At 52.9% G+C, this 44,084-nt stretch carries 38 protein-coding genes and 2 tRNA genes (1 of these 40 running past the window's edge); 25 read left to right on the top strand and 15 right to left on the bottom strand.

The window, feature by feature from the left end:
• From HMPREF1323_RS05910 to HMPREF1323_RS05875, 8 genes are all read right to left on the bottom strand, one after another.
• Positions 1-297 (bottom strand): Arm DNA-binding domain-containing protein (locus tag HMPREF1323_RS05910; RefSeq protein WP_009432878.1); only part of this gene is annotated, 297 nt, incomplete at its 3' end.
• A 311-nt stretch (positions 298-608) separates the two neighbouring features.
• Positions 609-693: transfer RNA gene (locus HMPREF1323_RS05905), tRNA-Ser, on the bottom strand.
• A 106-nt stretch (positions 694-799) separates the two neighbouring features.
• A tRNA-Arg gene (locus HMPREF1323_RS05900) sits at positions 800-873 on the bottom strand.
• Positions 874-1,138: 265 nt separating this feature from the next.
• A complete protein-coding gene (locus HMPREF1323_RS05895; protein ID WP_009433002.1) occupies positions 1,139-1,837 on the bottom strand; it encodes a YjjG family noncanonical pyrimidine nucleotidase in 699 nt (232 codons plus the stop codon).
• 45 nt (positions 1,838-1,882) lie between these two features.
• On the bottom strand, positions 1,883-2,104 hold the full coding sequence (locus HMPREF1323_RS05890; protein ID WP_009433099.1) for a hypothetical protein: 222 nt from the start codon (positions 2,102-2,104) through the stop codon (positions 1,883-1,885).
• Between the two features lie 138 nt (positions 2,105-2,242).
• A complete protein-coding gene (locus HMPREF1323_RS05885) occupies positions 2,243-2,830 on the bottom strand; it encodes an outer membrane beta-barrel protein (protein WP_009433209.1) in 588 nt (195 codons plus the stop codon).
• Between the two features lie 94 nt (positions 2,831-2,924).
• The gene (locus HMPREF1323_RS05880) at positions 2,925-4,745 is read right to left on the bottom strand and encodes a DEAD/DEAH box helicase (protein ID WP_009432924.1); all 1,821 of its coding nucleotides are present in this window, start codon (positions 4,743-4,745) and stop codon (positions 2,925-2,927) included.
• A gap of 189 nt (positions 4,746-4,934) precedes the next feature.
• Entirely contained in the window at positions 4,935-5,561 is a 627-nt protein-coding gene (locus tag HMPREF1323_RS05875) for an SIS domain-containing protein (protein WP_044114530.1), read from the bottom strand.
• Positions 5,562-6,642: 1,081 nt separating this feature from the next.
• Here HMPREF1323_RS05875 and ruvX point away from each other — a divergent pair.
• The 10 genes from ruvX (at position 6,643) to xseA (ending at position 15,738) form a co-directional block, all read left to right on the top strand.
• The gene (ruvX, locus tag HMPREF1323_RS05870) at positions 6,643-7,089 is read left to right on the top strand and encodes a Holliday junction resolvase RuvX (RefSeq protein ID WP_009433047.1); all 447 of its coding nucleotides are present in this window, start codon (positions 6,643-6,645) and stop codon (positions 7,087-7,089) included.
• 21 nt (positions 7,090-7,110) lie between these two features.
• The gene (def, locus tag HMPREF1323_RS05865; RefSeq protein WP_009432943.1) at positions 7,111-7,677 is read left to right on the top strand and encodes a peptide deformylase; all 567 of its coding nucleotides are present in this window, start codon (positions 7,111-7,113) and stop codon (positions 7,675-7,677) included.
• 63 nt (positions 7,678-7,740) lie between these two features.
• Positions 7,741-9,816 (top strand): tetratricopeptide repeat protein, encoded by a 2,076-nt coding sequence (locus HMPREF1323_RS05860; RefSeq protein ID WP_009433129.1) that lies wholly within the window; start codon positions 7,741-7,743, stop codon positions 9,814-9,816.
• Between the two features lie 66 nt (positions 9,817-9,882).
• Positions 9,883-10,101, top strand: coding sequence for a hypothetical protein (locus HMPREF1323_RS05855; protein ID WP_009433023.1), 219 nt, complete (start codon positions 9,883-9,885; stop codon positions 10,099-10,101).
• A 21-nt stretch (positions 10,102-10,122) separates the two neighbouring features.
• Positions 10,123-11,244 (top strand): glycosyltransferase family 4 protein, encoded by a 1,122-nt coding sequence (locus HMPREF1323_RS05850; protein ID WP_009432898.1) that lies wholly within the window; start codon positions 10,123-10,125, stop codon positions 11,242-11,244.
• Between the two features lie 15 nt (positions 11,245-11,259).
• Entirely contained in the window at positions 11,260-12,027 is a 768-nt protein-coding gene (rsmI, locus tag HMPREF1323_RS05845; protein ID WP_009433181.1) for a 16S rRNA (cytidine(1402)-2'-O)-methyltransferase, read from the top strand.
• A 13-nt stretch (positions 12,028-12,040) separates the two neighbouring features.
• Positions 12,041-12,895 carry a Cbp1 family collagen-binding glycoprotein adhesin gene (locus HMPREF1323_RS05840; RefSeq protein WP_009433110.1) on the top strand — a complete coding sequence of 285 codons (855 nt, stop codon included), beginning with the start codon at positions 12,041-12,043 and terminating at the stop codon, positions 12,893-12,895.
• A gap of 128 nt (positions 12,896-13,023) precedes the next feature.
• Positions 13,024-13,776 carry a DNA repair protein RecO gene (gene recO, locus HMPREF1323_RS05835; protein ID WP_009433039.1) on the top strand — a complete coding sequence of 251 codons (753 nt, stop codon included), beginning with the start codon at positions 13,024-13,026 and terminating at the stop codon, positions 13,774-13,776.
• 99 nt (positions 13,777-13,875) lie between these two features.
• The gene (locus HMPREF1323_RS05830; protein ID WP_009433161.1) at positions 13,876-14,346 is read left to right on the top strand and encodes an Lrp/AsnC family transcriptional regulator; all 471 of its coding nucleotides are present in this window, start codon (positions 13,876-13,878) and stop codon (positions 14,344-14,346) included.
• A gap of 9 nt (positions 14,347-14,355) precedes the next feature.
• Entirely contained in the window at positions 14,356-15,738 is a 1,383-nt protein-coding gene (xseA, locus tag HMPREF1323_RS05825) for an exodeoxyribonuclease VII large subunit (RefSeq protein WP_009751921.1), read from the top strand.
• A 6-nt stretch (positions 15,739-15,744) separates the two neighbouring features.
• Here the strand turns inward: xseA and HMPREF1323_RS05820 are convergent, their stop codons facing one another.
• The 3 genes from HMPREF1323_RS05820 to HMPREF1323_RS05810 form a co-directional block, all read right to left on the bottom strand.
• Positions 15,745-16,845: an acyltransferase family protein gene (locus tag HMPREF1323_RS05820; protein WP_009433193.1), complete on the bottom strand. Its 1,101-nt coding sequence runs from the start codon at positions 16,843-16,845 to the stop codon at positions 15,745-15,747.
• Between the two features lie 112 nt (positions 16,846-16,957).
• Positions 16,958-17,161, bottom strand: a complete 204-nt coding sequence (locus HMPREF1323_RS05815) for a winged helix-turn-helix domain-containing protein (protein WP_009432916.1) — start codon at positions 17,159-17,161, stop codon at positions 16,958-16,960.
• Between the two features lie 726 nt (positions 17,162-17,887).
• Entirely contained in the window at positions 17,888-18,475 is a 588-nt protein-coding gene (locus HMPREF1323_RS05810; protein WP_009433089.1) for an NAD(P)H-dependent oxidoreductase, read from the bottom strand.
• 269 nt (positions 18,476-18,744) lie between these two features.
• Here HMPREF1323_RS05810 and lysS point away from each other — a divergent pair, with 269 nt between their 5' ends.
• From lysS to HMPREF1323_RS05780, 6 genes are all read left to right on the top strand, one after another.
• Positions 18,745-20,481, top strand: coding sequence for a lysine--tRNA ligase (lysS, locus tag HMPREF1323_RS05805; protein ID WP_009432980.1), 1,737 nt, complete (start codon positions 18,745-18,747; stop codon positions 20,479-20,481).
• Between the two features lie 68 nt (positions 20,482-20,549).
• Positions 20,550-21,572 (top strand): NAD(P)H-dependent glycerol-3-phosphate dehydrogenase, encoded by a 1,023-nt coding sequence (locus HMPREF1323_RS05800; protein ID WP_009433078.1) that lies wholly within the window; start codon positions 20,550-20,552, stop codon positions 21,570-21,572.
• 17 nt (positions 21,573-21,589) lie between these two features.
• A complete protein-coding gene (locus tag HMPREF1323_RS05795; protein ID WP_009433196.1) occupies positions 21,590-22,390 on the top strand; it encodes a polysaccharide deacetylase family protein in 801 nt (266 codons plus the stop codon).
• Positions 22,391-22,402: 12 nt separating this feature from the next.
• Positions 22,403-23,149: an SIMPL domain-containing protein gene (locus tag HMPREF1323_RS05790; RefSeq protein ID WP_009432906.1), complete on the top strand. Its 747-nt coding sequence runs from the start codon at positions 22,403-22,405 to the stop codon at positions 23,147-23,149.
• Positions 23,150-23,205: 56 nt separating this feature from the next.
• Positions 23,206-24,156 (top strand): glycosyltransferase family 2 protein, encoded by a 951-nt coding sequence (locus tag HMPREF1323_RS05785; RefSeq protein WP_188807754.1) that lies wholly within the window; start codon positions 23,206-23,208, stop codon positions 24,154-24,156.
• On the top strand, positions 24,149-25,354 hold the full coding sequence (locus HMPREF1323_RS05780) for a glycosyltransferase family 87 protein (RefSeq protein WP_009432987.1): 1,206 nt from the start codon (positions 24,149-24,151) through the stop codon (positions 25,352-25,354). Before HMPREF1323_RS05785 ends, HMPREF1323_RS05780 begins: the two co-directional genes overlap by 8 nt.
• Positions 25,355-25,606: 252 nt before the next feature.
• Here the strand turns inward: HMPREF1323_RS05780 and HMPREF1323_RS05775 are convergent, their stop codons facing one another.
• The 3 genes from HMPREF1323_RS05775 to HMPREF1323_RS05765 are packed head-to-tail and all read right to left on the bottom strand — an operon-like array spanning position 25,607 to position 27,608.
• On the bottom strand, positions 25,607-25,951 hold the full coding sequence (locus HMPREF1323_RS05775; RefSeq protein ID WP_009432973.1) for a GntR family transcriptional regulator: 345 nt from the start codon (positions 25,949-25,951) through the stop codon (positions 25,607-25,609).
• Positions 25,952-25,956: 5 nt separating this feature from the next.
• A complete protein-coding gene (locus HMPREF1323_RS05770) occupies positions 25,957-26,745 on the bottom strand; it encodes a hypothetical protein (RefSeq protein WP_009433184.1) in 789 nt (262 codons plus the stop codon).
• 8 nt (positions 26,746-26,753) lie between these two features.
• A complete protein-coding gene (locus tag HMPREF1323_RS05765; RefSeq protein ID WP_009433127.1) occupies positions 26,754-27,608 on the bottom strand; it encodes an ABC transporter ATP-binding protein in 855 nt (284 codons plus the stop codon).
• A 1,063-nt stretch (positions 27,609-28,671) separates the two neighbouring features.
• Between HMPREF1323_RS05765 and HMPREF1323_RS05760 the strand changes: the two genes are divergently transcribed.
• From HMPREF1323_RS05760 to priA, 9 genes are all read left to right on the top strand, one after another.
• Positions 28,672-31,611, top strand: coding sequence for a SusC/RagA family TonB-linked outer membrane protein (locus tag HMPREF1323_RS05760; RefSeq protein WP_083845367.1), 2,940 nt, complete (start codon positions 28,672-28,674; stop codon positions 31,609-31,611).
• A 31-nt stretch (positions 31,612-31,642) separates the two neighbouring features.
• Entirely contained in the window at positions 31,643-33,187 is a 1,545-nt protein-coding gene (locus HMPREF1323_RS05755) for a SusD/RagB family nutrient-binding outer membrane lipoprotein (protein WP_009433178.1), read from the top strand.
• Positions 33,188-33,223: 36 nt separating this feature from the next.
• Positions 33,224-34,363: a glycoside hydrolase family 18 gene (locus HMPREF1323_RS05750; protein WP_009433040.1), complete on the top strand. Its 1,140-nt coding sequence runs from the start codon at positions 33,224-33,226 to the stop codon at positions 34,361-34,363.
• Positions 34,364-34,381: 18 nt separating this feature from the next.
• On the top strand, positions 34,382-35,566 hold the full coding sequence (locus tag HMPREF1323_RS09015; RefSeq protein ID WP_052312358.1) for a DUF1735 and LamG domain-containing protein: 1,185 nt from the start codon (positions 34,382-34,384) through the stop codon (positions 35,564-35,566).
• A 23-nt stretch (positions 35,567-35,589) separates the two neighbouring features.
• Complete coding sequence (locus HMPREF1323_RS05740) at positions 35,590-36,624, top strand: discoidin domain-containing protein (protein ID WP_009432948.1); 1,035 nt, start codon at positions 35,590-35,592, stop codon at positions 36,622-36,624.
• Between the two features lie 570 nt (positions 36,625-37,194).
• Positions 37,195-37,785 carry a cob(I)yrinic acid a,c-diamide adenosyltransferase gene (locus HMPREF1323_RS05735; RefSeq protein WP_044124084.1) on the top strand — a complete coding sequence of 197 codons (591 nt, stop codon included), beginning with the start codon at positions 37,195-37,197 and terminating at the stop codon, positions 37,783-37,785.
• Entirely contained in the window at positions 37,785-39,284 is a 1,500-nt protein-coding gene (locus tag HMPREF1323_RS05730; RefSeq protein WP_009433146.1) for a cobyric acid synthase, read from the top strand. The genes HMPREF1323_RS05735 and HMPREF1323_RS05730 overlap by 1 nt, the downstream gene beginning before the upstream one ends.
• A complete protein-coding gene (locus HMPREF1323_RS05725; RefSeq protein WP_009433198.1) occupies positions 39,281-40,321 on the top strand; it encodes an aminotransferase class I/II-fold pyridoxal phosphate-dependent enzyme in 1,041 nt (346 codons plus the stop codon). Before HMPREF1323_RS05730 ends, HMPREF1323_RS05725 begins: the two co-directional genes overlap by 4 nt.
• A complete protein-coding gene (gene priA, locus HMPREF1323_RS05720) occupies positions 40,318-42,819 on the top strand; it encodes a replication restart helicase PriA (protein WP_009433041.1) in 2,502 nt (833 codons plus the stop codon). The genes HMPREF1323_RS05725 and priA overlap by 4 nt, the downstream gene beginning before the upstream one ends.
• Positions 42,820-42,897: 78 nt before the next feature.
• On the opposite strand, the gene dnaG is transcribed toward priA, so the two are convergent.
• Positions 42,898-44,084, bottom strand: partial view of a DNA primase gene (gene dnaG, locus HMPREF1323_RS05715; RefSeq protein WP_009433121.1) — the 3' portion only. The gene runs 931 nt beyond the window's last position; the window shows 1,187 of its 2,118 coding nt (coding positions 932-2,118); the start codon falls outside the window, past its right edge; the stop codon is at positions 42,898-42,900.

The raw sequence follows: 44,084 nt of genomic DNA, 5'->3' as shown, positions 1-44,084 counted from the left end.
GTAGGCGGAGCGGAGCTTGTCCAGCGAGATCGTTTGGTCGTCTTGGTACTTGTGGTAGAGGGAGTGGAGGCTGGTGGAGATGGCATCTAGGCTAGCATTGACAGCGAGGGCTTCGGAGGAGCGTCCCTTCTGTCGGCTGGTTCTGCTATTCCACTGTGCCTTGTCTACGAAGATCTTCGTGGAGCCAAGATTGCTCATTGCTCCTCCGAGGAAGATCCGTAGCATGACGGGCGACTTGCCTTCTTTGTTCTCGTAGTTGGAGCGTAGGTAGAAGGACACCTTGAACGATTGTCTCATAATGCATCATTCCTTAGTGTAGCAGGTGCTACAAAGTTACTTACTTACACATTGAATGAGAGCATGTTGCTGCCTTCAATTAGCCCTTCATTTAGCCGTCACTGCTACACTAATTGCTACGCCTTGATTTGTGTAGCAGTTTCTGTAGCAGAATTTGACCGATTGATGACTATTAGACCCTAGGGGTAAGCCGTCAGGTCTATGGACTGCATACAAAGAAAAATCGTTGTAAGACCATGTCCTACAACGATTTACTCTTGTTTTGAAGGCTTCTCTGACGACCATTTTGCAGTCACTTTGAAGCCTCTTTGCGGAGAGAGAGGGATTCGAACCCCCGGTACCTTGCGGTACAACGGATTTCGAGACCGCCACATTCGACCACTCTGCCATCTCTCCTATGATCGATTATAAGAAGATGAGACTCGCTCCATCCTCCGAAATCGCTACAAAGATACGCATTCTTCTCGGTTTGTAGAAACGAACTTGAGGAGCTCTGCGGATGTGACCCAGGAGGGACTCAAACCCTCGACCTTCAGAACCGGAATCTGACGCTCTATTCAACTAAGCTACTGAGCCATTTGGATGCCAGTGCCACCATCAAGAGTGCGTGAAATCCCGCTTGCTTAGTGGCATTGCCAGCGCAAAGATACGAATTCTTTAGACTCCGTTGTGAGCCGAAAGAGGGATGGTTTCATGGCATACTAAAGCAACTTCCCCCGACGGATCCACGGATCCGTCGGGGGAAGTCGCTTTAGAGGATAGGCAAAAGGCCGAATGAGGGAGGTGAGCTTGCCATAGGCTTTGACTTCTTTCTTTGCGCTATGGCGATGAGACGATGCTCTTAGAGGAAGGTCTTCACTTCGCTCAGGTGCTGGATGACGTAGTTCAAGGGGAGGCTCTCAGGTACTGGGGCGGCGTGGCTATTGTACCAGCAGCGGTCGATACCACTGCGAAGGGCGCCCATCATATCAGCCTGGAGGCTGTCTCCGATGAAGAGCACTTCATTGGGGGCTACGCCGCTTCGTCGCATGGCTTCCTCAAAGAAGGCCTCGGCAGGCTTCTCTGCTCCGATATCATCCGAGACAAAGAGGTCGGAGAAGTAGTGTAGGATCCCTGCGACCTGTAGGCGTGAGCGCTGCATGTCGAGCATACCATTGGAGGCTACATAGAGCTTATAGCGCTCACTGAGGTAGCTGAGTGCTTCAGCGGCTTCTGGCTCCAGGATGGCCTCTGCGTGGAGCTGCTGATGGAAGAACTTCCCGAAGGCATCGGCATCAGCGTCGATGGCGAGTGCGGCTAAAAGGCGGTGGAAGATCGTGTCGTGGATCTCCTGTACGGTGATCTGTTGGCGCTGCTGTTGTGTCCAAAGTACATCGCCGATCCAATAATAGACTTCGTAGTAGCTGGGCTCGTAGGTCACGCCCATAGCTTCGAAGGTCTTCCGAAAAGCTATCTCAGCTGAGGGACGGAAGGTCAGAAGCGTATTGTCAATATCGATGAAGAGCGCCTTGTACGGGCGCTCCATAGCAGTCTTATGCATGTGAGTAAAGGTATATAATATAGGCTGGGGGCTTCGTGGAGGTACTTACTTTCGCTTGTCGTCACGGCGTGAGAGCAGGAGGAGCTTCACATAGTAGATAACGCGTATGACGATGGCTGCCATCCCGAGGCTCTGGAAGAGTAGGGGATAGGTACTACGACAGGCAAAGAAAGCAACGATAGAGCCGATGGCCAGTACGAAGAACCACAGCTGGAGGATGAAGTCAATGCGATCACCCTTCTTGGGGCGGGAGGAGCTTGTATTCATATATCATATAAACCGGATGCAACTCATGCGGTTCACTCCCATACATTATATATAGGAGGAGAATAAGAGTGCAGACCCTCCCGCCTCCTTCATCGGGGCGGGAGGGCCTGCACTCTTTAAGAGAGGATGGCGTGCTTCTTAGAAGCGCAGACCGACACCGAAATAGAAGGAAGCGTTCTTGAGGCTCGCTTCACTGGCCTTCTGCTTGTAGATGTTCGTCAGACCGATGTCCGAACCCAGTCGGAAGTACAGGCTGCTGAGGTGAACAGCGACCGAAGCATTGACGCCCGTTTCGAAGCGCTTGAGGCCTCCATTCTGGAAGTCGAGGAGGACATCCTTAGCGGTAGAGCTGGAGGAGACACCGTAGGAGAACGATGGGCCCCCTTCGAGCGATACAGCTAAGCCCCCGAGGCCTAGGCGTAGACCGAGGTTGACGGGTACGCTCAGATAGTTCAGCGTCGTCGTCTGGTCGCCCAGCTTACTCCCGTTCTGCTGGAAGGCGACACCAGGAGCGATATAGAGCGGGCCAAGGAGACCAACTTCGACAGCCCCAGCGACGCGGAAGCCTGGACGAGTCTTGTAGTCCTTGACAGAGTAGCCATTGGCGTCTTTAGCGATATTCGTGGAGAAGTTCCCTGCGACTTCGAGACGGGGATGGACTCCCTGAGCTTGCACTGCGAAGGTGCTGGCGAGCAGCGCAACGGCTGCGATGATCATCTTCTTCATAATTCGTTCGTGTGTATTAAATATACAGCGGTAGAAAGCCTATCTACCATGATGTATCTATAACGGAGGGAGGGACTATGGATGATATACACGCTTACCAGCGGTTCTTCTTCTTGCCTCCCTTTGAGCTCTTACCTCCCTTGTATTTGTCGAAGGCCCCCTCGCTACTCTTACTACCCTTACGGTAGGACTTGCGCTCGGGGGCAAAGTCTGGATTGCGACGGCTGTGGCGTTCCTTCTTGCCATCACCACTGCCCATGGCATCGGCATAGTCGACGGCGATGCGGCGACCATCGACCTCGTAGCTACTCATCGAGCGGATGACCTCCTGAGCATCAGCTTCCTCTACCTCGAAGAAGGCAAAGCGTGGGAGCAGGTCGATCTTGCCGATCTTCACGCGTCCTGGGACGCACTTGTTGATCAGCTCAATGAGCTTGTTGGGGAACATACGATCAAGCTTACCGAAGTTGATAAAGAGGCGCTTCATCCCTTCCTCGGCTACGGCATTGCGCTTGTCACGCTTCTTACCTTCCTTACCTTCGCCCGAGAGGCGGCCCTTGTCATCAGCCTCCTCGATTGTCTCTTCACTCTCGTAGTAGTCGAGCAGGCGACGATGCTCGAGGAGCATCAGTCGGCGCACAAGCTCCTCGCGGTCGATCCAGTCGAGCTTACGGACCAGCTCAGGGAGCACGGTGTCGAGCGTCGTATCCTCGGTGAGCTCGACACGCTCGATGCGGTCAGCCAGATGGAAGAGCTGCTTTTCGCAGATAGCCTGACCCGTGGGGAGGTGCTTGCGCTCGATCGTGGCATGTGAGATGCGCTCGATGTCACGCAGGCGGCCACGCTCACGGCTGTGACAGATAGCGATGGAGATACCCATCTTACCGGCACGTGCCGTACGGCCACTGCGGTGGGTGTAGCTCTCGATGTCATCGGGCAGGCCGTAGTGGATGACGTGCGTGAGGTCGTTCACGTCCAGCCCGCGAGCTGCTACGTCGGTAGCGACGAGGAGCTGAAGATTGCGGATGCGGAACTTCTGCATCACGTAGTCACGCTGGGCCTGCGAGAGCTCGCCGTGTAGGGCATCAGCATTGTACCCATCACGGATGAGCTGGTCAGCGATCTCCTGAGTCTCACGACGTGTGCGGCAGAAGATGATGCCATAGATATCGGGGTAGTAGTCGGCGATACGCTTCAGTGCAAGGTACTTGTGGCGTGCCGATACGACGTAGTAGTAGTGGCGGATGTTCTTGTTCCCCTCGTTCTTCGTCCCGACGATGATCTCCTTGGGCTGGTGCATGTAGGAGGCAGCGATAGAGCTGATCTCACGGGGCATCGTGGCGGAGAAGAGCAGGAGGTGACGCTCCTTGGGTACTTCAGCGAGGATCGTCTGGAGGCTCTCAGAGAAGCCCATCGTCAGCATTTCGTCAGCTTCGTCGAGGACGACTGTCTCGATGCTATCGAGGCTGGCTGCTCCACGCTCCATGAGGTCGATGAGACGACCAGGGGTGGCGACGATGACCTCTACGCCACGGCGAAGCGTGCGGATCTGTGCCTCGATAGAGGAGCCTCCGTAGACGGGGAGGATGCGTACCGAGGGGAGGTACTTGCTATAGGCCGTGAGGTCGTCAGCGATCTGCAGACAGAGCTCGCGGGTAGGGCAGAGGACGAGGGCACGTGGTGTAGCGACGCCATCGTTGGGCTGAGCCTGAAGGCTTCGCTCTACGTTCTGCAGGAGGGGTAGGCCAAAGGCTGCCGTCTTCCCCGTCCCCGTCTGGGCCAGGGCGATGAGGTCAATGGGGGCACCTAAGAGGTAAGGGATCACAGCCTCTTGCACAGGCATGGGCTGTTCATAGCCAAGCTCACGAACGGCTTGGCAGATAGGGGCACTTACCCCTAATTCTTCGAATGTCATCTAATGTAACTGATAAGTAAGCATCCGTCCGCCCCGTGAGGGGTAGAGGGATTGTGGACGTATGCTCTACGGTGAAGTCCATCAGCCTGACCTCGATGAGTGCATACATAAATCATAAAATAGAGTGCAGAGGCCCATCGGAATGCGTCCAGCTCTCCCGAGCTGTGCGTGGGCGCCCTGCGGTGGAGACTACTTCTTCTCTGTCTCGGGAGAGACGAGCTCGCGGCTCTTGTCCCCGAGGTAGCCACCATGGTGGCGTAGTGAGTAGTCGTGGTAGGTGAAGCCGATGCGCTGCATTACGCTCACTACCAAGAGGTCACCGAGCACCGTCATCACGGTCGTACTCGTCGTAGGCGTCAGCCCCAGAGGGCATACCTCTGCAGGGTTGCCTGTGGAGAGGGTGACATCGACGAGCTGAGAGAGTGGACTCTCGCTATTACCCGTGATGAGGATGAAGGGTAGGCGGGGATACATGCGCCGTGTGAGGGCGACAAGCTCCAGTACCTCGCGTGTCTTGCCTGAATTGCTGATCAAGAGCATCACATCACTCTCACAGACCATCCCGAGGTCGCCATGCTGTGCTTCACTCGGATGGAGGAAGTAAGCGGGCGTCCCCGTAGAGCTGAAGGTCGTCGCGATGTTGTGAGCGATCTGTCCAGCCTTCCCCATACCCGAGGTGATGAGGCGACCGCCACCCTGATGCACGTGCTCCAGGATCAGGCGGATAGCTGCTTCGTAGTCATTGTCTTGCGGAATGGTACGCAGCGCTTCGATCTCAGCGCTGAGGATCTCTGGGATAGTATATTGCTTAGACATGTCGCTCGTGGCAAAACTTTTTCTCTTCCACAAAGATACGTCTTTCCCCCGAGAGCGGAGCTGCCCTCTACGGCTTTCGGATAATGGGTATTCCTATCGTTCGGTGTTAGACCGATGTGATTTGCTATACGAAGAGGCTATCCTACAGTGTTTTATATAATGAATGTTGCACTGTAGTACTACTTAGTGGTGGTTCGTTCCTGCGAAGGAAAAGCTGGAGACAGTCGTGGAAAGCCTTCCTACGAGTACGAGTAAAAGTAGCGGACGAATGGCTGATAAGCTTGGTCTACGTACGTGGTCCTTAGATCCACGTATGTGGGCTTTAAGGTTTTCGTACCTGGTCTTTACGACTACGTGCATGGATGAGGAAGCACCACTACGGAAAGCTGCTTTTTCCTTCATGAGAAAGCTGATTATTTTATTGGTATTTAACGTGTTGTGTCTATAACTTAATAGTTGTTGTCTATTGGAGTGCGTTTTTGGATCATAGTGTCTTTGCACATAAATTGGGTTTTTGTGCTTTGAGTCTTTGGGCTCGAAAACTGCTACTACTCTATGCCCGCATGGGGCTGTAAGTGGCGCTGGGTATGAATTGAGTACTAGTCTCCATTCCCACAACTCAGTACTATACTATGTCTGAATTAGAATCAAATTTATCCCTGATTGTGTCTTGGGAAAAGTACTCTTATTTGCTGGTCTCTTCGGCACTCTCCTCGCTTCTTGTAGCCAGGATGATAGCGATCGACTGGCTCAAGTAACTCTCTCTTCTATTGGATCCATGGTGCAGGATCTACACCAAGTTGGCTCTACTTCTATGGTGAGAGTATCTCTGTTAATCGTGGTCCGCAGGGCGCAGGCTCTGTCGCTAATGCAAAGGGTGAAGCTTACTCCGCCGCAGACCAAAGCAAGCTGAAGGCTTATATCCGCCTCTTCTCTAAGAAGCCTATCCAGTAATCTTGCTTAGGCTGATATACTCGCAGGCTCCCTATCCAACACGAGGATAGGGAGCCAGTTTGCTTTAGGGTGGTGGCGAGCGCGAGAGGCAGAGAGCAGGTAGTTTTCCGTATCTTTGCCCGAAACTATGGGACGAATACTCGCTATTGACTACGGACAGAAACGCTGCGGTGTCGCAGTCACGGATCCCCTCCAGATTACTCCAGGGGGGCTCGGGACGCACCCGACACATCAGCTCCTCGCCTTCGTCACAGACTACGTGCAGCGTGAGTCTGTGGAGCGCATCATCATCGGCTATCCCCGACAGATGAACAATGAGGAGTCTGCCTCTATGAAGTACATCCGTCCCTTTGTAGAGAAGCTCCGTAAGGTCTTGCCCTCTGTCCCTATTGAGTATCAAGATGAGCGCTTCACCTCGACTCTGGCTCAGCGTGCTATACGTGAGGCGGGGATTGGCAAGAAGCGCCGTGAGCAAGATAAAGGGCTCGTCGACGAGGTCAGCGCTGTCATTATCCTACAGAGCTACCTTGAGAGCCGTGATGGTCTCGGGGCAATCCACCTACCATTCAAATAGTATCACCTAATCAACCCTACGATGAAGCTACCTATATATATATATGGACATCCCGTCCTGCGTGAGGTCGGGCAAGATATTACCGCCGACTACGAAGGCCTGAGTACCCTCATTGAAGATATGTGGGAGACCATGTATTTCTCTGATGGGATTGGCTTAGCCGCCCCTCAGATCGGGCGTGCTATCCGCCTCTTCGTCATCGATGCCGATCCTATGGCAGAGACGTTCCCCGAGTGCAAGGGGCTCAAGCAGACCTTCATCAATGCTCGCATCGTCGAGAGTAGTGAAGATACCCTCGCCGAGAATGAGGGTTGCCTCAGCATCCCTGGTATCAATGAGAAGGTCACGCGCCCAGCGACGATCACCATCGAGTATCTGGATGCAGACTTCCAGCCCCATCGTGAGACTTACACGGGCTTTGCCGCTCGTGTGATCCAGCACGAGTATGACCACATCGAGGGCGTCCTCTTCATCGATAAGATCGCGACCATCCGCAAGCAGCTCATCAAGGGCAAGCTTGCCAATATGCAGAAGGGTAAGGTGTCGGCGCACTATCGTGTCGTCACCGCTCCACAGAAGCGTAAGTAATCCTTAGGCTGTCGGGCTCCTCGTGCCTCAGCCTTCACTCCCACTCTACGAGATAGACGATATATGAAGAAGTACACACTTGCGGCCCTTGGCCTCCTCCTATCCGCCTCTACGCTCCGTGCGCAGATCGATGTCGAGCAGGCGCTTTCGATCGGACGCAATGCGATCTACTTCAATGACTATATCGTCTCGATGGGGTACTTCAATCAGATCATCGGCTTGCGCCCCTGGATGGCTGAGCCCTACTTCTATAGGGCTGTGGCGAAGATCAACCTTGATGACTATGCCGGTGCTGAGTCTGATGCTTCGCTGGCTCTTGAGCGTAACCCGATCTTCCCTCGTGCCTACCTCCTGCGTGGTATCGCTCGCTTCTCGCAGAAGGAGTATACTCCAGCAGTCGAGGACTTCCGTCGAGGACTCGAGCTCTCCCCGCGAGATGTGGGACTTCAATACAACTTGTCCATAGCCCTACTGCAGGATAAGCGGTATGCAGCGGCAGATAGTGCTGCCCAGCGTCTGCTGGAGATCGATCCGAAGAATAAGGATGCTTATCGCATCTTAGCACAGTCAGCCCTGGAGCGAAAGGATACAGTTAGCGCTACACGGCAGGTGGACTACCTGCTGGCGAAGGACTCGACCTACCTACCAGCTCACCTCCTCCGTGCCCAGATAGCAGCCGAGCGCAAGGACTATAAGATGAGTATCCGTGCGCTTGATCGGGTGTTGGCTCAGGATGCAGGTGATGCGAACCTCTACGTCAATAGAGCGATCATGCGCTATCACCTCAATGACCTGCGAGGTGCCATGAGCGACTACTCTGAGGGACTACGCCTCGAGCCGAATGACCGTGCTGCCCTCAACAACCGTGCGCTACTGCGTACACAGGTAGGGGAGTATAGCTTGGCTATTCAGGACTGGGATAAGCTCCTGCAGCTCGAGCCAGACCACTACATCGCGCGCTACAACCGTGCCCTGCTACATCTTCGCTTGGGGAACCTTCGCTCCTCTCTTGAGGATCTCAATATCGTCCTCAAGCGCTATCCTATCTTTGCTGAAGGCTTCATAGCGCGTGCGGAGGTCCGTCGTAAGATGGGTGATGTCAAGGGAGCTACACGTGATGAGCTTCATCTCTTTGACCTACAGAATAGCAAGAGCTATCGCAATCGTGCCGCCTCCGCTTCTCGCCCCACTAAGGATGGGAAGGAGACGCGTAGCCGAGAGGATGAAGCGATCGAGAAGTACAATATGCTCGTCGAGACAGCTCCAGAGCCCGTCAAGGACAAGCCCAGATATACCAGTCAGATCCGAGGCCGTATCCAGGATCAGGAGACGCAGATGACGCCTCGTCGTGATCTGACGCTCTCATACTTCACTGAGATAGATAAGGATGGGAACCAAGGACAGGTCTACTTTGCTCCACTCTTGGATCGTCTCAATACGCAGCGCCTGCATCAGGATAAGCGTGCCCCTCGCCTTGTGCTCCGTGAGCAGGGGAGTAGCCTAAGTATGGCAGAGGTCGAAGAGGTACAGAAGCATCTCAGCCAGCTGAATGCTCAGACTGAGAAGACTGCGCAGCTCTCCTTCCTTAAGGGCATTGATCACCTCCTCCTGCAGGATCTCGGTGCCGCGATATCAGCTCTTACCGAGGCTATAGAGCGTGACCCATCATTTACCCTGGCTTACTATGCTCGCTCCATCGCGTCACTTCGTCGGAGTGAGGCTGAGCGTGGGCGCCCTGTCGAGCAGCCGGCTCCTTCTACACCTCAAGTACGAGCTGCAGCTACAGGGGCTAAGGGTACGACATCTGCAGAGCTCCCCCTACCTACGTCTACTCCAACGAGAGTCGTCGAATACTCTCCCTTGACTGATCTCAATCAGGTCATCACTCAGGCTCCGACATTCGCCTTTGCCTACTATAATCGGGCGAACCTGTATGCTAAGACGGGGGATGTAGAGCGAGCAAAGCAAGACTATACCAAGGCGATTGAGCTCAACCCGCTCTTTGCTGAAAGCTATTTCAATCGCGGCCTTCTCTACTACTCTGAGGGGAAGGTCAAGGAAGGTACCCGCGACCTAAGTCGTGCCGGTGAGCTGGGCCTCTACAAGGCTTACAGCCTCATCAAGCGAATGAATAAATAGAAGTGCAGTAGGCTAGTGCGGGGAAAGAGCTAACTTTGTGCATAAACGTATCAAAAGCATAAGCCAATGAAGATCGTCTACTGTATCTCTGCGATGTTTAAGCCCGGAGGGATCGAGCGTGTCATCGCCAACAAGGTGAACTACCTTGTGAACTATGGTTATGAGGCTTGTATCATTACTCCGGATCAGGTAGGACGACCAGACTTCTTCCCTATTGATGAACGTGTCGTTACTCACTGTGCTTTTGATAGCATCATCCGTCTCCTACTTCCGTTATTTAAATAAAGAACTTACTATCCCATTGTGATGAAGATAGTTTATCTACTCAATAATACTTGGTATCCTGGAGGACAAACAAGAGTATTAGCTAACAAGGTTAATTACTGGGCTGAGTGTGGTCATGAAGTGTATATCCTGACTACAGATCAGATAGGATACCCTTCTTACTATAAGATAGATCCTAGGGTAAATACCATAGACTTTGCTATTGGATACATTGGAGCAGATCAGCTTAGTTTGCTACAGAAGGCTAGAAAACTTATTGGATTTCTTACGCGTCATTATTCCCAGCTGAAGAAAACTTTACAAGAAATTCGCCCCGATATTGTCGTCTCAATGTACGGAAAAGAAGTCTATTTTCTTCCCTTCATAAAAGATGGAAGCGTAAAGATTCTAGAAGCTCATGGTGCACGCTACACGTGGCTCTACTCTCGTAAGGGCCTTCTTGGTAGGCTCCATAATTGGCTGGATCTTCGCTTCATTCGCCGCTTCGATCAGTTTGTCGTACTGACTCAAGAGGATGTCCCTAATTGGGATGTCCCGAGCACGGTCTGTGTGCCTAATGGGAATACATTTGAGCCTCAGACTGTAGCCAGCTTAGATATCCCTAAGGTTATTGCAGTTGGCCGATATGGAGAGCAGAAAAACTTTGAGAACTTGCTTCAAGCCTGGGATATCGTACACCGTGCTTGCCCTAATTGGCGACTGAAGATCTGTGGACAGGGACTAGATCTCCTTGATCCATTTATCGAGTCTTTAGGGCTGACAGATTCAGTGGACCATTATGAGTCTCGTGATATGGAGAAGGAATATATGGATGCTTCGATCTGTGCTCTTAGCTCACGGCACGAGGGTATGCCTATGTTCTTGCTAGAGGCTATGGCCTGCGGCCTGCCGATTGTTTCCTATGCATGTGAGTGTGGTCCCCGTGATCTCATTGTTGATGGTGAAACAGGTCTCCTTATCGAAGAAAAACAGGATTATAAGAAGCTTGCTGAAGGGATCATTCGCCTAATACAAGATGATGAGCTTCGCAAGAAGATGGGAGCTAAAGCGAAGGATCGTTCCTCACTCTTCTCTCAGGAGTCCGTTATGCAACGCTGGACGGAGCTATTCACCGAGCTCATCGCTAAGAAGAAAAAGCATTAGTCCTTAGTTCCCTCGATGCCTAAGCTCATACTCGTACCGACCCCGATCGGAAACCTTGAAGATATCACCCTGCGGGCTCTCAATGTCCTAAAGAGAGTCTCGCTCATCTTGGCCGAAGACACACGTACCTCAGGGCTACTCCTACAGCACTATGAGATCAAGTGCCCGATGCAGAGCTACCATAAGTACAATGAGCATCAGGCCCTCGAGCGCCTGTGTGAGCGTATCGAGCAAGAGGGTGAGGTAGCTTTGATCACTGATGCAGGTACGCCTGCCATCTCGGATCCTGGGTATCTCTTGGTGTATGCTTGTATTGAGCGAGGGATTGAAGTGGAGTGCCTTCCTGGTGCAACCGCCTTTGTCCCCGCCTTGGTTATCTCGGGCCTACCTTCTGATCGCTTCGTTTTTGAGGGGTTCCTCCCTGTGAAGAAGGGAAGACAGACGAAACTGCAGGCTATAGCATCTTCAGACTATACTACTATACTGTACGAATCTCCACATAGAATCGTTAAGACATTAGAGCAACTCTCCGAACACATGGGAGCAGAGACAAAGGTCGCTGCAGTCCGAGAGATCTCTAAGCTCTATGAGGAAGTGGTTCGTGGAAGCCTCGCGGAGGTCATCCAGCACTTCACGGAGCATGAGCCCCGCGGAGAGTTTGTTCTCATAGTGGGTAAAAGCACTGTAAGTGATAAAAAACAAAATATAATAGATCCCATCCACAGCTCGTCCGACGAAGAGGATCGACGCAAGATGAAGCGATCGAAGAAGTGGAATAAGTAAATCGAATAAACGTATGACAAAGAGACTTGTCTTGGGTGCAGCGATGCTGCTTACTCTCGCTTCCTGCGGGAAGAACTCTGGCGAATATCAGACGCTCAAGCAGCAGTATGATTCACTCGCCCTGATCAACCAGAACTATGAGGCCGAACTCCATGAAACAGACTCCCTCGTAGCCAGTGTCCTGACGAACTTCCAGGAGATCTCCTCCGTCGAAGGGATGATCAATGTCAATCCTCGTAGTGGCGACCTCCAGCGCTCTGAGCGTGATCGTATCAAGGATAACATGCTCCTGATCAACGATAAGCTCCGTGCCAGCAGTGAAGCTCTTGACCAGCTGACTAAGAAGCTGGAGTCAAGTGGTAAGGAAAACAAGCGTCTGCACGGCACGATCGCTGCTCTGCGTAAGGAGCTCGAAAACCAGAAGCAGCGTGTCCTCGCTCTCTCCGAAGAGCTCGAGCGTAAGAACCTCGCTATCGGCGTACTGGACTCTATGCTTACCCAGCGTAATGGGGACGTTGATCGTCTGAATGTTGCTACAGCACAGCAGGCCGAAGCTCTGGCTGCTCAGGAGAAGGAACTGAACACCGTCCGCTACTGCGTCGGCACCAGCTCTGACCTCAAGGAGATGAACCTCATCAAGAGCGGTCGTGTCGTCACGGAGAACGCTAACATGAGCTACTTCACGAAGACGGACCTCCGCGAGCTCTCGCAGATCCCCCTCTTCAGCCGTAAGGCTCGCCTCTTGACGGTGCATCCTGCTTCTTCTTATGAGCTTGTTCCAGGCTCTGATAAGCAGCTTGTCCTCTACATCAAGAATGCTCAGGCCTTCTGGAGTAACTCAAAGATCCTCGTTGTCCAGGTAGACTAAGCCAGTCCCTGAGGCATGAGCATCTAATCTCACTCACGAAGACGAGTCTATAGCACTGCCCACATCGTGGGGCATAGCTGTAGGCTCGTCTTCTTCTTCTTTATTGGTATTTCCTAAGTAGACTGCTGATGGGTTATACGACTACTCCTGCTCTTGTGCTCCATCGTACCCGCTATAGTGATCGCTATAGCATCGTACACCTCTATAGTCGGGAGATAGGCTATGTCGGTACGCTTGTCCCCGAGACCTCCAGCCGAAAGAATGCTGTGCGGGAGCACTTACGCCCTTTGGCAGAAGTGGAGATCACGCTGTCGCTTAGTCCTCAGCGTGATTTGGCACGTATTCAGGAGGTGCATAGCTTGCATCCTCGACACGCAGTCCATACGGATCCTGCTAAGGGAGCTCAGGCGATTTTCCTGAGTGAGTTCCTCTATCGTATCTTGTCGACGACGCAGACACCCGATGAGGAGCTCTATGACTATATCTCCTCATCGCTTGTCCTATGGGAAGGGCTTAGTCGCGGTGTTGCGAATTTCCACCTCTGCTTCCTACTGACACTCCTCCCTTACTTCGGTATCGCTCCAGATCTTCCCGATGATGAGGCTCGAGGATGTGGATATTGCTTCAGCCTGCAAGAGCAGTGCTACCTGCCACATCGAGAGGCTTATTGCTTGTCACCAGAGGAGACACAGCATCTGCCGCTTTTCCTTCGCATGAGCTATTACACAATGCACGGCTTTGCCTATAGCCGGCAGCAGCGCGGGGTGATTCTCGATTACCTCCTTGACTATTACCGCCTACACTTACACTCCTTCCCTCAGCTCAAGTGCCTCCCTATTCTGCGCCAACTTGGGCAGTCTGCAGAGAGAGAAACTAGGTAAATTGCCAAGATCAGAGCACGATATGGCAACTAATCATGGGATATTTACTACATTTGTATCATAAAGTGTGCAATTAGTGGCGCACCGACCCACCCTTGTATGAAGAAACTGAATGAGCTGGATCTGAAGATCCTTAGACGACTGACTACGAATGCTCGCGTCCCCTTGCGTGACGTAGCTGAAGGAGAGAATAGCTCGCGCTCCTCCGTCAATCAGCGTCTTACCCGTATGATTGAGAATGGGGTCCTGACCTCACTAAAGTATCATGTGAACCCCAAGAAGATAGGCTACAACACGTGTACCTACGTTGGGGTGCGACTGGAGCGAGGCTCTCTCTACAAAGAGGTCGCCGAGCGAATGCGTGAGATCCCTGAGATCGTCGAGTGTCACTTCACTACGGGACCCTATACGATGCTCATCAAGCTCTATGCGATTGATAATAATGACCTCATGCGCATCCTCAATGGGATTATTCAGAGCATCCCAGGGGTCGTCGCTACCGAGACCTTGATCTCGCTGGATGTAAGCTTTGAGCGTAGCATCCATATCCCAGATCATATCCCCCAATAGGCGGTCTCCGTGCAGCAAGCCACGACTGTCCGTTCATTTAGTCTGACCGAGCTCTTGGGTTCGGTCAGACGCTGTTTAGAGCACTCCTTCCCCGACCGCTATTGGGTGCGGGCAGAGGTGAGTGATCTGCGTCGTGCTGGTGGCCAAGGTCATGGCTACTTGGAGCTCTTGGAGAAGGGTGAGGAAGGGGATGTCGTGGCGAAGGTGCGTGCTACTATTTGGTCATCGGCCTATACGCTGATCGAGCAGCGCTTCGAGAGAAGCGGTGTGGGAAAGCTCTCTTCGGGGATGAGTATCTTGGCTCTTGTCGGGATTGCTTTCCATCCGCAGTATGGACTGAGCTTGAATATCATCGATATTGACCCCAATTATTCGCTCGGTGAGATCGCTCGCCTGCGCTTGGAGACCATACAGCGTCTCAAGCGCAATGGGCTCTTCACAATGAATAAAGAGCTTGAGCTACCTATCCCTCTACAGCGTATCGCTATCATTTCGTCCCCTACGGCTGCGGGCTATGGGGACTTCATGCGTCAGCTCCATGAGAATCCCTATGGAGTAGTGCTCTATACGGCGCTCTTCACAGCGCAGATGCAGGGGAATGATACGACCACATCTATACTCGCTGCACTGGGGCGTATCGCCGAGGTGGAGGAGCACTTTGATGCCGTGGTAATCATCCGTGGTGGGGGTGCCGTGAGTGAGCTAAGAGCTTTCGATGACTACACCTTGTGTGAAGCTGCCGCACAGTTCCCCTTACCTATCATTGCAGGCATAGGCCATGAGCGTGATGTCTCGGTGCTTGACCTGATCGCCCATACTACGCTGAAGACCCCGACGGCAGTGGCTGCCTTCTTAGTCGAGGGATTGGCAAGTGAGCTGACAGAGCTGCGGGAGCAGCTACGCCGACTTCCCTCTTTGCTACAAGCTCTATCCCTGGGGCGAAGTAATTGGCTCCATACGCAGGTCTCACGCCTGCCGCTCTTGGTGCGTGGCCGCTTGGAGCAGGCTGAGCGTAAGCTTCTCACACAGCGCTCACAGATCACCCTCTCAGCTCGTCATTATCTCCAGCGGTCTGAGCATCGTCTTGAGTTGGCACTCCGTCGCCTCCCGACAGCTGCATCCTATGCTTTGCGTCAGCATCGTCAGGCACTTCGTGAGCGACTCTCTCCCCTGCCACTGCATGTGTCACGCTTGAGAGAGCGTATGGAAGCTGATCTCCTACGTCAGGAGCAAGCGATTCGTTTGGCGCATCCCGATCAGATCCTACGTCGAGGCTTTAGCTTGGTCTCAGTCGGCGGACGTATCGTCACACGTAGTAGCCAGATCCCTGCGGGAGTAGAGATCTCGGTGCGCTTTGCTGATGGCGAAGTGGAGGCTGTGACGAATAAGTGACTTCCCCTATTCCAGAATTTGAAGAACAGGCCATCCTCGCTTTTCTAAAAAAGAGCTAAGACGGTCATAGAGGGGGGAGAAAATCTGTTCCCAAAGAAGCAAGCGAATCTTATCTATGAGGACACTTCCAGCAAATACCAAGAGGATAAAACCTGATACCATACATAAGAACACAATTAAAGGATGAGTACTGAGTCCGTGTACATATCCTGTATAGTAGCCGATCAGTCGTCCATTGCAGTGGATGAGATATACTGCAAAGGTAGAGGATGCTATCCAATTTATGGCTCGACTTTCTATTTTGAGTCTAGAGAAGGATAGGAAGAGCGCAGATGCCGTGAGGATATTTATCGGGGAAGCATAGCTAAGGAATTTGCCTGTAAGAGCATTTGCTACGATTGGTTGCCCTGATGTATAGCCGTAAGCAAAGAGAGCTAAGGACTGAGCAAAGCTGATTCCGAAGTAGATACTGACGAGTGTTGAGGTTTTATATCGATTTATCGTTTCGGGATAGAGACGGAAATACCGTCCTAAGAGGTAGATTCCACAGAAAGAGAAGAGTGAATAGCCATTTTGCACCTCAAGTTGGTCGGAGAGGAAACCAAATAGGATGGAGAGGCTATAGAAGAAGATGAGATAATGTCTTAGGCCTCGTTCATCCTGCTTTTGGACGAAAGCGTTGAGGAATGGTGTAAAGATCATGAGGCTTAGGTAGGTTGGAAGGAACCATTCCTTGCTACGATCAAGTGGATACAGGGTTCTTATAAATGCTTTGGTTTGGAATGGTTCGAGTCCAAGTGCTACGAGTGTCAAGTAGATTCCGATTGTATAGAAAGCTGCTTGGAAGAGTAGACTTGCTATCCCCTTGATGCGTAGTCGTATGCCGAAGTACCCAGAGATGAGAACAAAGACATTGACTCCCACGATGGCTAGTGCTTCGCTCCAAATACGCCCCAAGGATTCTATTGGTTGGCTATGTAGTGCCTCGTTGGTCGGGAAGTGAAAGGTGAGATAGTTAGCATGTAAGATGAGGACGAGGAGCATTGCCAGTAGGCGGAGAAGCTCAAAGTTCGAAGAGCGAGTTTTTGTGTGAATAGGGGAAGTCATAAGAGCATGAGATATCCTGTGTTACGAATCAAAAGGCTATCTCTTCTCCATAGGAGAGATAGCCTTTTGTTGAAGAGTAGAATTAGTAGACTCAGTGAGAGTTTATTAGGGGTTAGTAGGTGAGCTCAACGAGCAATTCTTCACCGGATTCATCAAAGAGGAGCTTCCCTTCCTTTGCGAGCCAACCGATGGCTGCAAAGAGCTCCTTGTCAGAGCGGAGCTTGGTTGCTTTACGAAGAGCCTTAATGTCCATCTTGCCCAGGCTGTTAAGGGCATTCCATACGAGGCCAGCATTGGTGCCGATACGTTCGATCATATGCGTTCGAATAGATTAATTGTTAGACCCATAGTGCCACCAGCTCTGTAATAGCACTGGCTTTGCGGTAAAATTACCAACTCTTTTCTGATAAAGCAAACGGCCTACACGAGTGTAGACCGCTGGAGTGGATAGCCTGAGTACATAGGCTCCCTGTACCGTGCTGTATGGGGGCGCTTATTGGTAGATAGCGCGTGATAATGCGAAGTGATATAGGAGGGAAGATGTGAACCTATATTGGTCGACAGGCTGACCTATATGAGTCCGTGTGTAGAGCTATACTAGGATGGAGAAGAAAGCTATATATCTCTGGACTGATTCCTATATAGCTTTGTGAAGCGACCTCTATTAGGTTGTTGCTCTGCGTAGGGAGAAAAGCTGCGGACGAGTGGCCGATAAGTTTGGGCTACGTACGTGGCTCTAATATCTACGTACGTGGATATTTGAACTGACGTACCTGGTCTTTAAAACTATGTGCGTAGACAGAGAAAAATCACTACGTGAAGATGCTTTTTCCTTCACGAGAATGGCACTTTTCCCACCGCTGGATAAGAGGAATACGTGCGATAAGGCGAAGGGTCTGCTTGGCCTCTTCGGAGGCGTATATCGAAGAGCTGAGCGTGCGATGCCTTAGCACAATAAGTAGGGGGCAGGACTCGCGGCAACAGTCTCATATAGGTCGGCGGGCTGACCTATATGGGGGCTATTGCTTCTGCCTGTCGGAGGCTACAGGAAGACCTCGCTGCGGCGCTGCTTGGGAGTGATCGTTGGTTGGTTGATGTCGTCATCGCTACGCTTACCGATCGCGATAGCGAGGACGGGGCTATACTTGTCGTGATGGAGTATCTGGTCGTAGGCCTCGAGGTCGATGCCCTCCATGGGAGTGCTGTCCAGCTCCATGCTCGCAAGCCCCGTCAGGGCAACACCGAGGGTGATGTAGGCTTGACTACGCATCCAGCCCAGGACGGAGGCCTCGCCCTGAGAAGCGATCTTATTGCGATAGAACTCCTGCGCCCCTTCGCTGAGCGTGGCAATACGCTCTGCTTCGAAGGTCGCTACGTCACGATAGTTATAGATGACGAGGAGATGACTGGCTTGCTCGATACGCTCTTTGTTGGAGTACGAGTGCTGGGCAAGCAGGCTCTTTGTCTCACGATCGCCGATGAGCTCGAAGGCCCAGGGCTGGCTATTTATGGAGCTGGGACAGAGGCGGAGCATCTCCTTGATGTCCTCCAGCTGCTCGTCGCTGAGATGGAAGGTGCTGTCGTAGGTCTTGGTCGTGTAGCGGGAGCGAAGGATATCGAGTATTTCCATTCTATATGTGATTTCTATTGAGTGGTGGACTGTAGAGATAGCTCTCGAGCCCGTGATCTTGCTTTTCCTTATCAACCTCAGGCTGTGAAAGAATGTTGAGTAGGCTTAGCTTACCATCCGGCTATCTTTATTAATGGTAGGAGGTGGTGGTCGGACGAGCTACGATAGGGGAGAGAGCCTTGGGCGTAACGCCCTACTCCTCTCGTAGAAATGCCTTATCTTTGCGTAGATTAGTAAAGAAGTAAATATCAGAATCAGCATATAGCAGAATGAATATCTTAGAGCTGAGCGAACAGGAGATCTTCCGTCGCCGTAGTCTTGAGGAGCTTCGCGCCCTCGGTATCAACCCTTATCCAGCAGACGAATATGTCGTCACGGGGTATGCCCGTGAGATCCTTGATACCTTCCAGGATGATGCACCTCGTCGTGAGGTACGTGTCGCTGGCCGTGTCATGGGCCGTCGTATCATGGGTAAGGCTTCCTTCCTCGAGCTCCAGGACTCTACTGGCCGTATCCAGATCTACATCACGCGTGATGAGATCTGCCCAGGCGAAGACAAGACTCTATATAATAATGTAGTGAAGAAGCTCATGGATATCGGCGACTTCATCGGTGTCGAGGGTGAAGTCTTCCGCACACAGATGGGGGAGATCTCGGTACATGCCTCTTCGCTGACCTTCCTCTCGAAGGCACTGCGTCCCCTGCCCGTGGTCAAGGAGAAGGATGGTCAGACCTTCGACAGCTTCACTGATCCTGAGCTCCGCTTCCGCCAGCGCTATGTTGACCTCGTTGTCAATAGCCATGTCAAGGATATCTTCCTCAAGCGTACGAAGATCTTCAATGCGATGCGCCAGTTCTTCAACGAACGTGGCTACATCGAGGTCGATACGCCCGTACTGCAGCCTATCCCTGGCGGTGCTGCTGCGCGCCCCTTCATCACGCATCACAACGCGCTGGATATCCCGCTCTATCTGCGTATCGCTAACGAGCTTTATCTGAAGCGTCTCATCGTCGGGGGCTTTGAGGGTGTGTACGAGTTCAGCCGTAACTTCCGCAACGAAGGTATGGATCGCACGCACAACCCCGAGTTCACCGCTATGGAGATCTACGTCTCCTACAAGGACTACAACTGGATGATGGAGTTCACCGAGCGTATGCTGGAGTTCATCTGCCTCGAGGTCTTAGGCACGACGAAGGTCAGAGTAGGGGATCGTGAGATTGACTTCAAGGCTCCCTTCAAGCGAATCACTATGCTTGATGCTATCCAGGAGCATACGGGTATCGATATCAGTCAGATGGGCGAGGACGAGCTTCGCGCTACCTGCAAGAAGCTCGGTGTTGAGGTCGACGAATCCATGGGGGTCGGTAAGATGATCGATGAGATCTTCGGCGAGAAGTGCGAAGGCAGCTATATCCAGCCTACCTTCATCACCGACTATCCCAAGGAAATGTCGCCCCTGACGAAGGAGCACCGCTCTAATCCCCGCCTCACCGAGCGCTTCGAGTTGATGGTCAATGGTAAGGAGCTGGCCAATGCCTACTCCGAGCTCAATGACCCCATCGATCAGCGTGAGCGCTTCGAGGAGCAGCTCCGTCTCTCAGAGAAGGGGGACGATGAAGCGATGTTCATCGATGCCGACTTCCTCCGTGCCCTTGAGTATGGTATGCCCCCGACGAGCGGTATGGGTATCGGTATGGATCGCCTTGTGATGCTCCTGACAGGTCAGGAAAGCATCCAGGAAGTACTCTTCTTCCCTCAGATGCGCCCCGAGAAGGTCGCTCCTCGCGACAAGAAGGAGGTCTTCGTCGCTGCTGGTATCCCCGAAGCATGGGTACCCGTCCTGCACAAGGCTGGCTATCTGACACTGGATACTGTACGCGCCGAAGAGAAGCCCGGTCGCCTGCTGCAGCAGCTCCAGGACATCAAGAAGAAGTATCAGCTGGATCTGGAGCCTCTGACGCTCGAGATCGTCACAGCTTGGACCACCATCGGGGGCGCTCAGTAAGCGCACCCCGCACTCTCTCACGAGCCACTCCCCTTCATCGGGGAGTCGGCTAAGTAAGTATACGTATCATGCCCGAACAGACTTCCAGCTTCCCCGGTAGAGTAGGTATCCTCGGTGGCGGTAGCTGGGCTACAGCCTTGGCGAAGATCGTCCTCTCACGGCAACCCAAACTTAACTGGCTGCTGCGCACCTCGACACACGTCAAGGACTTCAAGCGCCTGCGCCATAATCCTGGTTACCTGACGTCGGTTACCTTCGATACGGATCGTATCACCTTCTTCACCGACTCGGATGTCAATGACTTCTTCCGAGCCTGTGATACCGTGATCCTGGCTACCCCTTCCCCCTACATACGCTATTACCTCAAGCGTGTGCGTAACTCGGTCATCCGCAATAAGCTCGTCATCAATGCGATCAAGGGGATGGTGCCCGAGGAGAATGTCCTGATCTCCGACTATCTACAGGAGTATAAGGAGCTGCGTCCCGGTCAGATCGGGGTCATCGCAGGCCCTTGTCACGCCGAAGAGATCGCCAAGGACCGCATGTCCTACCTGACGGTCGGTTGCTTCGATATGGCTAAGGCCAAGGTGCTGAGCGAAGAGATCTTCAGCAACGACTACGTCCACTGCGCTGTCAGCCGAGACGTCGTCGGTATCGAGTACGCAGCGGTACTGAAGAATATCTATGCTATCGCTGCTGGTATCTGCCACGGGATGAATAAGGGAGATAACTTCCAGTCCGTGCTGATCTCGAATGCTATCGCGGAGATGAGCAACTTCGTTAGTACTGTGCACCTCGTCAGTCGTGACGTCACGGAGTCCGTCTACCTCGGTGACCTCCTCGTCACGGCCTACTCCAGCTATAGCCGCAATCGCACCTTTGGTAATATGATCGGTAAGGGGTACAGCGTCCGTGCCGCTCAGATGGAGATGAACATGATCGCCGAAGGGTACTACGGCGCTAAGTGTATACATGAGATCAACCAGCGCTACCAAGTGACGATGCCTATCTGTAGCGCCGTCTACAATATCCTCTATGAGGGTGCTCCCGTCGAGCAAAGCATCGAGCGTCTGTCTACTCTCTTCAAGTAGTCCCCCTTACCTCCCCAATGGCTACACGCCCCCATCGTATCTTATTGAGCTTCGATATAGAGGAGTTCGACGTGCCACGTGAGCATGGTGTCGAGCTCCCTATGGAGGAGCAGGTACGTATCTCTGTCGCAGGATCACATGCCCTCCTCGATGTACTGAAGAAGCATGAGGTACGTGCGACCCTTTTCTGTACGGCGAACTTCGCTCAGCACGCTCCCGAGATCATCCAGCGTATCCTATCTGAGGGGCATGAGCTCGCTTCGCATGGTTACTACCACTGGACCTTTGAGCCTGCTGATCTGAAGAAGTCTAAGGATGCTCTTGAGGCTCTCGCTGGAGTCCCTGTGCGAGGCTATCGTCAGGCGCGTATGATGCCCGTCCCCGAGGCGGAGATCTATAAGGCAGGCTATAGCTACAATACCTCTCTCAACCCCACCTTCATCCCTGGGCGCTACATGCATCTGAGTGCACCACGTACGCACTTCATGAAGGAGGGCGTACTGCAGATCCCTGCTTCGGTGACGCCTCTCATTCGCTTCCCGCTCTTCTGGCTCTCGTGTCACAACCTACCCTTCGGACTCTATCGCTGGCTCTGTCGTCGTACGCTCCGTCATGATGGCTATCTCGTGACCTACTTCCATCCGTGGGAGTTCTACGAGCTGAATGAGCACCCCGAGCTAAACCTCCCCTTCATCGTGCGCAATAACTCTGGCCGTGCGATGGTCGATCGACTGGATCGCTGGATCAGTTACTTCAAGCAGGAGGGAGCTGAGTTCATCACCTATTCTGAGTTCACGGATTCTACAATAACTATCTAATCTCTTTTCTCTATGAACATTAACAAGTCCGCTCTCTATCTGACGCTCATCAGAGCTGTCGCATTGCTTGTCTCCGTCTTCGTACTCGCTGGCGGTCTGAAGGGCTTCCGTAGCAATTCGCCCAAGACAATCTCCGTCACGGGGAAGGCTGAGCGTAACTTCACCTCTGACCTTATTGTCTGGTCTGCGACCTTCACCTCTGAGTCGACTGATCTGCAGGATGCTTACTCCGAGCTTAAAGGAAAGCAGCAGGCAGTAGCCTCTTACCTCCAGAGTAAGAGTATCCCCAGCGAAGCTATTGCTTACAGCAGTGTCAGCATCTCTCGTGAGAATGAAAGCTCCTATGACGAGAGCTCTGGGCGTACCTTCTATCGCTTCAAGGGCTACTCACTGACGCAGACGGTGACGATCACCTCGCGCAACATCGAGGCTATCGAAGCGGTCTCTCGCCAGATCTCTGAGCTGATCAATAATGGTATTGAGATCGAGTCGGGCAATCCTCGCTATTACTACACGAAGCTCAATGACCTCAAGATCGAGATGCTCAAGGAAGCTTCTGAAGATGCTCGCAATCGTGCCTCGGTCATCGCTGAGGGCAGTAAGAGCAGTCTCGGTGGCCTAACGAAGTCCAACATGGGGGTCTTCCAGATCGTCGGTCAGAATAGCGACGAAGATTACAGCTGGGGTGGCTCCTTCAATACTTCTTCTAAGGAGAAGACCGCCAGCATCACGGTCAGCTCTACCTACAACATTAAGTAAAGTTTATTTACCCCCGAAGCATTCATCCCTCTGATCATCACATGATCTCTATCCCCATTCCCCGCTTAGTGATCGTCTCCCCGTGCTACAACGAGGAGGCGATCCTTGCTTATTCTGCTCGCGAACTCACGACTCTCCTTGAGCGCCTCATCGCAGCAGGTAAGATCCTTCCCACAAGTCACGTCCTCTACGTCAATGATGGCAGTCGTGACCGTACCTGGGAGCTGATAGAAGAGCTTCACCGAGAGAATCACTTCATCGATGGACTTTGTCTGGCGGGTAATGTGGGACATCAGTCTGCGATCATGGCGGGGATGATGACGGCACGAGACTTCGCTGATGCTGTAGTCACGATTGATGCCGATCTACAGGATGACTTAGGCGCGCTCGAGGAAATGATCGATCGCTATCTGGAGGGCTATGATATCGTCTATGGCGTGAAGGTCTCACGCACGGCGGATCCTCTCCTCAAGCGCACCTCGGCATTGGCATTCTATCGCCTGCAGAGTGCTATGGGGATTCGTGCGATTTACAATCATGCGGACTTCCGTCTGATGAGTCGTCGTGCGCTGGATGCTTTGGCTTGCTACCCTGAGCGCAATCTCTATCTGCGTGGGATCATTCCTCAGCTGGGCTATGCTTCTACGACTGTCGACGACGTCATCAGTGAACGCGTCGCTGGGGAATCGAAGTACACGCTGCGCAAGATGCTTCTGCTGGCGGTAGATGGTATCACTTCCTTCACGACAAGGCCTATCAGCTGGATCATCGGTATGGGACTGCTGTGCCTGCTTATCAGCATTTGCATGGCGGTGTATGTGCTGGTCTCTTACATCGAGCACTTGTCCGTGCCGGGTTGGGCTTCGCTGATGCTCTCCTTATGGTTCATCGGGAGCATTGTCCTGCTGTCGCTCGGCGTCATCGGGCAGTATATCGGGAAGATCTATATCGAGATCAAGCAGCGCCCACGCTATCATATCGCTCAGCACCTCAAGCACCATGACTAAGGACCAACCCTTACTTCGCCTGTGCGCTAAGCTGCAGGCCTTCTTCCACAAGCCTTTCTTCTCGAATCCGCGCACGCTCTTTGGGCTGTGGACGCTCTTGGCTGTGGTCGCAGGGCTGACGAAGATGGCGCCGCACCGCCATAATAATTTCCTCATCTTCCGTGGAGTCTTCTGGCACACCATCCAGAAGCTGTCGCTGTATGACTTCTATCCGACGGAGTACAACGACCACAATCACTACGGCCCGATCTTTAGTCTCGTCATCGCTCCTTTTGCGGTGGTGCCCGATGCTATAGGTCTTCTCCTCTGGCTCGTGGTGCTGGCGCTCGGCATGTATTATGCAGTGCGTCGCCTACCACTTGAAGAAGGGCGACAGATCTTCCTCTACTGGTTCTGCGCGCATGAGCTACTTACGGCGCTGCAGATGCAGCAGTTCAATATCGCCATCGCTGCCATCATCATCGGTTCCTTTGCAGCTATCGAGAAGGGAAAAGAAGTCACGGCCGCCTTCCTCATTGTCTTGGGGACGTTCGTCAAGCTCTATGGCGTCGTCGGCTTGGCATTCTTCTTCTTCGTCAAGCGCAAGCCCCGCTTCATCCTGGCTCTCATCGGCTGGTCGGTCGTGTGCTTTGTTGCGCCGATGCTGATCAGTAGCCCCGAGTATGTCATAGGGCAATACGTCGAGTGGTACGAACGACTTGCGGCGAAGAACGGTGAGAACACCTTCTCCCTGATGCAGAACATCTCGCTTCTGGGGATGATCCGCAAGGCCTCGGGCTCGGCTTCCTACTCCGACCTCTTGGTCATCCTCCCTGGGCTGGCGCTCTTTGGCTTGCCTTACCTTCGCTTCGGGCAGTACCGCCACTTGGCATTCCGCTACGCGATACTTAGCTCGGTGCTTCTCTTTGTAGTACTTTTCAGTACGGGCAGCGAGTCAAGCACCTACATTATACCTTTCGCTGGGATCACGCTGTGGTACACGACGAGTCCGTGGAAGCGCTCGGGCTGGGACGTAGCCCTGCTGGTCTTCGCCTTCGTGCTAAGTAGTCTATCGCCTTCGGACCTCTTCCCCCGCAGCCTGCGAGAGGCGTATGTCTTGCCTTATGCCTTGAAGGCACTTCCTCCCACGCTCATTTGGCTGCGCCTGAGCTACGAACTTCTGACGCGCGACTACGCCCCTTCTAAGACGGCTCTATAGTGCCTTCGTCAGTGGCTCCAATAGGCTTCGGAGAAAAGTAATATAACTTCTGAGGAAAAGTAATATAACTTTCACTCGAAAGTAATATAACATTTGCCTGAAAGTAATATAACATTGGGACAGAAGTAATATAACTTCCAAACGAAAGGTATATACCCTTTGCTCCTCACCTCTATAACGCGCCGTGCCCCGCATACCTAATCCCGATGGGATAGGCATGCGGGGCACGCTGAAAGTAGTGGAGTAGGAGGCTTAGAGATCGAGTGCCTTGCGGAGCTCTTCGCTGGTGATGCCGAGAAGCTCTGCATCACGACGGAAGCGAGGGATAGACTCTTCGTGGAAGACTCTACGCTTCTCAGCACGGATGGTTTCTACCGCCCCTTCGCTGATATAGTAGCCAAGGCCGCGCATGGGATATACCAGACCACGGAGAGCCAACTTATCGTAGGCGTGAACGACGGTATTGGGGGCGACCTGCATCAGTTCGGCCATGTCGCGCACCGAGGGGATACGCTCGCCTTCGGTGAATCGCCCCGTCAGTACACCTTCGTTGATGTAGTCGATGATATGGGCAAAGCCCACGTTGGAGAATGCCATAGCAATTACTTGATTTGGATGGTCTTGAGGCGATGGTAGATAGCCCAGGTGAGGAAGAGGTCGATGAGCCCGAAGATGATCAGGATGATCCAACCATAATCACGGTCGGTGAGGGGATGCTCTATCGAGTAACGGTATATCTCCTCTTCGAAGTTGAGGACGATGGTGAGGAAGATGAGGAAGCCACTGAACTCTACGAACGCCGCAGCACACAGCCCGAAGATCGCCTTGCGGAAGTGGATCATGCAGAGCGTCACGAGTAGTGGCAACTGTAGTCCCATAGAGAGAATAGCTGCTGAGTCTTTTAGAGATAGGTGCCCATAAAAGAACTGTATCGGGAGTGCCCATTCCAAAACATTGCTGAATCCCCCAGGGACGAAGATCCCAAAGATGCCAGAGATAATCAGCGTAGAGAGAAGCGAGATGAGGTAATAGCCCAAGCTGAGTAGGGCAATACTTATCATCTTCTCTCCAGCCGAAGCGGGGATCTGGGTATAAGCACCAGGCGAAGGCTTATGTACGCACTTATTGATCCAGATCAAGATATAGATGATCGTCCCTATAAGGTAGGGACCGATGACTCCGCCTCTACCATAGACGTCAGCCAGTTCGACGAAGGCCTCTTGGATATCAAATCCCTTCGTGAGGAAAAGGGTCAGGAACGGGAAGCCGAAGAATGCCACCGCCATGATAGCATGGAAGATGAGCAGTGGGCGCAGGGTGCTGAAGAAGCCTTCTACAGTGAGAAGGTAGATGCGCCCAAATGAGGAGCGATGTAGCGTGGAGGTATTCATCGTAGCGCTTATTTAGAGGTGTCTGATGGAGTGTGAAGGTGACGCATGAGTTCTTCGCCTCGGCTGACGACAGCATTGAAGAAGAGCTCCATGCTGAAGGTATCCGTTACGGCCTCGCCTTGAAGTGGTAGGATGCCGACGGTACCACCTAGCGAAGGCTCAGTATAGAGTGCGCGAGCTTCTTCGTCGGGACTGACGAGGCCGAAGTAAAGACGCTCGGAGAGATCAGCGATAGATTCGTTGCAGTAGATGCTACCACGCTCGAGGATGACGATGCGGTCGATGAGCTGCTCAAGATCTCGTACTTGGTGCGTGCTGATGATGACCGTCTGCTCTTCGCTGAGGTGACGAGCTACGGCGCGGCGGAATTCTCCCTTCGAAGGAATATCCAGTCCGTTCGTCGGTTCATCGAGGAGAAGCAGGGGTATACGGAGTGAGAGAGCGAAGGCAATCAGTGCCTTCTTCTTCTGCCCCTGTGAGACCTTGCCCAAGTTCATCTTCCAGTCGAGCGAGAAGGTCTCGATGAGTTCGTGGGCAATAGCTTCATCGTAGTTGGGGTAGAAGGGAGCGCAGAGGTCGAAGTAGCGTCGGATGGTGATCTGAGGTACGTGGATCTCTTCGGGCAGGAGGTAGACCTGCTGGAGGAAGGCGACCTTACGTTCGCGAGGTGTGAAGCCAAGGACGTTGATCTCACCTTGCTTCGAGAAGAGCTGGCCACAGAGATTCTTCAGGAGTGTAGTCTTGCCCTCGCCGTTTTTACCGAGGAGCCCTACGACGCTACCCTGAGGTAGGCTCAGGTCGAGGCCACTGAAGACTGGGCGCCCTGACTTGTAGCCGAAGGAAAGTTGCTTAGTTGTGATCATAGGACAGTAATATTTATATGTGGTGTACTGCTTATCTGTAACACTGCAAAGGTAGCAAACTTTTCATAAGGTGTATCACCTATCTGATATTTCCTCTCACTTCCCTCTTTACCTATATATACCGTGTGCCTCCGAGTGAAGGAGAATCGGGTAGGGGAGCTTTCTGGAATCCTCTTATATAGGGTGGGTTTCTCAACCAGTACTGGTCACTGAGCTGACCAGTACTGGTCGGAGCTCAGACCAGTACTGGTATATATTACGAACCAGTACTGCTCCGATGAGTGACCAGTACTGGTTCGTTTCCTCTCTCTTATCGCTCTCTTCTAATTAGCTGGTATATAGTCTAATTTGTGGTGTGCTATTTCTCCCGTTGAGGTGCGACTGTTCCAAGTATCTCCCTATAGTGGACTGATCAAGAGCGTAGGGTGGTTCTGATCCCAATAATAGGTGCGTCGAAGATCTACTTTTTGAGCTGTCTTTTGCTTTCCTCGAACGATTGCATCGTATTTGTTGTAGAATGGTGCTTCTAACAGTCAAGTTGCGTAGCGCCATCTTATGGTTGTATGTGGCAGGATAATAGGGGGTTATGAGTGTTGTTATATACTTAAATATTTTAGGAAGTAAGTATTTGTCTTCTTGCGACTTCCGTAAGAATTTAATTATTACTTTTGCTCGCACTTACAACGGAACATGATTACTGCTCGCGCCTTCGTGCAACAGACTAATCGCTCCTCGGAGCTTTGTGCTGCTCTCAACCTGGATGGTTGGGGGCTTTCCTCCGTTGCTATACCTGATCTACTCCAAGACGGGGCTATTGATACGGCTTATGTATTGATCCCCGTACCGGCTTTCCCTCAATCAGTCGTTTGCTCACTGCTGCCGCTTGTCCCACAAGGTGCTGTGCAGGGGAGCTTCGCAGCCTTTTCTCTCTAATCCCCAGAGAAAGCATAGAGGCTAAGATTACCCTCCGCTTATTTTTTTAGTTTTAAATATGAAGAAAGTACTATCTATCCTCATGATCCTCTTCCTTACGGTCGCTACCGCGATGGCGTAGGGAAAGAGCATCAGTGGTGTCGTCCTCGATGCCACGAATCATGAGCCTGTGATCGGGGCTTCCGTCCTGGTCAAGGGCGTACAAGGTCAAGGTGCTTCCACGGACATCAACGGGAAGTTTACCTTGAAGAACGTGAAGTCAGGTGCCGTCCTCGTCGTGTCGTCTATCGGCTACGCGAAGAAGGAGGTCCCTGTCGGTAACCAGACGGAGCTGAAGATCGAGCTCTCCGGTGAAGACAACCAGCTCCAAGGTGTCGTCGTCACCGCTCTCGGTATCAAGCGCTCGCAGAAGGCCCTGAGCTATAATGTCCAGGAGATCAAGAACGATGCTCTGACGACGGTGAAGGATGCCAACTTCATGAACAGTCTCAACGGTAAGGTCGCTGGTGTGAATATCAACAGCTCTGCTGCTGGTATCGGTGGTGCTACGCGTGTCGTCATGCGTGGTATCAAGTCTATCTCGGCGAATAACAATGCGCTCTACGTAATCGACGGGGTGCCCATCTTCAACGTGAATAATGGTAGCACCTCAGGTGAGTACTCTTCACAGCCAAGTGGTGAAGGTATCTCAGACATCAATCCCGATGATATCGAGAGCATGAGTGTCCTCAGTGGTCCTGCTGCTGCTGCTCTCTACGGCTCAAGTGCTGCTCAGGGGGTCATCCTCATCACCACGAAGAAGGGTAAGGAAGGTAAGGTTAAGCTCGAGTATAGCAACAGCACGACCTTCTCCAATCCCTTCATCATGCCTCGCTTCCAGACGGAATATGGCAATCAGCCTGGTTCCTTCAAGAGCTGGGGTGCTAAGGGTAGTGCACTGTCATACGATCCTGCTAAGTTCTTCAACACCGGTACGAACGTCATCAACTCTATCGCTCTGACAACGGGTACGGAGAAGAACCAGACCTATATCTCTGCTGCTACGACGAATGCTGCTGGGATCCTCCCCAACAACAAGTACAACCGATACAACTTCACCATCCGCAACTCGACCAAGTTCCTCGGTGACAAGCTGACGCTGGACCTCGGTGCACAGTACATCCTCCAGGATCAGAAGAACATGGTGGCTCAGGGTTACTACTACAACCCCCTGCCTGCTCTCTACCTCTATCCTCGTGGTGAGAACTTCGACGAAGTGCGTCAGTACGAGATCTATGACGAAGCTCGTAACATCAGCGTACAGAACTGGCGCTGGGGTAATGGCGGTATCGATATGGAGAACCCCTACTGGCAGATGTATCGTAAGAACCGCGAGCAGGACCGTGAGCGCTACATGCTCAACGGTAGCCTAAAGTGGAAGCTCGCTAGCTGGATCGATCTGACGGGTCGTATCCGCATCGATAATTCGATCGTCAACTCTAAGGATAAGTTCTACGCTGGTACCGATACCTACTGGACTGGTGGTAGCGCGAAGGGTCGCTATGGTCAGAGCAAGTCTGAAGAAAAGCAGATGTATGCTGACGCTATGGCCAACATCAACAAGAGCTTCGGCGAGGACTACAACCTCTCCGCTAATATCGGTGGTAGCCTCTCTAACACCTCGTACAACTCTCTTGGCTATGGCGGTCCTCTGTCAGATGTCCCCAATGGCTTCAACGTCTATAACATCGACCGTAACAACGGCTCACCCAGCGCTGGTGGTTGGAGAGAACGTGCCCTTGCTCTATTCGGTAGCGCTGAAGTAGGCTACAAGCGCATGCTCTTCCTCACGGTGACGGCTCGTAATGAGTGGTCTTCTACTCTGGCTGGCACGGATCAGCTCTCTTACTTCTTCCCCTCTATTGGTCTCTCGGGCGTGATTTCTGATATGATCCAGCTGCCTAAGGCCATCAACTACCTCAAGGCTCGCGTATCTTATGCTGACGTAGGTTCGCCCCTGCCTCGCAACCTCACGCAGCCCCGCTACACTTGGGATGGTAGTTCACGTACGTGGGTTGCTCCTACCTATCGTCCTCTCGGTAAGCTCTATCCAGAAAAGACGTCTTCTTGGGAAGCCGGTGTGAACTCGCGTTTCCTGCGCAATGCACTCTCACTGGATATCACTTGGTATCTCTCGGATACGAAGAACCAGACCTTCAACGTGACGACTTCTCCTGCGAGTGGTTACTCCTCGATGTATGTGCAGTCGGGTAATGTCCGCAACTATGGTATGGAGTTCGCTCTCGGCTATCGTCAGGACTTCGGTAAGCTAAACTGGGAAACCAACGTGACCTACAGCTTCAACCGCAACCGCATCGTCGAGCTCCTCGACAACTACTATGACCCCGTCACCAAGGAAACCTACAGCCTGCCCTTCCTCAACCAGGGGAATGTACGTCTGGTGAAGGATGGTACGATGGGTGACCTCTACACGTCCGCTGACTTCAAGCGTGACCAGGAGGGTAACATCTGGATCGACCCCTCGACCAACAACGTCGTCAAGGAAGAGATCTCTCCTCGCAAGATCGGTAGTGTGCTGCCTAGCGGTAACCTCGGCTGGCGCAATAGCTTCTCTTATAAGGGTATCAACCTGACGGCTCTTCTCACGGCTCGCTTCGGTGGTCAGGTGACCTCCATGACGCAGGCTATGATGGATGCTTACGGTGTCTCTAAGACGTCTGGTGATGCACGTAATGCCGGTGGTATCAAGGTCAACAAGGGTCTTGTAGACGCTGAAGGCTACTACAATGTAGTCGGTGGCCGCGGTGGTCTCACGCAGGAATATCTCTATGATGCTACCAACGTACGTCTTCAGGAGCTCTCTCTTGCCTATACGCTCCCCAAGAAGTGGCTTGCTAACAAGGCTCGTCTCACGGCTTCTGTCGTAGGGCGTAACCTCTTGATGATCTACAATCACGCTCCATTCGACCCTGAAGCAACGGCTTCTACGGGTACGTATAACCAGGGTTCGGACATCTTCATGATGCCATCACTGCGTAGCTTCGGCTTCAGCATCAAGATGGAGTTCTAAGCTTCGCTCCCATTAAGCATTACTATTAGCAATGAATATATCTAAGAAGATCCTGGTGACCTCGCTGGTCATAGCGGGTGTCCTCTCAAGTTGTACAAAGGGCTTTGATGAGATCAATGCACCTGAGAATACCTTCACCAAGGAGCAGCTCCGTGGTGATAACTATGAGATCGCAGCTTCCTTCCCCAAGCTCCAGTCGCTGATCGTACCTGCCGACCAGTCGGGTTACTTCCAGCACTTCAGCCTTACTGGGGATATCTGGGGCCGCTTCCTCATGTCGAACACGAAGTGGAATAACAACTTCTCCGTGTATCGCTACATGCATGAGGGTTGGCTGAATACGCCTTTCAATATCCTGACGAGCTTCTATCCTGAATTCCGTAAGGTCAAGGAAGCTACGAATGGTCAGGGTATCACCTTCGCTCTGGCGCTGATCAACCGCGTCGGTCTGATGCACCGCCTCACCGACCTCTATGGTCCCATCCCCTACACGCAGATCGAGGGTGGTAACCTAAAGGTCGCCTATGACTCTCAGGAAGTCGTCTATAAGGCGATGCTCGCTGACCTCAACACTGCTATTAACGATCTGACGCTCTATGTTTCGGCTAATCCATCAGCTAAGGTGATGGCAGACCAAGATCTGATCTATCGTGGTGACCTGACGAAGTGGGTGCGCTTCGCTAACTCCCTCAAGCTTCGTCTGGCGATGCGTATGCGCTATGTAGAGCCTACGCTTGCTAAGACTGCAGTCGAAGAAGCTGTGAACCACACCATCGGTGTGATCACGGATAATGCAGACAATGCTATCATCCGTCAGAAGGGGAATAGCATGCTTTGGCTGATCACAAACGCTTGGAGCGATGCTCGTGTAGCAGCTGACCTGACGAGCTACATGAATGGGTACAACGACCCACGTCGTGCTTCTTACTTCACGGCTTCTGGCTTCACTGGGGCTGGATATGATGGTATCCGCTCAGGCTCTAACCAGGATGGTAGTGAGTACAACAAGTACTCTAACGTCAAGGTCGGGAATAGCGATCCTACGATCATCCTCACGGCAAGTGAAGTAGCCTTCCTCAAGGCTGAGGCTGCACTCATCGGCTGGAACGTCGGTGGTGCTACGGCTAAGAGTCTCTACGAAGATGGCGTACGCCTCTCCTTTGCTCAGTGGGGGGCTGGCTCTGCTGATAGCTATCTGACCAGCACGGCTACTCCTGGCAACTATACCGACCCCTCTGGTCGCTATAGCACGGGTGCCGTCAGCACGATCACTCCTCAGTGGGGGGACTCTGATTCGGATGAGAAGAATCTGGAGCGTATCATTACGCAGAAGTGGATCGCTCTGTGGCCTCTCGGCTTCGAAGGCTGGTGTGAACACCGTCGCACGGGCTACCCCAAGTTCTTCCCTGTAGTAGGGACTGTTGAGTCAGCCTATGCTCATATGGATGTAGCTAACCGTCTGCCCTTCTCTCGTACGGAGTACGACGTGAACTCGGCAAACGTACAGGCTGCTATCAAGCTCCTCGGTGGACCTGATGACTATGCTACAAAGATGTGGTGGCAGAAGAAGAACTAAGGTGCACCATAGTATCCATATTTAAGAACTAAGTATATGAAGAATATAAAGCGTTTGGCCCTAGCCGCAGGTGCTATCGTCGTACTTGGAGCAACCTCTTGCTCCAAGTGGACGGAGCTCGAGCAGTACAAGCCAACAGATAAGAGTGGTAACATCACGACCGAGGACTACTATGCTAACCTGCGTGCCTTCAAGCAGAGCGGTGCACCTCTTGGCTTCGGTTGGTTTGGCGGTTGGACTGGCGTCGGAGCTTCGATGAAGACGCAGCTCATGGGTCTTCCCGATAGCTTGGGTATTGTCTCTCTCTGGGGGGCTGGTGTCGCTGAGTTTGATGAAGCCCGTCGCGAAGACCTCAAGAAGGTACAGACCCTCAAGGGTACGAAGGTCCTCACGGGCTTCCAGGTCAATAGTGTCGGTGCTCAGCTGACTCCCCATGATAAGACCGCAGAAGAATACTGGGGATGGGAGAGCGGTACGAGTGCAGAAGCTCAGGCTAAGCAGACGGCTGCTATCATCAAGTACGCTAATGCACTCTGTGACCTCGTCGATAAGCTCGGCCTTGATGGCTTCGACTACGACTTCGAGCCTAACTACGAAGGCGAAGGTAACCTGTGGTTCGACCACACGTGGACGGAGGCTAATTCCGGCTGGCGCAAGCTCACGGAAGAAGAGAAGGTGATCAAGACGAAGAACATGACGACCTTTATCTCCACTCTTGGTAAGCGTCTCGGCCCTCAGTCTGGTACGGGTAAGCTTCTTACGCTCAATGGTGAGCCTCAGAAGATGGTACCTGCTCTCGGGAAGTACTTCAACTATTTTATCGTCCAGGCTTATGATAGCTGGGGTGATGGAGACCTCGATGCTCGCCTCAAGAGCACGATCAACAACTACAGCGGTGAGCTCGATGCAGCTGAAGTTGCTCGCAAGTACATCGTCACAGAGAACTTCGAGAAGTGGGCTGGTCAAGGTGGTGCCACCTATACCGACCGCTCTGGCAATGTGATGAGAAGTGTCGAAGGTATGGCTCGCTGGCTCCCTGTCGTAGATGGGAAGACGCTTCAGAAGGCAGGTGTAGGTACCTACCACATGGAGTATGAGTACACTGTCAGTGGTAACGCTGGTACGTATCCTGCACTTCGCAAGGCCATGCGTATCATGGCTCCTCCCGTCAAGTAATTAATTATCCGTAAAGCAATGAATAAGATGAATAAGACGATGCTTTGTGGTATTGCGCTCGCAGCGGCCTTCCTCTCAGGTTGCTCCAATGCTGAGTACAAGCCCTTGGATAACTCTCTCTATATAAGTGGTGCTGCGGCTGATCCTCTGCGCATCATCACGGTTGGTGATGCAAATAGCACGACGTCTATCCTCGTGCGTACAGCAGCTCCTGCTAAGCAGACGCTCACTGTGAATCTCGCAGTACAGCAGTCCGCACTTGACGCTTATAACAAGCGCAATGATGCCAACTATGAGCTGCTCCCTGCAGAGTTCTATACGCTTTCTGCTACTTCGCTCACGATCGAGCAGGGCAAGGTCTCCACGCCTGAGCTGACTGTCACGATCAAGCCCTTCACCGAAGAGCTCAGCAAGACGGGTAAGAAGTACGCTATTCCCCTCTCGATCGTCTCTGTATCTGGTGCAGATCTCTCCATCCTTCAGGGTGAAAAGGATTTCATCATCGCATGTGATCAGGTGATCAAGACGAAGGCTATCAAGCTCCTTCCTCAGCAGGGTATGAAGACTTCCTTCGCTGACGGTATCAAGACGGATACGTGGTCTGTCGAGATGCGCATCAAGAGTGACAACATTCGTCCTGAGTACAACAACCAGTCATTCATGGGGATCTCCTCTGGTATCGCTGGTGGTGGTGAAGCTTCTGGCTTCATCTTCGGTCGCTGGGAAGGTGATGTCCTCCAGTTCAAGGTCAATGGCCACGATGGTGTATCTGCTACGATCAAGCCTGAGACCAATAAGTGGTATCACGTGGCTCTCGTATGTGCTAACGGTACGCTCTCTATCTATATCAATGGTCAGCTGAACAAGCAGGAGCAGAACCTTAAGTTCGCTACCGTTGGTCAGTATAAGGACTTCACGTTTGCTTATCCTCGCTGGGCAAATCACCCCTATCGTAAGTCCAACTACTACATGAGCGAAATCCGCTTCTGGAATCGTGCTCTCACGGCAGCTCAGATCCGTCGCAACCGCTTCTCTATCGACCCCGCTACCACAGGCCTCGTCGCTTACTGGAAGCTTAACGAAGGGGAAGGTACTACCTTCAAGGATGCTACGGGCCACGGCCACGACCTCGAGCTCTATCACGGAGCTAATCAGCGCAATGCGGCCTCACAGTGGGTAGACATCCGCTCTGACGAAGACTAACTATCACATAGATTATCATCCATATGAAGAGATATAATAAACATTGGATCCTTGGCCTCTGTGCTGCTACGATGGCACTTGGTCTGGCTTCATGTAAGAAGGATGCGGATTCAGTAGATACCCTCCTAGAGCGTAACTATCCTCCCCGTGTCTATATCCAAGCAGACCGCTATTCGGTACCTGTCAATAACTATCCCCTCCTGCACAGCAGCACGGGTATCACAGGGACTAACGTCGGCTACTTCACCGTTCGTCTCAATCGTCCCTCGACTCAGGATGTCGTCGTGACGCTCAAGTCGACGGTGGACAACGCTGAGATCGCTAGTGCTCTCACGCTCAGTGCTACTGAGGTCACGATCAAGGCGGGTCAGATCTCCAGTGAGCAAGTCTCTACGACGCTTGATCTAGCTGCTCTCGCTGCTCGTGAAGCAGCCGAGGAGTACACGGTCAAGGTCGTCATCGAGTCGATCAAGAGCGCTGCCAGCGGTGTCGCTATCAGCAGCAATCTCAACCTCTATACGGCTACCTTCACGAAGTCCGCTCGCAGTGAAGATGCTCTTGTCGTAGGAGAGTCAGGTTACGACTTCTCGTCGGTCAACTACTTCGATCAGGCAGAGCGTACTACGAAGTGGACGGTATCTCAGATCACCCCTGGTATCGACGGTGGTAATGATCCTAAGCGCATCCTTGACGGTAATGGTGGTACAGACTTTGCGTCGAACAACCGAGGCTTCAGCTTCGTCGTTGACTTCGGTAAGGTTGTTACTAAGTTCCGTGGTATCGTTGCCTACTACTGGGCTGACTGGGCTGCTCCCCGTGAGATCCAGCTCGAGTGCTCGGTAGATGGCACGAAGTGGACTAACCTCGGTCGTGCCGACATCTCAGGGCTCTCGGGTAATGACAAGGCCTTAGTCGGTCTGAAGAAGGCTTATCCTGCTCGCTACGTCCGCTACACGATCACGAAGCCTGTGGGTCGTACCTCGGTGACTGAGTTCTACGCATTCGAAGATCCCGCTGAGGCTACTGCCGATGACATCTTCAGTGGCGCTACTGAATAGTCTCACCTCCCCTATGATCCGCCCCTCGAAGGTCCGTCCTTCGAGGGGCGGATTCTTTTTGGAGGGAGGAGAAAGGGGGGGGAAGAGTCGGGGAAAGCAAAGCACCTCCAAGCTGCTTCTCCGAGTACGATAAGGTGTATGCTTCCAAAGGATATATACCCTCCTTCCAAATGTTATATTACTTCTCACTGAATGTTATATTACTTTCAGTCGAATGTTATATTACTTTCGGTCGGATGTTATATTACTTTCCGATAGAAGTTATATTACTTCTCTCCGAATGTTACTCTACTTCCTCCAGAAAGAGAGGTATTTTCATTGAAAAGTAGAGGTATTTCTGAGAGAAAGTAGAGGTGTTTTTGGGGGCGGGTCATTGGAGGGGGGAGAGATGGGTCAATTAAAGGGCGAATGAACGGCTTTTGCTTCGCTTCGAAGGTGCTTCGAGGAGCGGGCGTGAGTAGTGTTTCTTCTGCTCGCTTGATGAATGCCTTCGCACACATGCTATACGGTGGAATTGCGCTATTTTTGTCGGGGCGATATCCGCCCAACCTCAAGCTTACACGACAAGTAATGGCAAGAATAATGACCAAAACCGGAGACAAGGGAACCACCGGAATATTCGGTGGCGAGCGAGTCCCCAAAGATGATCCACGTATCGAAGCCAACGGTGCGATGGACGAACTTAATGCTCACCTTGGATTGATAAGAGCCCACATCCCTACTGAAGATCCCCGTCACCGCTTCTTCGGCGAAGTGCAGATGCGCATCATGCAAGCCATGAGCCTTATCGCTACACGTAGCGAGCGCCGCGAAGAGAATCCCAACCACTTTGACCTGCAGTGGGTCGAGGAGTTGGAGGCTGAGACGGCGCGCCTGATGGCTGATATCCCAGAGAATGGCTTCTTCATCCTCCCTGGCGGCACGATCCTCTCGGCCGAAATGCAGCTGGCGCGTACCGTCGCACGACGTGCCGAGCGCCGCTTATGGACCTTGGAGCGATTGGATCCACTTCCCGAGGGGCTGATCCCTTGGGTCAATCGAATGAGCGACTGGCTCTTCGTCTCGGCCAAATGGGAGATGCACCAGCAGGGCTGGCCTGAAGATCGCTGGCAGGCCTTCAGCTACAAGCGCAAGAAAAAGCAGCCAGCCCCCGCTGAATAATGGATAAGATCGAGAGCAAACGACTGGCACCGCTGATGCTCGTCGGTACAGGAAGTGACGTGGGGAAGAGCATCCTCACGGCCGGATTTTGTCGCATCTTCAAGCAAGATGGCTACAGACCTGCACCGTTCAAAGCGCAGAACATGGCTCTAAACTCCTTCGTTACGCCCGAGGGATTAGAGTTGGGCCGTGCGCAAGCTGTGCAAGCTGAGGCCGCAGGTATCCCTTGTCATACGGACATGAATCCTGTGCTTCTCAAGCCCAGCTCAGATAAGACGTCCCAGGTCATCCTGCATGGGCGCCCCATCGGCAATAAAGATGCGTACCAATACTTCCGTACCGTGGGGCGCGGTGAGCTTCGTGGCGAAGTACATGCTGCCTTTGATCGCTTGGCTTCTCGCTACAACCCCATCGTACTCGAAGGTGCAGGGAGTATCTCCGAGCTGAACCTCCAGGACTCGGACATTGTGAATATGCCGATGGCTGCGTATGCTGGCGCTCGGGTAATCCTTGTCGCCGACATCGATCGTGGAGGAGTCTTTGCCTCAGTCTATGGCTCGATCATGCTGCAGAAGTCTGAGTGGCGGGAGCTGATCGTAGGAGTCATCATCAATAAGTTCCGCGGTGACCTGCGTCTTTTCGACGAAGGGCGCCAGCTTCTGGAGTCGCTTTGCGGTGTGCCTGTACTTGGAGTCGTCCCGTACATGAATGACGTGCACATCGAAGAAGAGGACTCCGTCGCGCTCTCCAAGCGTGCTTTCTCCGCTCAGCAGGGGAAGGTCAACGTGGCAGTCGTACTCCTTCGCTACATATCCAACTACACCGACTTCGCGCGCCTCGAGCAAGATGAGCGCGTTCATCTCTTCTATACGAACAATGTAGAGGAGCTGCAGCAGGCAGATATCATCATTGTGCCTGGGAGTAAGAGTACGCTCTCGGACCTCTATGAGCTGCGCCGCAATGGAGTAGCTCAAGCTATCATCCGCGCTCATCGTGCAGGGAAGATGATCCTCGGTATTTGTGGCGGGTATCAGATCTTAGGTCAAGAGGTTTACGACCCAGATGGGGTAGAGGGTGACTTGACTCGTCTGCCAGGCTTGGGCTTGCTCCCGATCGCCACGGAGATGGCTGCTGAGAAGGTCACTACACAAGCGACCTTCACTCTTATAGGTAGTGACGTCCCCTGTAGTGGCTACGAGATCCATATGGGGAGAAGCCGTGTCGTAGATGGCTTCGACGTCTCGCCCTTAGTCAAGATGTCTGATGGCCGTCTTGAGGGCTACTGCGTCGGAGATCATTGCATGGGTACCTACCTGCACGGCATTCTCGACAATGAGATCTTTATCGAGCGACTACTTCAGCCCTTCGCTGAGCGCCTTCATGAGCAAGCTGCGGGGCGAGACTATGCCACCTTCAAGGAAACTCAGTACGACAAGCTCGCCGAACATCTCCGCCAGCACGTCGATCTGGAGCGAATCTATCAGCTACTTGAGCGATGAGAGACGGACACGGCGATGACCTCCACCGCTATGAGCGGATACGTGCGAACTTCAGCTCGAACGTAACGAGCCTCACGGACCCCACTTCGCTGCGGGAACACCTCAGAGGAGAGATTGATCGTATTGGTTCGTACCCCGAGCCTACTGCCGCTTCGCTTGGGAAATCCCTTGCGAAGCATCACGGCTTAGCTGATGACGAGGTGCTCGTGACAAGTGGTGCGACCGAAGGGATCTACCTCATCGCACAGGCTTATCGAGAGCTTGTACATTATTATAGCCCTGATCCGACCTTCAGTGAATACAGAGATGCGGGAAGACTCTTTGCACGTGAGCAGTGGGAGCTGGAGACTTTCGAGCCCGGTCAAGATACTCCTGCGGGAGTCTATTGGCTTTGCTCACCGAATAATCCCACCGGGCAAGTCTATTCGCAGGACTTCTTAGAGGCACTTTGGAGTCGCTACCCGCAGATCTACTTCGTCATCGATAGTTCGTATAGCTACTTCACGGAGGCTGCTCTTCCTGATCCCAAAGAAACCATACAGCGTTTCCCCAACGTCATCTTTGTCGCTTCTCTGACCAAGCGATATGCTATGCCGGGATTGCGCTTGGGATACGTGATGGCGTACAGTGAGGTCATTGACCGACTAAGCGAATATGCTGCGCCGTGGTCGGTTGGATCGCTCGCCATCTCAGCAGGAGAATGGATCGTCCGTAATGACTTCCCGCACCTACTGGACCGACGTCAGCTTTTTGTAGAGAGTGAGCGTATATGGAATGCTATCAAGTCGCTCCCATACTTCGATCCTCAGCCGACAGATACGCACTTCTTCCTTGTGCGTTGTACTCATCCAGCGATAGGAAGTGGAGCCGAGCTGAAAGAGATCTTAGCGCAGCGCTACGGGCTTTTGGTTCGTGATGCGACGAACTTTGGCTACTCTTCCCCCACGATACGTATTGCAGCACAGCGCCCCGAGGAGAATGATCTTCTCATCGCTGCACTCACCGAGCTCTCCTCTTCACTTAAGCTTACTTTATGATCCGAGTAGAGGTCATCATCCCCTTAGCCTTAGACGGGCTATTTAGCTATGCAGTTCCCGAGGTGCTTATTAGTGAAGCACCTGGATTCAGCGTGGGTTGTCGTGTCGTTGTGCCTTTTGGTGGCAAGCGATACTATACGGGGGTGGTCTTCTCTATGGATAAGGAGGCGGAGGTAACCGCTTGTAAGGAGGTCGAGCAAATCCTTGATGCTACTCCGATCATCCCCGAAGCTACGCTGAAGCAATGGGAATGGATGGCATACTATTATGCTTGTCCGCTGGGCTCCATCCTTCGAGATGCGCTCCCCTCAGGGCTACTTCCCGAGAGCAAGACGATGCTTTCGCTTGTGGAAGGCTTTGAGGCGGAAGGCACACTTCCTCCTGCGGAGCTGCTGATCTTAGATACACTTGCCGAGAAGGGGGCGATGACGACGGAGCAACTAGAGCGACTTGTCGGCCGAAGACTTACTCGCCCGCTCCTCCATCTCATTGAGTTGGGAGCGGTACATACTGAGGAGGCGCTCCAGCCACGCTATCGTCCGAAGCTCGCCCGCTATCTTCGCCTTGCCCCCGAATATCAAGAAGATGAGGGAGCTCTCTCTACTCTCTTCGATGGACTTAACCGTGCGCCACGGCAAGCAGAGCTATTGATGGCCTTCCTTGAGGCACTTCGGGAGACGGGACAAGATCATTCAGGCGCCTTACACCGCTCCGTCTTGCTCGAATCTGTACCAAAGAGCGAAGCACAACTACGTGCTCTCATTGAGAAAGGCATCTTGGAGCAGGTCTTAGAGCCTGTAAGCCGACTGCGAGCAGTGGAGCCTTCAAGCAGAGAATCCTCTATTGCAGATGTAGAGCCATTGACCCATCCCGTGACACTCTATTATGGGCATACGGCAGAGGATAAAGAACGCTATATCTTGGGGCAGATCATAGCGACGCTGGCTCGTGGTGGTCAGGTGCTCTATCTAACGTCTTCGGTGCATTCGGTCCCGTCGGCAGCTGGATTTATGCAGCGACTTGCCGAGATCGCAGGAGCCAATTACTATCCCTATCATAGTCTCATCGGTGAGGCGGTGCGAGTAGAGACGTACCTTCGTCTCTCTAAGCTCGACGGCCCTGCCCTTGTCGTGGGGACACGTTCGGCTATATATGTGCCGCTTCCTCGCTTATCTCTGGTTATCATTGACGAGGAGCAGGAATATCTTTATAAGCAACAGCTCGTAGCTCCACGCTATCATGCTCGCGATGTTGCTCTCTGGCGAGCGCACCAATCAGGGGCTCAAGTGCTCCTTACTTCCCTTACTCCCTCGGCAGAAGTACTCTTCCATGCCCTGCGTGGGAAGTACCAGCTGCTACGTCCCGAGCCTTTCTCTGCGGAGACTACTTCGCAATCCCAGCAGGTCTTACCCACCATTGAGCCCATTGATCTCAAGCGCCTACGGCAGCTACGTGAGGTCGAGTGGGGACATACGCTGACGCCCTACCTTCTCGAAGAGATTCGCACCACGATAGCTCGAGGAAAGAAGGTGCTCCTCCTGCAGAATCGTCGAGGCTACGCTCCCTATGTGACGTGTGATGCCTGCCAAAACCGCCTGCTGTGCCCGAACTGTGATGTGAGTCTTACTTATCATCGCACTCGTGCAGCCCTTCTCTGCCACTACTGTGGTTACACAGCTGCGCTACCCGAGGCTTGCCCGAGCTGTGGAGCCATTGAGGTCACGATGAAGTCTGGGCTTCGTCCCGCGCTGCGTCAAGTAGGTTATGGTATCGAGCGTGTGGAAGAGGAGCTCAAGGAGAAGCTTCCCGCCTATGAAGTGCTACGTATCGACAGCGATACCTTTTCATCGCAGAAGAAGCGTATGGAGCTACTCGAGCAGATCGAGTCGGGAAGTGCTGAGATCCTCTTGGGTACTCAGCTTATACGCAACCAACCGATATGGGAGGGTATTGGCTTGATCGCCGTTGTACAGCTCGATGCCGTCCTGGGTGTGCCAGACTTTCGCTCGGAGGAGCGTGCCTATCAGCTGCTCCATCAGCTTAGACTTCGCTCCCGTGCTCCTCGGGAAGACTGCCCTCGCTACTTGATCCAAACGAGTCGTACGGAGCAAGCCTTTATTAAGGCGCTGCAAGTAGGTGACTACGATGCCTTCATCAACGAGGTTCTCGCAGAGCGTGAAGCGACGAACTTCCCGCCATTCACTCGCCTAACGCACCTTTGGCTAAGAGGAAAGGATGAGCGCTTACTGGCCTCTGCAGCCTTAGTCCTCTCGCAGTATCTCAAGGGACTGCTCCCTAATGAGCGCGTGACGGATCCACAGATTCCCGATTTGGCTCGCTTGGAAGGCTACTACCAGCGGCAGATCGTCATACGTCGTCCCTTCCAGCAGTCGTACCGAGAGGAGCGAGCAGCCTTTGCTTCAGCACTACAGCAGCTACGGCTATCCATGCCTGAGAGCAAGCGTCTGCAGATCTACTTCGATGTAGATCCTCTCTAACTTCCTCGCGAAGCGCTCCTACAACAAGGGCGAAGGCTTATCATAAGCCTTCGCCCTTGCCGCTTTGATGTGGGGCAGTTATCCTATGATCGTGCGCTCACCGAGGAGATCGGAGAGGCGACGCTTCTGGACATTGAGGCGCGTGATCTCGGTCATGCATTCGAGGATCTTTGTGCTGTCTCCTGCTCGCTGGGCTTGCTTGATCTCCTGATGTAGCCCGTCAATGAATCGCACTAAGAGCGCCATCTTATAGCTATTGCAAGCGCGCAGGGCAAGTGAGCCTAAGTAGCGAGCTTCCTTGCGGGCTTCTTCTTCTCGCTCTTCCTCTTCGCTGAGGATACGGGAGGAGAAGGAGCTCCCAGCACCACCTATCTGGAGATCTTGATCGGGGCGATATTCTAAGAGATCGCTCTCGGCAAGGAGAGCTGTCGTAATCTCTCGGAGTGGCGCCTCTGGATGGTTGGCAAAGTAGGTCGCAGGGGAGATCTGCTTCTCGAGGCACTCACTGCGAAGCTCAACCATGAAGCGAGCAAAGAGTGGGGAATACTCTTGGTCTGCGCCGACCATGATGAGCTCGCGCTCGATGAAGTAGCTGAGGATAAAAGTAGAGTCCTGCTCGGGATAAATCTCGTCTTCGAACTCTGGAGTACCTAAGCCCTGGGGGATGATGATCTCACGGTCGCTGTAGAGTAGGAGCAGCTGCATGAGTTCACGCTCGAAGGGCTTGATACTTTCCTCGATGACCAGCGGACTGAGATATTTATCAGATGATGGAGTTGGCTCGGAGGGTGTCGGCTCCGTGAAGGACGGAGGGATAGGTGCTGATGGAGTAGGGGGGGCGACTGGCGCTGTCCGCTGCGGAGAGGTGAAGCCCTGAGCTGTCACACCTTGGCGTCGGAGCTTATTGACCTCGGACTGCAGGAGTTCTTCGCTCATCCTCAGAGCTGTCGAAGAGCTTTGTATCAGCACAGCACGCTGGATGGTGTCAGGGATGAGTGCGATGCTGCGCATGATGTCGGATATTAGCTCAGCTCGGCGCAAGGGATCCCGCTCCATCTCCTCGTGATAGAGGTCGATCTTGAAGTGGATGAAGTCCGTCTCGTGCTCATCCAAATAGGCTTGCAGCTCGGTATTGCTGTGGCTACGTGCGAAGGAGTCGGGGTCTTCGCCATCGGGCAGGAGCACGACCTTGATGCGGAAGCCTTCCTCCAGCAGAAGGTCAATACCACGTAGAGCGGCCTTGATCCCCGCCGCATCGCCGTCGT

It is taken from the genome of Porphyromonas sp. oral taxon 279 str. F0450 (assembly GCF_000292995.1).
GTDB lineage: Bacteria > Bacteroidota > Bacteroidia > Bacteroidales > Porphyromonadaceae > Porphyromonas > Porphyromonas pasteri.
The sequence above is the reverse complement of the archived record's forward strand: the minus strand, read 5'-3'. Positions and strand labels throughout refer to the sequence as shown.

Coding starts and splice junctions, on each gene's coding strand:
- HMPREF1323_RS05895 (WP_009433002.1), bottom strand. CDS start 1,837: ATGCATAAGACTGCTATGGAGCGCCCGTACAAGGCGCTCTTCATCGAT.
- HMPREF1323_RS05890 (WP_009433099.1), bottom strand. CDS start 2,104: ATGAATACAAGCTCCTCCCGCCCCAAGAAGGGTGATCGCATTGACTTC.
- HMPREF1323_RS05885 (WP_009433209.1), bottom strand. CDS start 2,830: ATGAAGAAGATGATCATCGCAGCCGTTGCGCTGCTCGCCAGCACCTTC.
- HMPREF1323_RS05880 (WP_009432924.1), bottom strand. CDS start 4,745: ATGACATTCGAAGAATTAGGGGTAAGTGCCCCTATCTGCCAAGCCGTT.
- HMPREF1323_RS05875 (WP_044114530.1), bottom strand. CDS start 5,561: ATGTCTAAGCAATATACTATCCCAGAGATCCTCAGCGCTGAGATCGAA.
- ruvX (WP_009433047.1), top strand. CDS start 6,643: ATGGGACGAATACTCGCTATTGACTACGGACAGAAACGCTGCGGTGTC.
- def (WP_009432943.1), top strand. CDS start 7,111: ATGAAGCTACCTATATATATATATGGACATCCCGTCCTGCGTGAGGTC.
- HMPREF1323_RS05860 (WP_009433129.1), top strand. CDS start 7,741: ATGAAGAAGTACACACTTGCGGCCCTTGGCCTCCTCCTATCCGCCTCT.
- HMPREF1323_RS05855 (WP_009433023.1), top strand. CDS start 9,883: ATGAAGATCGTCTACTGTATCTCTGCGATGTTTAAGCCCGGAGGGATC.
- HMPREF1323_RS05850 (WP_009432898.1), top strand. CDS start 10,123: ATGAAGATAGTTTATCTACTCAATAATACTTGGTATCCTGGAGGACAA.
- rsmI (WP_009433181.1), top strand. CDS start 11,260: ATGCCTAAGCTCATACTCGTACCGACCCCGATCGGAAACCTTGAAGAT.
- HMPREF1323_RS05840 (WP_009433110.1), top strand. CDS start 12,041: ATGACAAAGAGACTTGTCTTGGGTGCAGCGATGCTGCTTACTCTCGCT.
- recO (WP_009433039.1), top strand. CDS start 13,024: ATGGGTTATACGACTACTCCTGCTCTTGTGCTCCATCGTACCCGCTAT.
- HMPREF1323_RS05830 (WP_009433161.1), top strand. CDS start 13,876: ATGAAGAAACTGAATGAGCTGGATCTGAAGATCCTTAGACGACTGACT.
- HMPREF1323_RS05820 (WP_009433193.1), bottom strand. CDS start 16,845: ATGACTTCCCCTATTCACACAAAAACTCGCTCTTCGAACTTTGAGCTT.
- HMPREF1323_RS05815 (WP_009432916.1), bottom strand. CDS start 17,161: ATGATCGAACGTATCGGCACCAATGCTGGCCTCGTATGGAATGCCCTT.
- HMPREF1323_RS05810 (WP_009433089.1), bottom strand. CDS start 18,475: ATGGAAATACTCGATATCCTTCGCTCCCGCTACACGACCAAGACCTAC.
- lysS (WP_009432980.1), top strand. CDS start 18,745: ATGAATATCTTAGAGCTGAGCGAACAGGAGATCTTCCGTCGCCGTAGT.
- HMPREF1323_RS05800 (WP_009433078.1), top strand. CDS start 20,550: ATGCCCGAACAGACTTCCAGCTTCCCCGGTAGAGTAGGTATCCTCGGT.
- HMPREF1323_RS05795 (WP_009433196.1), top strand. CDS start 21,590: ATGGCTACACGCCCCCATCGTATCTTATTGAGCTTCGATATAGAGGAG.
- HMPREF1323_RS05790 (WP_009432906.1), top strand. CDS start 22,403: ATGAACATTAACAAGTCCGCTCTCTATCTGACGCTCATCAGAGCTGTC.
- HMPREF1323_RS05780 (WP_009432987.1), top strand. CDS start 24,149: ATGACTAAGGACCAACCCTTACTTCGCCTGTGCGCTAAGCTGCAGGCC.
- HMPREF1323_RS05775 (WP_009432973.1), bottom strand. CDS start 25,951: ATGGCATTCTCCAACGTGGGCTTTGCCCATATCATCGACTACATCAAC.
- HMPREF1323_RS05770 (WP_009433184.1), bottom strand. CDS start 26,745: ATGAATACCTCCACGCTACATCGCTCCTCATTTGGGCGCATCTACCTT.
- HMPREF1323_RS05765 (WP_009433127.1), bottom strand. CDS start 27,608: ATGATCACAACTAAGCAACTTTCCTTCGGCTACAAGTCAGGGCGCCCA.
- HMPREF1323_RS05755 (WP_009433178.1), top strand. CDS start 31,643: ATGAATATATCTAAGAAGATCCTGGTGACCTCGCTGGTCATAGCGGGT.
- HMPREF1323_RS05750 (WP_009433040.1), top strand. CDS start 33,224: ATGAAGAATATAAAGCGTTTGGCCCTAGCCGCAGGTGCTATCGTCGTA.
- HMPREF1323_RS09015 (WP_052312358.1), top strand. CDS start 34,382: ATGAATAAGATGAATAAGACGATGCTTTGTGGTATTGCGCTCGCAGCG.
- HMPREF1323_RS05740 (WP_009432948.1), top strand. CDS start 35,590: ATGAAGAGATATAATAAACATTGGATCCTTGGCCTCTGTGCTGCTACG.
- HMPREF1323_RS05735 (WP_044124084.1), top strand. CDS start 37,195: ATGGCAAGAATAATGACCAAAACCGGAGACAAGGGAACCACCGGAATA.
- HMPREF1323_RS05730 (WP_009433146.1), top strand. CDS start 37,785: ATGGATAAGATCGAGAGCAAACGACTGGCACCGCTGATGCTCGTCGGT.
- HMPREF1323_RS05725 (WP_009433198.1), top strand. CDS start 39,281: ATGAGAGACGGACACGGCGATGACCTCCACCGCTATGAGCGGATACGT.
- priA (WP_009433041.1), top strand. CDS start 40,318: ATGATCCGAGTAGAGGTCATCATCCCCTTAGCCTTAGACGGGCTATTT.